Here is a 57671-nt window from a genome sequence, read left to right as displayed (position 1 = left end):
AAAATTACCGGCCCTGAAGTTTGGATCTTTCAGCAATTTTAAATGGAATGGGATGGTTGTTTTTACCCCCTCAATCACAAACTCGCTTAAAGCACGCTCCATGGTGCTCAAAGCTTCGTCGCGGGTTTGGGCGCAGCAAATTACCTTGGCAATCATCGAATCGTAGTTTGGCGGTATTACATATCCTGTGTAAACATGGGTATCTATACGCACACCATGGCCACCCGGCGAGTGAAAGTTGGTGATTTTACCCGGTGACGGGCGGAAGTTATTGTAAGGATCTTCGGCATTAATACGGCACTCGATGGCATGCATGGTTGGCTCGTAATTTTTACCCGAAATTGGGATACCGGCAGCCACTTTAATTTGCTCTTTAATCAAATCAAAGTTGATTACCTCTTCGGTAACCGGGTGCTCAACCTGTATGCGGGTATTCATTTCCATGAAGTAAAAGTTACGGTCTTTATCAACCAAAAACTCTACTGTACCGGCACCTTCATATTTAACGGCTTTGGCGCCTTTAATAGCGGCCTCGCCCATTTTTTTACGTAGTTTTTCGGTCATGAAAGGCGAAGGCGATTCTTCAACCAGTTTCTGATGACGGCGCTGGATAGAGCAATCACGTTCAGACAGGTGGCAAACTTTGCCATACTGGTCGCCTACTACCTGTATTTCTATGTGGCGTGGGTCTTGAACGTATTTTTCAAGGTACAAGCCATCGTTGCCAAAAGCGGCACCCGACTCGGCACGGGCCGAATCCCAGGCATTTTCAAATTCTTCGTCTTTCCAAACAATGCGCATACCCCGGCCACCGCCACCGGCAGTTGCTTTTAATATTACAGGGTAGCCTATTTTATTTGCTATCGCGATGCCCGATTTAATATCAGATAATAAACCGTCGGAACCGGGCACAATAGGTACGCCTGCCTTCTTCATGGTTTCTTTAGCCGAAGCCTTATCGCCCATGGAGTTGATCTGATCGGCTGTAGCACCTATGAATTTAATACCATACTCGGCGCAAATGGCCGAAAATTTGGCATTTTCCGAAAGGAAACCATAGCCCGGATGTATAGCATCGGCATTGGTTAATTCGGCAGCCGAAATAATGTTTGGAATATTTAAATACGAATCGCGGCTTGGTGGGGGACCTATGCAAACAGCTTCGTCAGCAAAACGTACATGAAGGCTATCGCGGTCGGCAGTTGAATATACAGCTATGGTTTTAATACCCATCTCTTTACAGGTACGGATAATTCGCAGAGCGATCTCGCCCCGGTTAGCTATTAATATTTTTTTAAACATGGTTTCTTTGATGTGCAAATTACAAATGTGCAAATATGCAGATGAAAAATATTAATGATTGATGTCAAATTGTGTAAACTACAAATGTGCAAATGAATTAAAAATCATCTGCACATCTGGAATCCGCACATCAGCACATCGTTATATAGGTTCTACTAAAAATAAAGGCTGGTCGTACTCTACAGGTGATGCGTTATCAACCAATACTTTAACAATACGGCCGGATATTTCCGACTCGATTTCATTGAAAAGCTTCATGGCTTCTATGATACAAACCACGCTGCCGGTTTTAATTTCGTCGCCAACGTTTACAAACAATGGCTTATCAGGGCTTGCCGAGCGGTAAAAAGTACCAATCATCGGCGATTTGATTGTCAGATACTTTGATGTATCCGGACCAGCGGGTGCTGCCGGGGCAACGGGTTCAATTGCAACCGGTGCGGGTGGCAATACAGCAGGCGCGGTTTGCGCCGGTATGCTGGCATGGATAACCTGCGGCTGTGTTTCGTTGGTTTTTATCGTAATCTTAAAATCCTTTTGCTCAATTGACACTTCGTTTACGCCAGATTTCGACACAAAGCGAATAAGGTCCTGAATTTGTTTAATATCCATAGTTGGGATTAATTGGTTGGGGACAAATTTTATATCTAAAGGTATACAAATGTATGCAAATGTGCAGATTACAGTTATGCAAATATGCAGATTACACTTGTATAAATTTTGTTTTAATTAGTTATCAATTAGGTAATATTAACATTTAATAATAAGCAGATGTTTTAAATTTCTGACGTACAAATCCTCACATCTGAAATCTGCACATTCCTTTTTTCATCTGCACATTTGCACAACTGAAATCTGCACATCTTAATACGCCCATCTTAAATAGATGCTACCCCAGGTAAAGCCGCCACCAAAGGCTGCCAGTATAAGGGTATCACCTTTTTTAAATTTACTTTCCCACTCCCATAAACATAATGGGATGGTGCCGTTTGTTGTATTGCCGTAACGTTCAATGTTAATAATTACTTTATCATCGCTTAAGCCTGTGCGCCTTGCGGTAGCGTCGATAATACGCTTGTTGGCCTGGTGTGGTACAAGCCAGGCAACGTCCTCGCCGGTAAGGCCATTGCGCTCCATTACCTCGTGGGCTACATCGGCCATGTTGGTAACAGCAAATTTAAAAACAGCCTGCCCTTCCTGGTAAGCAAAATGCTCGCGGGCGTCAACTGTTTCATGCGATGCCGGTTTTACAGATCCGCCTGCCTTTTGGTGCAGGTAGGTAACTCCCGAGCCATCGCTTTTTAAAATCGAATCCATGATGCCGTTACCTTCATCGTTTGGCTCAAGCAATACGGCGCCGCAGCCATCGCCAAAAATAATACAGGTAGCACGATCCTGGTAATTGGTTATCGACGACATTTTATCGCCGCCAACCACCAATACTTTTTTGTGTTTACCACTCTCGATAAACTGTGAGCCGGTAGCCAGGCCAAAAATAAAACCCGAGCAAGCGGCCGAAAGATCATATCCCCAGGCATTTTTAGCACCTATTTTATTAGCTAAAATATTGGCTGTAGCCGGGAAAACATAGTCGGGCGTAGTTGTACAAAAAATGATCAGGTCAATTTCCTCGGCACCTATGCCGCGTTTTTTCAGCAGCGCCTGTACCGCCGGAACGGCCATATCAGATGTACCCAAACCTTCGCCTTTTAATATACGGCGCTCCTTAATGCCGGTACGGCTTACAATCCACTCGTCATTTGTATCAACCAATGTTTCCAGTTCCTGGTTGGTTAATACATAGTCGGGCACGTAACCATGTACAGCAGTAATAGCGGCATGAATTTTACTCATCTTTATATTTTTACTGAAAAGCTTGTTTAATTTTATCAACCAGGCCGCTCTCCACCATGTTTTTCGACAAAAGGACCATGTTTTTTATGGCCTCGGGGCTTGAAATGCCGTGACCAACAACAACCGGTGCATTTACCCCCAAAATAGGGCTGCCGCCATATTGCTCATAGTTAAACCTATCAAAAAACTCATCTTTAAACTGTTTTTTGCGTGTAATAACATAAAACGTTTCGGCAAGCTTTAATATTACATTACCTGTAAAACCATCGCATACAAAAACGTCGGCCCCTTCGCTAAACAGGTCGCGGCCTTCAACATTACCAACAAAATTAAACAGCTTGGTTTCTTTCATTAAAGGATAGGTAGCCTGGCAAAGGATATTGCCTTTCTCTTCCTCCTCACCTATGTTCATGAGAGCTACCCTTGGGTTTTGGATAGCATACACCGATTGGGCAAATAAGCTGCCCAGTACGCCAAATTGAAGCAATACCTCGGGCTTGCAATCGGCATTGGCGCCTACATCCAACAAAATACCCAAACCTCCTTTAAGTTTGGGCACAATGGTAGTCATGGCCGGGCGCACAACGCCCGGAATAGTTTTTACACTAAACATAGAACCCACCAGCATGGCGCCGGTATTTCCTGCCGATGAGAATGCCTGAATTTTACCTTCCTTAAGCAACTGAAAGCCAACCGAAATACTCGAGTTTGGTTTTTGTACAATTGCTTTGGTAGGATGTTCGCCCATGCCAATCACTTCGGTTGTATGCACAAACTCGAAATGATCGGGGCTAACATTATTTTCCTGAAGAATAGTAACCGCGGTGTCTTTATCTCCTATAAGTACCAGTTTTTGGTCGGCAGATAAAGCCTTATAAGCTTCGATTGCTCCTAAAACAGTTGCTTTGGGAGCATAATCACCGCCCATAATATCTAAGCCAATCTTCATTTTCAGAAAATAAACTTAGGCTACTGCTGCTTTCTCAATAAGTACTTTACCGTTATAGTAAACGTTACCATCAACAGTATAAGCCCTGTGCGGCAAGTGTATAGCACCGGTAGTTTGGCAAGTTGTTAAAGTTGGAAGCTCAGCTTTGTAATGTGTTCTGCGCTTATCTCTTCTTGATTTGGATATTTTACGTTTTGGATGTGGCATGATCCTGCTATTTTATTATTTATTTATTTTTTTGAGTACATCCCACCGTGGGTCTGTATCCTCAGTTTGTTCTTCGTTTCCGGCCAGGCTGTTTAGCCTGTCAAGCATTTCTTTATCACAATATGAAGTATTACCCTCATCATCGCATACCGATATAAATGGCATGGCAACGTTTATGTATTCATATATCAGCCCGGCAATATTAATCTCATGATCATTTTTGCTCAGGGTAATAATTTCGTCATCTTCATCAACCGGCTCCTCGCTAAACTTGGCAATTTGCTGTTCGGTTATATCCAGCGTTTGCGGATATTGGGCCAAACACCTGTCGCAGCTTGCATCAACGGTGCCTTTAATGTCAAAGTTCAGAATAATCATTGTCTCCTGCTTATCCAACTCAACAACGCACTGCAAGTTAGCCTTTTTAACCAGCGAATATTCAAATTCGTCAAAAAAAGCATCATCAACAGTAAAATCAAACCGGTGTTTCCCCAGTTTTAATCCCGTAAAAGGAATCGAATATGTTCTAAGCGATTTCAATGAGCAACAATTAGCCCGCAAATGTATGGAAAAATACCATAACTGGAAAGTGTTTTTTGAAAAAGGCAAAAGCGGGAAAGGCGAAAGGTGAAAGGTTAGTGGGCAACTGCTGCTATTATTGGTTGATGAGGTAGTTGGCGGGGGCAACTTATCAACGGGAGAGATTGGAGCTGCCTGGTTAAATACCTGACATGGATTCCTGTTTTTCCAGTTAAATGTATTCTTTATCTGGCGCTTTAATATTTGCTTATCTTAATAATTAATAAGAATATATATATTAATTTAGCATGCAACATCGGGTGCGATACATCAATCATTCATCACACGAAAACATTCCAATTATCACTTATTTTTTCTATCAATAATAACCACTAAACCCTAAAAATCATGATTCCCGAAACCCAGCACCAAGCAGACTCTCCCAAAACAACCATCAGCCTTGAGCTTGCCAAAATCCGAATTGACAGGTGGTTAAATGCCATGCTACAAATACCTGGCTTTAAAAAAAAACCGGAATCTATTCCACGAGCTATTTACATCTCCTTTGATGACATTGATGCATTAAAAAAAGAGTGTGAGCAATACTACTCAAAAGACACTCTGGTTGGCATCAGGGTTTATTTTGGGATAGCCGGCGAAACAATGCCCACTTCGGCAACGCCCGACGATATGCGCGGTCTTGTTGTACCTGTTTTAAAAGTACATTCATCGGCACCGCATACCGATGCAGTGCATAAGGATGCCAGCAACCCTAACCCGAACGATACCAATGTTTATGATTTTACATCACCCTGTCCTAAATATTGTGATCAACAAAGTGAACTATATGTGCCTGTTTCTTAGTTATATCATTTGTAAATGAATCATTTATATGTTACAGTTATAGTACCGGCAACTGTTTTGATACCCATAGGCGCCGGTTTAATAAAAACTGTTTACAAAGATCAACCCTCAAAAACAATACTGTTATACCTGCTATTTGCAGGTGTAACAGATGTTGCAGAGCGGATAATGGGGTTGCATAACGTCAATAATTTACCGCTACTGCACTTTTATACCATTGCAGAATATTTATTTATAATTAGATTCTTTCAATTGTCCATAAGCGAACACCGGGTCTCGTGGATAATCTGGGCCTTATTTATTTTATTCCCTCTATTGAGTGTGTTCGATTTTATTTTCATACAAAACATATATGAATACAATTCTTATCCGAGGCCGATTTCTGCACTAATTATAATTGGCTTGTGCATGTATTATTTTTTAAATTACAGTAATCAAGAAAACAGAATACCTTGGGCAACAATACCCGCAAATTGGATTGTAACCGGCTTATTAATATACTTTTCCAGTTCATTCGCTTATTTTGCTTTTTTAAATCTTATTACTCAAAAAGCGAGCGACAATCTCTATTTCATTTTCGGAGGTATCCACGCCACCCTTGTATTACTGATGTACCTCATGGTGGCAGCTGGTTTTTTACAGGTAAAAAATGAAGGATAATATTTACGTTTTATTAATGATAAGCATGGGCGGCGTGTTCATGCTGGTAGTATCGTTTGTGCTTATTTTTATCCGCAACCAAAACAACCTGTTAAAAAAGCAGCGCGAGTTACAACAGGCCAAACTCAGGCACCAGCAGGACTTGCTAAAAACCATCATTGTATCGCAGGAGGCAGAGCGCAAGCGCATTGGCCAGGATTTGCATGACGATGTTGGCACCGCCTTATCAAACCTGCGCATCACTATCGAAATGTTTAATGATGCTGCTACAAGCGCAGGCAGCGAGTTTTCAAACACTTGCAAATACCAGATAGATAAAATTGTACAGGATGTAAGGCATATCTCCCATAACCTATCGCCGCCAGGCCTTGAATTGTATGGTTTTATGGGAACTTTGGAAGATCTGGCCGAGTTCATCACTGCAACCGGCAAACTACAGGTAAACATTACCGATAACGCAAACCCGTTAACCGATAAGCTTAGTGCCGGTGTATCCCTATCTTTATACCGGGTTTTTGAAGAATTACTAAATAATACCCTTAAACACGCCAATGCCACGCAGGTAAATATTAATTTTGATATAGCAGACGATTATCTGCTGATTAGTTACCGTGACGATGGGCAGGGTATTGCTGCCTCCGATAAAACAAAAAAAGGAATGGGCAGGCAAAACATCGAAAGCAGGTTGGGCATTATAGGAGCGGCCTATGAGGATGATTTTCCAGCACACAAGGGATTTAATATGAACATCCGGCTTAAAACAGATAACATTTAATGGAGCCAGTAAAGGTAGCCATTGTAGACGATCAGAATATTTTCAGGCAAAGCCTGGCAGTACTGATTAACAGCGTACCCAATTTTGAGCTTGTTGCCGATGCCGGAAGCGCAGCAGACTTGCTCAGCATCTTGAAAACTATCCCTTCACTCCCCGAGGTGCTGTTGCTGGATATGAATATGCCCGGCATGAACGGCATCGAGCTTAATCAGCTGCTACAGGAACAATACCCGCAAATAAAAGTGATGGTGTTATCTGTACATTCGCAGGAAAGGCTTATCGCCAAAATGGTTTCGGCAGGCGCATCCGCCTATCTTTTTAAAAATTGCGATAAGGAGGAATTGATTACAGCGATACAAACCGTTCATCATACCGGCTTTTACATTAACCGGCAAACACTGGTAGCTATCCAAAATACCGCTGCCCGGCGTAGTAAAACCACAAACGTTTTCAGCACCTCGCCTTTTGAGCTTACCAACCGCGAAAGAGAGGTACTTGAGCTTATTTGTAAAGAATATGCCAGCTCCGAAATTGCCGAGAAATTATTCTTAAGCATACGCACCGTAGAGGGCCACCGTAACAACCTGCTCCTTAAAACCCAAAGCCGCAATACCGCCGGCCTGGTATTATATGCCGTTAAGCACCAGCTTATAGAGGTGATGTAACCCCGCATACGTACAATTACTTTAATACCCCGTATTACTACCTGATTTATATTAGCCGCATTACTGCGCTTAAACCGCCCGCCTATATCCCGTTACTTTGAAATGTCAAAACAAATAAGAAAGCGCTTTCAATCCTGGATGACAAAAAAGGCCGATACCGAAAAGCCTGAACAGAGTAGGTAAACTTAGCACAATCAAAAATCTACAACCATGAGTACAGAATTAGTAGCTTCTGAATCAGAAGCAACCCAAATCATCGATTATTTGAGAGGACAAGCAGTAAGCATTCTATCATCGGTATTAACCGAGCCCCTTACCGATTTTACCGTAACCAGCCCGGGCAACTTCCCCTATTATTATCAAAACCCAAGCAACCTCCAATTTAACGCCAACACTTACAGCTGGATATCGTCAAACCTGGCTGCCGGCGCAACGCCGGTACAACTGGATGCCTCATTTATTAACTACTACATCGAAGCTATTTCAAAAGTACAATACAAATTATCAAGCACTGATCAAATTGCACTTAACAATGCCCAAACAGCTGCTACCAACCAGCAAGTGGCACTGCTAAACCTTTGGAAAGCCATTTACACTAAGCTGCCTCCTGCTACAGCTACCCAGCAGCCTATTGATATTATCATGAGCACTATTGCCACTACCTGGGCACAGCCTGCTACCAACCTGTATGCTATTTCGCAAAGCAAAAACCTGCACGCTTTGCTCAATAACACGCCGGCCAGCGGTCAGCCTGTTTTACCAATATTGGCCAACTACCTGAACGCGCTGGGCAGCAGCGTATCATTACAAAACGCGGTTACCATGAATGCCGGCTACCTTACTACAGTGTTAGGTAACGTACAATCGGCTTCGGGTACAAATGGCGGTATGTTGCTGGATAACAGCACTACCGTTTACAACCCGGCTTACGCGGTAAGCACCCCGCTGTCACAAATCATTAATGGCCTGGCCGCAACAAGCAACAGTATTGATTTAAGCATGACCGTTACCCGCACCAGCGAAAGCGAGTTAACTGTAAGTATCAACGGCGAAACCAGTTTTGAAATCCCTGTAGATGATTTTTTAACCGTATCTGTTGATGCCAGCGCCAGCTATTTTAGCGATAGCATAGCCACGTCATCAAATAGCATTACTGTTAACATGAGTTTTACCGGTATTACCCTGGTAAACTACGGCCCGGTAATATTTGATTTGGCCACCGGTTTAAACTGGTACTGGATGCAGCCAATTACCGAAGCCATTGCCAACGGCTCATCAGATGTTTCGGGCTTTGTATTCTCGCCAGAACCAGGTATCGATTTTTCTGATGTCGGCCCCTTTGGCTTTACAACTGGCGTTGCTATCAGCAACTACCCATCCATCCAGATCACGGTAACCAGCGAGTCATTCCAAAGCATCCAGACTACCATAGAGCAGTCGGTATCGGTAGGTGTATCCTTCCTGGGTATCTCGCTGGGTGGCGGCTCCGAGTCTACTTATTCGCACAATGCCACCTCCAACAGTTCAGCATCAACGGTTACTATAACGCTTGATCCGCCGCCATCCATGATAGCCGGCACCAATGAAAGCTCAACCGGATGGATCCTTGGCGTAGAAACCAGCTACCCTGGTGCAACGCCAAACAATTTCGAGATAGCTGCAGCATTAGGTTACCCTGCGTATCAGCTTTATGAAGATAACGCCGGTAACACCTATTGCAGCTCAAAAAAAGTAAAAAGTCATGCGGTAGGCGCCCAATTTGTTAAAGCCTGCCTTGCAGCACACCCAGGTACCAGCTGCGACGGTAAACCGTGGTTAAGCAACAGCCAATCAGGCACTGTATGGCCATAATATTATTCCCTAAACCTATCTAACCCAACAGCCACCCTTTCGGGTGGCTGTTTTTTTGAGCAAGCACATTCAAAATTGTTGGCATTGTGTTCCTTTTACATGATATCACACCAATGGCCACTGGCAAACCGTACATCATGTAATTTTCGGCACCGGTCGCCCAGAGCGCCGGAGATAGGTGACTTGTACTTTACAACATGTCTTCCAGTTATAATGCATACACTAATTACAACAGTAAGAACTTATTTTGAGGGCACCCGATTCCTTTTAAAGCAATTGTACCCCGAATATATCTGCCCCTACGGCTAAGCTTGTACAGTATAATCCTAAAGCTCAGTCCCCCTTCTAGCGTGCTTCTGTAAAAAAATTAAACCTTTTCCTACGCTTACGGCTGGTTGCTATAAATTTCAACCATACATTAATTCCCTTTTAAACTAATACGTATAACACTCAATGAATACGGCGGTACCGTGTAACTACCCAGTTGCGCTACGCTGATTTCGGCATGCGAGGGCACGATATTTTTGGGCTGATCGATGGTGTTTTTGTCAGATGGCTGGCCTTGCAGCACGTCAATTGTGGCCTTAGCGGCTGCTATATCCAAACCCGAAAGGTTTGCCCGGGCAGTTGCAGCCTGCGGGCCGGCGTTCACTACTTTTAAAATAATATCGCCGTTTTTACTGTTTTGCACGCATGATGCTGCCAGGGTTGAGTCGGCATGGGCGCCGGGCTGGTTAAATGATATAATATTGGGGATGTATACATCGCCCTGGTTAACCGAGAATAATTGCTGTACATAGTAATTCACCGTGGGCGCGAGGGTTTTATTATCAAAATAAATGAGGTTGGGGTTCCAGGAGGTATGTTTAAGGTTGGCCACCAGCGGCGCGTAGGATGCCATTTGCACAATATCGCCGTTTCGCTCAAGGCTGGTCATAAAGGCGGCTTCCGAAAGCGCGTTGATGAGGGCATTGCCCCATGATGCATATTCGCCAATATATACCTTTGATTTTGGCCGGCGATAGCTGTCATACCGGCTATTGTTTTTCAGGAACCATTCGGGTTTTTCGTAAAAGTGTTCGTCTACAACAGGCACCGAAAGCTGGTCGGCAAACTTCCATCCAAGATCATAATCTTCACCTGCTGGTGAAGGGCCTACCGTGCCTACGATGGTAATTTCGGGATGTTTTGCGCGCACTGCATCATATATCATTTTAAAGCGGTCCCTGAAATCGTTGGTTTGCTTGTCCTCGTTGCCAATGCCCACATACTGCAGGTTAAAGGGTTTTGGATGGCCGGCCGCCGCCCGTTTGGCGCCCCAAACCGAGGTAACCGGCCCGTTGGAATATTCTACCAGGTCGAGCACATCCTGGATGTAGCTTTTCATTTCCGTCAAAGGGATACCTTTTTGGCCGGTACCACCTATTCGCCAGGTACCACCCGAGTTTTGACAGCTTACGCCTGCAGCCACTACGGGCAGCGGTTTGGCGCCAATATCCTCGCAAAATCTAAAATACTCATAAAAGCCCAGGCCGGTACTTTGATGATAATTCCAGATGTTGCGCTGCTGTACACGCTGCTCCACAGGGCCAATGGTATGTTTCCAGCGGTATATATTATTAAGGCCATCGCCATGCACCAGGCAGCCACCCGGAAAACGGAGAAACTTAGGCTGAAGATTGGCCACAGCCTGGGCAAGATCGGCCCGTAGCCCGTTCGGCTCATTTTTAAAAGTATTGCGCGGAAACAGGGAAACTTCGTCGATTGCCAATACCGAACGCTGCCGGGCAAGTACCGTGAGGTTTGCCGAATCGGCGCTTGCTGTGGCAACAATGGTTCCGGTGTATTTTTTCCACGAACCAGCGTCGGTCCGGAACGAAAATGTACCATATATAGCGCCCTTGTCTCCGCGCAGCTGCACCTGCATATCAACAGGTTTGGCCGATATTTGCCTTACGTAAACAGAGAAATCATATTTCTGGCCGGCTATGATATTGATGCCATCGTACCCGGCATTGGTAATGCCCACACCCTGCTGCCCGGCATCGTCGATATTCAGCTGCACATAGTGCGGGTTATTGGGGTGCAGGGGTTTGGCTGTTTCTACAGATATGGTACCGTAACCATAGCCCTCTGTAGTGTACTCCCAGGCGGTTAGCGGGTTCCATGTTTTCCTGTCGCTGGCGCTGTACTCAAATGACCTGTTCTGAATAAGCTCAGCATACAGCCCGCCGTCGGCCGCGTAGCTCAGGTCTTCAAAAAACACCCCAAACAGATCCTTGCTGATAGGTTTGGCACCCGAAATTTTAGTTTTTTTCGCACCTAAAGAAGCGCTACCCTGGCCACTGGCCAAATCAGTAATAAACAACAGGACCAGGCATAGCACTGGCCAAACACGCTTAACAGACATCAGGTTTAATTTTTGAGGTTTATAATAATTGTGTAAAGAACAATTATTAACAAATATATGCCTTTTTGCGATAAATAAAAATTAGCCTTGTTTTTTTGGGGTGAAACATTGCAACAGACATAGTATACCTACCGGTTATTATTATTGTATTTTCAACAATTATAATGTTAGTCTTACCTATTTTTGAGCTCGTTATCAAAAAGCATTTTTTGAATTTCATATTTTGACATAAGCGCCCTCGTTCAACCAAAACAACACACGAACACTTAAGCAACTGATTACAAACACAATAAGGACTTACCCCCGAACAGTGCATGTTAAAAGCGAACGCTTGTACACAAATCACCTGATTATCGTCAACGGTCCCGACATGGTACTCCGCCCATGTTTAGGGTTGATGATGTAGTAGTATACACCACCCGGCACTGCGGTACCATTGTAAGTGCCATCCCATGGAACCGCGTACCCTACCGAGGCAAATAGCCTGGCGCCGTAACGGTTATAAACCTCTACGGTACAGTTGGTGTAGGTATTCAGATATTTGATATTCCATTGATCATTAACGCCATCGCCATTGGGCGAGAAAGCATTAGGCACCACCGGCCCCTGCAATACCGAAACATTCACCTGCCCGCTTACCGAGCAGCCCGAGCTGTTGGTTACCGTGAGTGTATAGGTAATATTATCGGTAGGTGTAACCGTTGGGTTTAGCAAAGTAGCATCGTTAAGGTAAGTAGCCGGCGACCATAGATATGTAAGCCCTGTACCCGTCGCTGTAGCCGGCAGCTTGGCGGTTCCGCCCGATAATACCGTGATATCGGGACCTGTAGTAATAACCGGGATGGGATTTACGGTAATACTTTGACTTGCCGTAACCGGGCAGGAATTGGTGGCCGTATAAACGTAAGTTATCGTAAAAGTGCCGGCACCTGATACAGTTGGATCAAATATACCGGCGCTACTTACCCCTGTGCCTGAGTATACCCCCGTACCGGCTACGCCAGCGGTTTCCTGGGCTGCTAATTGTACAGTGCCGCCATTAACACACACTGCCGATGGCGCCGTAAAAGTTATATCCGGCACGGCAAGCAGCGTAATGGTTTTATCCATAATGGATACGCAGCTACCGCCGGAATAAGCAACCATGCGCACCTGGTAGTTTCGCGAGGCTGGCGTATAGAAAGCAGTATAGGTGTGATTATACATTTTGCCATAGCTTGGGCTTTCGTCGGTTTCAACGGTACCCGGATTGTTCCCATAATCGTAGTACCACTCTACTTTGGTAATGCTGCCAAAATCAACCGCAGACGTATTGGTGAAGTTTACCTGCTGATCGCTGCACAGCGCTGATGTATTGGCTACGGTGAATGACGCTACAGGTATAGATCCATTTACCGTAAAACCTTGGGTAATGGTAGATGTACAGCCACTTGCCGATGTTACCGTAAGCGTAACCTGGTACACCGCCGCCTGGGTATATTTATGCGATGGATTTTTTTGGGCGGATGTATTGGGATTGGCGGCAGTTGCATTGGCATCACCAAAATCCCACAAATAGGTAAAACTCCCGGTGGTGTTATCGGCAATAGTGCTGTTATCCGTAAACGTAGCCGATGCATCGGCCAGGCAAACATCGGGCAAGCTGAATGCCGCTACGGGCAACGGGCTTACCGTAAGGCTTTTTGTAAGCGTGGCTGTACATCCACCCGTATTGGTGATGGTAAGTTTTATACTATAAGTGCCGGCATTGGCGTACAGGTGGGTAAAAGCTGTATTGGTGGTTTTGGTTTCGGTTGTGCCGTCGCCGTAATCCCAAAGCCAGGCTGTAATTGTGCCGGTGCCTGTTGTTGATTGATCGGTAATGGTAACTGCCTGGGTTAAACAATCGGGCATGGTAAAGCTGAACGCCGCTACAGGCAGCGCATTGATGGTTACGGTTTTGGTGGCAACCGATGGTGTACAACCGGTATTGCCCGTTACGGTAAGCGTTACTGTATAAGTACCTGTTTTAGCATAGGTGTGCGTAGGGCTTTGCAACGCCGACGTTTGCCCGTCGCCAAAGGTCCAGGCCCATGATTGTATTGTTGATCCGTTGGTTACGGAAGCATCAGTAAATACGTTTGCGGTACCCAGGCATGTTTGAGCGGTAGTAGTAAATGCGGCCACCGGTGCCGGGGTAACTATTAGCGTTAAATTATTGGATGCCACAACGCAGCTGGCCGAAGTAATATTTGCTGTTATAGCCGAAACCAGGCGGTACAGGTAAGTGCCCGCCGTGGTAGGGGCCGTAATGGTATACGCGGTAGCTGTACTGGCGGTACTTAGGTCTGTCCAGCTGCCGTTGGTATACATTTGTAGTTTTTGCACGTACCCGCTGGCCAGTGTACTGGTAGCATTAATAGTATATGTTTGTGCCGAACCCGCGCAGGTGGTTTCGGTACCCGTGGTTGAACCGTTGAAAACCGCCGAAACCGTTGAGCCATAAGGACTAAAGGTAATATCATCTACTGCGAAGTCGTTGCCCTGCGTGCCGCTGGCATTACTTACCAGTTTAATTACCACGTCGCCTGTGCCCGCGGGTAAGGTGAAGTTTGCCGTGTAATTATGCCATACATTGCCAGTGGGCACATCGCCGGTTGATACGCCCGTTCCCAATTCGGTTACACCGTCGGCGGCGTAAATGTGAAAAACCATATTAGGCAGTATACCACCGGTTGATAGTAAGTTTTTTATCCAAACGCCAAACTGATATTGAGTATTGCCGCAAAGGCCGGGGACTGTGCGGGTATAAACCGTGCCCGCCTGTACGTTGCCGTTTACTACCATCATGTAGCCGTTGCTATTGCCTGTTGTTTCGTAGTCGTGGTCATAACTGGTTACAAAGCCGCCGTGTACCGTGGTATTGCTTTGGTTGGTTATGGTGTAATAGTTTTCGCCTATTTGCCCGCTGGCGCTATAAACATAGGTGGTAGATCCTGAATCGGCCGAAAGCGCGCCGGCCCTGGAGGCGGTGCCCGAGCCAAAGGTTATTTTAACTACCGGGTCGCCCAGGCTTTGTGCCTCGGCCTCGTGGAATGAAAACAAGGTGAACAGAAAACAGGCGATAAGGGCAAGCAGTTTGCCGGGCTTTAAAGTAAACAACATCTATAAGCACAATTAATTATGGTGGATTGGCGCAACAGTGCACAGCCAATCTGTACTAAAGATGTTGTAACATAGGCGTATTTACAGTAATGTATCGATTAACTGGCTGTTTCAATCGGTAAATGAAACACATCATTTAAACTAAAACAGGTTTAAGGGCTGGGCAGGTTTTATTTGTTGATTTATAGGTGCCGGTAACGGGTGGGTAATCATGTGCCTACAGGCTTTTTAGGTACATGAATATACCCCCGTAAAATTACCCGGCAATCTTATAAATAGCCATGATTAGTATCATTTTGCTTAATGGCTTCAGGCATATTTAGATATTTAAGGGCTACTACCTTTGACCTATAATTAAAAATCAAACAACATGAACAAATTATTATTATCCGTTTTTACAATATTAATGATAGCCTCTTTAAGGAGTTTCGGTCAACAGAAAAATGAGTGGGATATACGTGTTCGCGGTGTATATGTTGCGCCGCAGGAAAGTGCAACTATTGGTGTAATTGGAGGTGGTATCAATATCAGCAAGGTTGTTATCCCCGAAATTGACTTTACGTACTTCTTTATGAAGGATTTTTCGGCCGAACTGATACTGGGCACATCAAGGCATAAAGTAAACAGTACGGCCTCAAATTTAACGGCTATTGGCGGCAGTTCATCTGCCGACGTTAGTTTGGGTAAGGTTTCCTTGCTGCCTCCAACGCTTACATTGCAATATCACCTACCAACGGGTATCGCATTTAAACCCTATATAGGCGCAGGTGCCAACTACACCATTTTTTATAACGCCAACGCGGGCGAGGTGGTAAAAAATGTTAGTTATCAGAATAAATTTACCTTCGCTACCCAGTTTGGGTTCGACTATGACTTGAATAAGAAGTTTTTTTTTAACATAGATGTTAAAAAAGTGTTCCTATCCACCAATGCAACAGTTGATGCATCTAATTTAACACCGGCATCAAGCCCCGAACTGGCGCCTACCCTGGCAGGCATTAAAGCCGACGTTAAAATTAATCCTTGGCTCATCGGTGTAGGTTTTGGTGCCCGATTTAAATAAACACCAGGTATCGATATAAATAAACCACCACTTACAAACCACCGCGGGCAACCGGCTTACGGTGGTTTTCCATTTTACATATAAGCTTGTTTAATAAAAAAGCCCTGCATGTCGATGCAAGGCTTTTAGTAATATGATTAACAGGCCGGTTAAGACATTTTTAACTTCTTTTGAATGTCGGCAACGTAGCCTTTAAATTTTTTGTCGGTATCAATCAAATCTTCTACAGTTTGACAGGCATAAATCACGGTAGAGTGATCGCGGCCGCCAAAGAAATTACCTATTGATTTTAATGAGCTTTTAGTATGCGCCTTGGCCAGGTACATCGATATCTGGCGGGCCTGCACAATTTCGCGTTTGCGGGTTTGTGATTTCACCATCTCTATAGGTACTTCAAAATATTCGCAGACAAGGCTTTGAATATACTCCATCGAAATTTCTTTTGAGGAGTTCTTCACAAAGTTTTTCAACATTTGTTTAGCAAGGTTCAGGTCAATCTCCTTGCGATTTAAGGTTGATTGTGCCAGTAACGATACCATGGCGCCTTCCAGTTCGCGCACATTGTTATCAATATTATGGGCTACGTATTCAATAACATCATTTGATAGTTCGATACCATCCTGGTAGATCTTATTTTTAAGGATAGCCATACGGGTTTCCAGATCAGGGATCTGTAAATCGGCCGAAAGGCCCCATTTAAAACGTGATAACAGGCGCTCTTCCAAACCAGCCAAATCCTTTGGCGCTTTATCTGACGTAATGATCAGTTGCTTGCCGCTTTGGTGCAGGTGGTTAAAAATGTGGAAGAAAAAATCCTGGGTTTTTTCTTTACCGGCAAAGTTGTGCACATCGTCCATGATAAGTACATCAATGGCCTGGTAAAAGTTAACAAAATCGTTAATGTTATTATGTTTAAGTGCGTCTACAAATTGCTGTGTAAATTTCTCGCACGATACATAAAGTACCAGTTTATCGGGCAGTGAACGTTTTATTTCGTTACCTATGGCCTGGGCAAGGTGTGTTTTACCTAAACCAACGCCACCATAAATCATCAACGGGTTAAATGAAGTACCCCCAGGTTTCGCGGCCACAGCGTACCCTGCCGACCTGGCCAGGCGGTTACAATCGCCTTCAACAAAATTTTCGAAGGTGTAGTTTCTATTCAGTTGCGGGTCAACATTTAACTTTTTGAGGCCGGGTATCACAAAAGGATTTTTGATGTCCTTATTAATAGAGATAGGGATCGGCATCGATTGATTTTTTGACTCGGCTCCATTTCCGTTCGAAGGCATATTAGTTGTATAGGGTTTACTTGATGATGATTGCTCAACAACAATATTGTACTCTAAACGTCCTTCATCGCCCAATTGTTTTTTAATCGTTTTGCGTAATAACCCTACGTAGTGCTCTTCAAGCCATTCGTAAAAAAACAAACTTGGTACTTGTATCGTCAAGACACTCCCTTCCATTCTCAAGGCTTTTATCGGCTCGAACCAGGTTTTAAAGCTCTGGGCCGGTATGTTGTCCTTTATGATCTGAAGACAGCTATTCCAAACGTTAGTACAAGTTTTTTCCATAGTAAATATAAGTAATTATTTGATTTCCAACCCCTCAGTCAACTTCTTTCGGGACTGTAACGGAACATCAAATGTGTCCAAAAAAAGTGTATAAAAAAATTAAATTTTCACTTTTTTAACATTTTGCAAGTTATCAACAAAAGTTGTTTTTAAGTATAAAGTTTGTATGTAACGCAATGTTTTATAATAAAAAATGCAATTGAATTATTTTTAAATTAATTTTTCACCTTTTGATTAATGCCTTAAAAATCACCAAAATAGCTCCCTTTGTTTTGCCGTTTTTTGGCAAAATAAAAGCAATTGTATGGCCATTTTAGCCTTTTATCTTGCGCTAAAAACTAAAGCACTGGTTTAATGCTCATTAAAAATAAAAGCTGTTCTTTTGTTAATTATGGCACGATATCCACACAAATCCTAATGCCTCACCCGCGATACTAATATTCCCCAAAAACCCCTCGCAGTATATCCGCGATTTCTCCTAAGGTAGCATAATTCTCAACCGAAGATACTATAAAAGGCATTAAATTTTCTTTGCCTTCTGCTGCTATTCTTAATAGTTGTAAAGTTGTTTCAACAGCGTGATTGTCCCTTTTGTTTTTGAGTTTTTTAATTTTTTCTATCTGCGTTTTTCGAATGGAGTCATCAACTCTGAAAACACCCGAGGGAGCATCTTCAATCTGGGTAAATTTATTTACTCCCACAAGAATTTTTTCACCGTTTTCGATATCAATCTGGTACTGATACGCTGACGCGGCTATCTCCTGTTGAATGTAATCCTGCTCTATGGCTTTAACTGCGCCGCCCATGGCCTCTATCTTATCCAGATATAATTGCGCAGCGGCTTCTACCTCGTCGGTCAGGGCTTCTATAAAGTATGAGCCTGCCAGCGGGTCTACAGTATCGGTAACTCCACTTTCGAAGGCGATGATCTGTTGGGTGCGCAGGGCTATTTTAGCAGCGGCTTCAGTTGGCAGGGATAGTGCCTCGTCGTAGCCATTGGTATGCAGCGATTGGGTGCCGCCTAATACAGCGGCCAGGGCCTGGTTACTTACCCTTATAATGTTGTTAAGTGGTTGCTGTGCCGTTAAGGTTGACCCACCGGTTTGGGTATGAAAACGCAGTTTTTGCGCACCGGCATCGGTTGCACCTAATTCTTTGGTAATATGCGCCCACATTCGCCTTGCAGCCCTGAACTTGGCTATCTCTTCGAAAAAGTTATTATGACAGTTAAAAAAGAACGAAAGGCGTTTGGCAAATACATTTATATCCAGTCCTTTTTCAAGTGCCGCTTTTAAATAGGCTTTTCCATTGGCCAAGGTAAAAGCCAGCTCTTGCACTGCTGTTGAACCGGCCTCGCGAATGTGATAGCCCGAAATAGATATGGTGTTCCACTTGGGCACCTCCTTGCTACAGTACTCAAACACATCGGTAATTAACCGCATGGATGGGGTTGGCGGATATATATAGGTACCCCGCGCCGCATACTCCTTTAATATATCGTTTTGAATGGTGCCCGAAATCTGGCTCAGGTCTGCCCCCTGTTTTTTTGCTAACGCGATGTACATGGCCAGCAAAATAGCTGCGGTGGCATTAATGGTCATGCTGGTGGTAATATCCTTAAGCTGGATACCATCAAACAATATTTCAATATCCTCCAGCGAATCGATGGCGACGCCAACTTTACCTACTTCGCCTTCGGATAGCTCATGGTCGCTATCGTATCCAATCTGCGTGGGCAGGTCAAAAGCTACCGAGAGGCCGGTTGTGCCCTGGCTTAATAAATAATGATACCGCTTGTTTGATTCTTCAGCCGTTGAAAACCCGGCGTACTGGCGCATTGTCCAGGCTTTGCCCCGGTACATGTCTTTTTGAATGCCTCGTGTAAAAGGGAACTGGCCAGGCAGTTCGTCCATTTTGGAGGGTTCGGTGTAAACCTCCCTTATTTCTATACCCGATGTAGTGCTGAATTTTTTAGCCATGCGGTTTAAAATAATTCTTCCAGGTCCTGCCTTACCAGGTTAATGGCTATCTCATACGGATCATCTTCCAGCTGGCTTAGGTGAATAAGCACGGTTTTGCTCAAATCCATGGCGGTGGCGTTTTGGGGAAGGCCTTTTACCGCGTTATTTACCAGGCTCAGGGTATCATCCTTCACCCTTTTCATAACAGCCCAAACCCGGCTGCTTACATAAATTTGCTGGGTAACGTTATGCTGAAACTCGGTACGGATTTCGTTAACGATAACAATATGTAAATCGGCAGCCGAAAGGCCACCCGCGTTAAGGCGGATAAGCATATTGGCCGGGTTAATACGATCAATAAATAACACAACGCGCTCGTAGGCCTGTAACCGTAAAGGCAGGGTTTGGCTACTTACACTGCGCTTAAGCTCCAGCAGCTGCACCTGGTTTTGTTTATCAAGATATGGCTTAACCAGGTAAAAGGCTATCCATATAACTCCGGCACCGGCTACCGTAAACTTTAAAATATCAAGTAAATATTGGGTTGTAAGCATGGTTATTAAAATGTTATACAGAGGTCATAAAATAGCTGTGGATGTAAAAATCCACATTTTACCTTATATTTGTATAGTTAAATATAAAATAAGATGAGTACTGCTGTTGAAATTTTACCGGTATCATTTACACCGGGCGCCGTTAAGGAACTTTTTAAGTTAAAGGATCAACAAGAGATTGGCGATGAATTTGGCCTGCGTGTTGGTGTTGAGGGTGGTGGCTGCTCGGGCATGAGCTACGTACTGGGTTTTGACCAGAAAAAGGATGGCGACCAGGAATTCATTATTGATGGTATAAAAGTATTTATGCACAAAGCCCACGGCATGTACCTGATGGGTATGCAGATAGATTTCCAGGATGGCTTAAACGCCCGTGGCTTTACATTTAACAACCCTAACGCTGCAAGCAGCTGCGGTTGCGGAACATCATTCTCGGTATAAGGATAGAGCCAAGATTCAAGACGAAGAATATCAACGAGTGGATTAGATATAACGTAATCCAAATCGATATTTTCTATCAGCCAGGTATACAGGCAGCCCAATGGGTTGCCTTTTTGCTTTCCTCACAGTATTCTATCAATAGTTTTTTTCATCCAATATGGAGCGCTGGGCGATCGCCCAACCCAATGCATAGCTACCTTTCCTGTTTTATCAAGTATAAGATTGGTAGGGTAAAGTTCGATGCCATATCGTTTGGCCAAAAAGCCGCCTTCGGCTATAATCTGATAATTGAAAGGCGTATCATCCATGAATTTTTTTATATAGCTTTTTACATCCAGCGATACAGATACAAAGACAACATTATCATTCCCCTTGTAGCGGGCAACAACATCATTTAACTCGGGCACTTCCTGCATACAACCCGGACAGCCAATAAAGAAAAAGTTGAGTACAACAACTTTGCCGCGCAAATCTTTCAATGATATTCTGTTTCCGTTGATGTCATGACTGTTGAAAGATGAAATCTCTTCCCCTACTTTAAAATAAGCCGATTCGTTGGGTTTAGGCCAGGCGGACATATAGTCGTAAGGGTCGCCGGGCGGCGTAGTTAGCGCGGGCGTTTCCGTGGCATTATCTTCCTTTGATGCCGGAGCAGTGTGAATAATGTTTGGGGGTTGGTTGCCTTTTATAATTATAAACTGATTATTAATATTATTCCAATCCGCGGGCCAAATGGAATATTTCCTGCTAACCACCAACTTATTCCATTCTGCCATGGGGTATATCCTCCCGGTCGAATCTTTAACCACCGATTTTTTATCCAATGCCCAGCTTATGGTTTTTGTGCTTGTTTTAACAGCATCCTGGGCGTGGGACACCGCGGTAAGGGCGGTTAGCATAATCAGTAAGCAGATGTTTCTGATCATAAATGAGGCATCCGTGTAAACATTTAAGGATTGTAATTTCATAAGGCGGTAAACTAACGGTAAGATATTATTTATTGAGCAAATAGTCAATGGTATTAACCCGCAAATTTGATTATTGCACCCGCAATAAAAACATTTTTGATGCTGTAACAAATTGGTATAGTGCTTAGTCATACGGGCAAGTTTTTTATTTTGATAGCATGCCGGTAAAAACCTCCTACAGAGAAAATATTTCGATAGCGTTACAATCCATTGCCGGTAACAGGCTGCGTACATCGCTTACGGCTTTAATTATTGCTATCGGTATAATGGCGCTGGTAAGTATATTAACGGCCATTGAGGGAATACGGCAGTTTACCAATGATGCCTTTGCCGATTTGGGCGCCAATTCTTTCACCATTCAAAACCGTGGCGAAGGGTTGAATTTTGGTAACGGCGGCCACCGCAAAATGTACCCGCCCATTACTTACGACCAGGCCGATCGTTTTAAAAAAACATTTAAACTGCCCGTTATCATTGCTGTTAATATTGATGTTACCGGCACCGCAGTTGCTAAATTCGGCAGCGAAAAAACAAACCAAAATATTTCGATATCCGGATCAAACGAAAACTACCTGGCCACCAGTGGGAAAAAACTCTCTTTCGGGCGTAACTTTTCAACTTCCGAGCTGGAGCATGGTTCAAACGTGGTACTTATTGGCGACGAGATTAAGCAGAAGCTTTTTAAGCACTCCGACCCGGTTAACCAAAACGTTTTTATTGGCGGCAACAAGTATAAAATAGTTGGCGTAATTGCCTCAAAAGGTTCAAGTTCATTTGGTGGCGATAAGTTTTGCATTATCCCGATATTAAAAGCCAAGCAAATTGACACCAATAGAAATGCGTCCTACACAGTTACCGTTAAAGTAAAAGGCCCCGGTGCTTTGGACGCTACCATTGGCGAGGCTACTTCGTTGTTCAGAAATGTACGCAGCCTGAACGTAGCCAACCAGGATAATTTTGAAATATCACGAAGCGATTCGATCCAGAAAGAGTTATCCGGTCAGCTGGCCGGGATTACCGCTGGTGGATTTGCCATTAGTATCATAACGCTGATTGGCGCCGCCATTGGGCTTATGAATATTATGCTGGTATCGGTAACCGAACGCACCCGCGAAATTGGTGTGCGTAAAGCCATAGGCGCCACACCGGCCGTAATACGTAAACAGTTTTTAATTGAAGCTATAGTAATATGCCTTATAGGCGGGGCCGCGGGTATAGTATTAGGTATGGCCGCCGGTAACGTCATCGCGGTTCAGATAAGCGGAACCTTTGCCGTACCATGGGGATGGCTAATATTCGCGGTTGTACTTTGTACATTCATTGGGTTGATATCTGGTTACTACCCGGCTAAAAAGGCCGCAAAGTTAGACCCGGTTGAAGCCCTGCGATACGAATAAGCAGAAGGCTTAAGGCTGAAAGCGGGAATAAAAATGAATAACCCACTGTAATTCTTATCATAATAAAAATGCCGCAAGTTGTTAACAAGCGGCATTTTGCATTAATACGTATTTTTAATTATCCGCCAAACTTCAGCCAGATAAAATAGCCTATCCAAAGCACGGCGTTGGAATATATGCCTGCCAGTACATCGTCCATCATTACACCGGTACCACTGGGCAGGGCTTCCATTTTTCGGATACCAAGCGGTTTAACAATATCAAAAAAGCGGAACAGTACCAGCCCGCCCAATAAAAAGTAAAGATTTTGCGGCAAAAATAACACCGAGATGAGCATACCGGCAACTTCATCTATCACCACGCGCGAACTATCTTCGCCCCAATCCGGCTCAACCTTGTTGCTCACGTATACCCCCCAAAGAGTGATCAAGATAGTTATTGCCAGTAAATAAAACGGATTTTGTAAAGCGGAAAATTGCCACAACAGCCAAATGCCGCCGCAGGTAACTATAGCTGCATAAGTGCCCCCGCCTTTTAAAAAACCGATGCCGAATATCGAGGCTATTATTTTGTTAAAGTTCATTGTCGTTCGTTCATTTGTTCATTGGTGCGTAGTTTGTTAGCCTAACTTACGGCTGGCCATTTTTGCCAACTGCTAACTGAAAACCGCCAACTGAACTACTGGTTATCCAAAACGTCTTCGGCAGCTTCGGCTACTTCCGGTTCGATGGTGTGGCGTTTGGGGAAGTTGAATAGCAGCGATGTTAATACAGGTATAATGAATATGGCTACGGTAAATACCGATGTAGCTATATCTGCACCCTCGCCTTCCATCATTTTGGAGAAACCCGTTTCCGGGTAAAAGTGGATGTATAATGATGCTGATAACTTTAAGCCTAGTACACCTATTACAATAAATGCTACAGTCTCCAGGAAAGTAAATTTTTCCATCAGCTTAACAAAGGCCTGGGCAACAAAACGCATAGCCAGTATACCGATAAATACACCTATGTAAATCAAAACCACGTGATCTGTAAAAGCTACTGCAGCGAATACGTTATCAATAGAGAAGGCCAGGTCCATTAATTCAACTAATGCAACGGTGGCCCAAAATACCCCAAATACACCTACTGTTGATTTATATAGCCAGTTTTTGCTTTTGTCAACTTCTTCTCCTTCGCCACCTGCGTTTGCAGCCTGAATTTTACCTTTAAAATAATCAAAGCAAAGATATAACAGGTATAAGCCTCCAATAGGTTTTAGCCACCATATTTTTACCAACCATGCGGCCAGGAAAAGGCAAACGCCGCGCAATACATAAGCGCCAATGATACCATAACGTAAAGCTTTTTTACGCTGATCTTTCGGAAGATCGAGCACCATCGTTGCAAGCACGGCAGCGTTATCTACAGATAGCAAACTCTCTATCAGGATCAGGTTTAAAATAATGAGCAGGCCGGCTTTAATGTCGGGGCCTAATATTGTATGTAAATCCATATAAACAGGTAATGTGTTTTTGTTAAGGTTAAATAAACTAAATTAAATCGGTATTGAGCATGCTTTTTAAAATATTGGCTTGCACATCAATATTGCTGATATTATCCAGGAAGGTGATATCCGAGATTTTTTTATAATTATCGGCAAGCAGGGCGGCAATCTCTAGCGGCATGTTGGCTTTCATCGCAGCGGCGTTGCCTTCAAGCCTGTCGTTCTTGTCTTTCAGTTCATACATCAGCCGCTCTTTTTTCGACATATTGGTGGTCATATCCAGTCCGGCAATTTTTGCAACGTCAAAAAACACAAACAGGTTATCTCCTGGCGCATATATAAAATACCTGTCTGCATCAATAAATTTGTAAACCTCAATAACCTGTGCTCCCGATTTTAACCCGCAATAAAATTCTGTTTTAAAATCATATTTGCACAACACCCCCATCAGCTTACGCTGAATTTTGGCGTATTCATTTTTGTAAACATCAGCCAGGCTAAAGGCCGTCACCTCTTCCATCAGATCGGTGCTGATGGTGTAAAAAAAATCAGCCGCAAACCTTGAGCTAAAGGCGTTGATGTTTTTGGACAACGGATTTTCTGTTGAACTGTCCGACAATACCTGGAACAGCTTGCGCAACGACAAATTGATCTTGAGTGCCTGCCTTTGCTTTTCGAGGTTGAAGTTCGCAAGTGTATAAGTGGGATCGTTCAGTCGCTCAATCATTTCACGGTTAATCTGAATCTCGTCAAACAACAGACTTACATTGGTCTCGTTGTTCTTTTTGATCTTTCGGAGTAGATCTATGAGGCTTTGTGTAAACTGGAGGTGGAACAGGTCGAGTTTATTGATATCCAACTCGGGGTTGGCCTCAAACAGTTTATGGATCACCTGGCTGCGCAGGTAAATTTTATAAATCATATCGTCGCCAAAAAATACAGAAAGCAGTTGCAGCTTACTGAGCATCCGGTTACTCTGATTTAAAATATTTAACCTGTTTTCGTCCATGAATTAAGTACAAATTTACGAAAAAAGAAACCCCACCCAAACCCTCCCCCGAAGGGGAGGGCTTTAAATGCAAATCGCCTGTGAGGACACAGGCGATGGGGAAATTATGTCATTGCGAGCGCAGTGCGGCTATTACATAAAGGACGACGGGGCTTCGCTTACGCGTTAGTCACATGCTTTTTCAAYTCTGTTTCCAGTGTCTGTAATTCGGTGTTAAGTACCTTCCTGTTGGCAGTACCTTCATCGTGAATTCGTTTTACCTCGGTAAGGGTTTCAATCAGCGATGCTGTTGTGCGTTTCAGCGTATCCAGGGATACTACCGTTTTTTCGTTCTCGCGGGCAACGTCGATGCTGTTTTGTTTAAGCAGCTCGGCATTTTTTTGCAGGATGGTGTTGGTGGTGTCTGATATCTTTTTCTGCATCTCCACATTTTCCTTTTGCCTGTTTAGGGCAACGGCAATGGTGAGTTGGTTTTTCCAAACCGGGATAGTGGTTGATACGATAGATTGCGCTTTCTCGGCTATGGTAGTGTTATTGCTTTGCACCACGCGAATTTGCGCCAATGATTGCATCATGATAAACCTTACTACCTTTAAATCGGCAAGGCGTTTATCCAGGCGGTTCACAAAATCGCGCAGGTCGGCAATTTCGTAATCGTTATAGGCTGATGGGTTGGCGTCCATTTGCGCCAATTGCTCGTTTAGTTCATTGTACTTTAACTGGCCCGAGATAATCAACTCCTCCATTTGGTGGATGTAAGTTACGTTACTGTCAAACATGGTTTGCAACGAACTGTTATCCTTTAGTGAATTAACACGACCAGCCTTTATTTTATTGGTTATCTTATCGATGTTGTTGATAACGGTATCGTATTTCTGGAAAAGCTTTTTGGCATCAAACACCAGCTTTTTCATGAAAGGGATATGTGAGATAAATGAGGTGAACGCATTTTGGTTCAGCTCATCTACATCAATATAGTTCAGTTCGGTAAGCAGGTCGTTTATCAGCAAACCAACTTCGCCGGAGTTATAGGTACGTACCGATGTTAAAAAGTTGTTACTATACTTCTCCATCGAAGCCTGCACATCGGTGCCATAGTTCAGGATGGAGTTAACATCCTTAGGGTCTAGGGCCTTGGCTACCTCACTATATTTTTGAACTTCGGTAGGCGTAATGTTAGCTAAATCTACATTGCCCTCCTTATCCAGCAATTTTACAGGAGTAGTTGTTCCCGGTGCCGGAGTTATATCCAGGGTAACCGGGGTTATATTTATCGGGGTGTTATTTGGTGCGCCTTCCATTTTCTTGAGTTTTAAGTTATGGGTATTGAGTTATGAGTTGTAAGTAATGATTTGATTATTCGGTTTTAGCTTCTACTAAAAACTCATAACTCACCACTCAAAACTATTATAAATAATTATTGGTAACAGTTTTAACGGTTTCTTCCAGTTTGCGGTCGCGGGTTGGTTCGCCAATGGCATTAAATTTCCATTCGCCGTTCTTTTTATAAAAAACGCCCATAACCATGGCAACGTGGCCGGCAAAATCTTTGCTGTGTGCAATATCATAGGTAGCAAACACTTCGTTTACGCGGGTTGGCGTACCTTCATAAATGCGGATAGACGCAAAAGGAATAGTGCCGAAATCCTGTCCACGGAAACTGTTCAGCATAAATGCCACATAGGTTACCGATGCAGGCAAACCCGGAAGATTTACGGTGATTACTTCGTTGTCGATGCCGTCATTGCCATTTAAATCGCCGGTAAGGTCGTCGCCGCTATGCTTTACCGAACCATCTTTTGATTTTAAGTTGCCGAAGTAGATCACGTCTACCAGGCGTTTACTTTCGTCAAACAGGGCGCAGCTGGCGTCAAGGTCAACCGCCTCTTTGGTTACGCCAAAGCCAAAAAGACCTTTCTTTTCAATGGCTCCCCAGTTAATGCCCACGCAAACACTTTGTAATTTGCTGCCGTTACTTTTCTCGAGACTGATGCGTTGTCCCTTTTGAAGATTGATTGCCATAGCCGTTATTGATATTTGTTTAAATAATCCTGCAGGCCGCCTTTCATGCCAACGCCAACAGCTTCAAATTTCCAGTTGTTATCTTTTTTGTAGATGCGGCCAAACTCAACGGCAGTTTCTATCGAGAAATCTTCTTCCAGTTCATACTTCAAAATATCGGCGCCTGTTTCGGCATCAAATATCCTGATGAAAGAGTTACGTACCTGGCCAAAGTTTTGTTTCCGCGCCTCGGCCTCGTGAATAGTTACCACGATGCAAATTTCCGAGATTTTAGCATCTGCCTTTGAAAGGTCTACCTTTATCTGCTCGTCGTCACCGTCGCCGGCGCCGGTAAGGTTATCGCCGGTATGCTCAACCGCACCATCCGGGGATATCAGGTTGTTATAAAACACAAAATATTCGTCGGCCAGTAATCTTTTATTGTCGCCCAAAATAAAAACAGAGGCATCTAAATCGAATGCGCTGCCTGTTGATGAACTATTAGTATCCCAGCCCAGCCCTATGGTGAATTTTGGGGCATGGATGCTTTCGCGCTGGCCTTTTTGCAAATTAATTGCCATGTTTAATCAGATTTTTATTGTTTATAAATAGGTTTTGGCTAATAAAGTTAAGGTTTGGGGCATAGGTATCAATAGTATGGTAACCATTGCCCAAAGCCATATCATATAGCAAGTTTACAAAATCCATTGTTTGGTTTTGTATAAAAATGCTAAAGCAATCGGTATTGTAATTCAGGATGTATTTAACTATGCGGGTATTAATGGCAAAACTGCCGCTTTGTATAATGGGCTCCAGGTCGAAAATGGTTTTCACCTGGTGATAGTTTAAAAAGTTCTCGATGTTAGGGTGGATGTTTTTATTCACCAGTTCGGCAAAGTACAGCATGTAAATATCATTGCTTAGGCCGTATGCGTTCACCATTTTCATGATCATGCGCTCATGGCTGCCGGTTATTTTAATGTCATCCAAAAATATCAGCGTTTTGCCGGTCAAAAAATCTTTGTCGATATGGAACGAATCGTTACCTATCAGGTTCATCCTTTGCTCGGCATTCAGTTCGCCGTAGTCTTCCTTATATGTAATGGTGCGGTGTACCTTGGTTTCCTGCACTACCGCGTATCCGTGTTGTGCCAGCCAGCGGTTAAGGCCGTACACAAACCATGTTTTCATGGCGAAGGTGGCCGTTGGGATAAACGAGTAAGGACTTGATATTACTACAATTTGCTGCGATACAGGCTGTTTTGACAAAACATGATCAATAAAACTATCAGCAAGGGCACAACCGAACTCGCGGGCTACAGCTTCATCGCCAAATTTGAAACGGCTGTAGCTATCCGGGCAAAAGCCGAATCGGCTATCGTTATCAACATGATGTAATGAGTAGGTAGCGTTCATTAGCTTAATAAGGCTAAAATAGATTGGTTGTTTGAGTTGATGAGCAAACTTTTTATACCTGCTGCATGGGCGCCTTCAATATCAGCCTTAGCGTTATCGCCTATATGGATGATATCGTTTAAACGAATATCCTTATTTATATTGACTTGTTTGATATTTTTCAACATTAATTCAAACAAAGCCGGGTTTGGTTTCGACATCCCCACCTCATCCGAGTACAGCTGAAAATCAAAGTAATTGCTCATCTTTAATTCCGCCAGTACCTTTCTTAATGTTGTTCCTTTTATAAAACCGGTATTGCTTAACAAACTAAAGGTACCACCTGTTTTATCTTTTAGATGCTGCAACGAGGAAATTGTTACAGGCGAGTATACCAGCGGCATATAATAGAACAACAGCTTCTCCATATCCAGGTACAGCTTGCCGGTATCAATATCCGATAAATTAAGTTGGTTATCATTAATCAGGCTAATTACCATCAGGTACATCTCATCGGCATCAATGTTTTTGCCTGTATTTTCGTTTACGGCGTTGCACATCAAATCAACCTGCCTGAAAGCCTTGGCCACCTCATCTACACTTTTGCCCATCGGGTTAAAATCCCGGTGAAAAATTTTGGTGCGCTCTATTTTAAAATAAGGATTTGATTTGATCAGCGTAAGCCAAAGATCGAAGGAGTAGTGTTGGTACATTGCAGGCGGTGTAGGTTGTACGTGATACGTTGTAAGTTATACGTTTTGCCCAATTGGCGATATAGAGGTACAACTAAATTTCAATATTGTTAGCAGTTCTGAATATAGATATTACGCCGTATATTGTAAGTTATACGTTGTTTTACCAAACAGGCACGTATAACGTATAACTTACAACGTTCAACACAATTCAATACTGTTTAAGTAACTCTAAAAAATTATCTGTTGCAAACGGTTCGCCAATGGCGCGGAATTTCCAGGTGCCGTCATTTCGGTACACTTCGGCAAATTTCATGGAGCACATGCCATTGTAAGTGGCGTCGCCCGAAAGGCTGAATTTGGCTATCTCTTTGCCGCTGTTATCAACTGCGCGGATAAAAGCATTCTCCACCATGCCAAAATGCTGGTTATTCCTTTGCCCCTGGTATATGGCAACGATAAATAAAATGCGGTCGTATTTCGGATCAAGCGAATCCAGTTTTACGATAATCTGCTCATCATCGCCATCGCCCGCACCTGTACGGTTATCGCCGGTTAGCCAGATATGGTTTGATGGATGGCGCATGGAGTTAAAATACACCACATCGCCCTCATACAAATTTATTTTATTGCCGTTGGGTTTTTGAAAGGTGCGGCCCCTGTTGGCCACATGGCCGTTTTTATCCAGCAGGAAAGCAATGGCATCCAGGTCGTATTCCACCTCTTCGTTGCCGCCGCCAAATAGTTTACCTAAAAAACCGCCGCCGCCGCGACTTTGCCTTACATCCCAACCTAAGCCAATGGTTACCGACGACAAATCGAAGCTTTCGCCTTTATCATTTTTACGAAGGTCAATTGTTTGACCTTTTACCAGATTAATTGCCATTGCTTTGCTTATTTAATAATTTGCCCTTTAAAATATTTACTTAAAAAGAAGGCAAGGTCCTCCTTGTAACCCACGCCCGATGCCTCAAACTTCCAGGCCCCGTTGCGGCGGTATAAGCRCCCAAACTCAACGGCTGTTTCGATAGAAAAATCCTCACCCAGCTCGTATTTGCAAACTTCGCTACCGGTTTGCTCGTCAATAATACGGATATAGGAATCGCGTACCTGCCCAAAGTTTTGCCTGCGGGGTTGTGCTTCGTGGATGGTTACCACAAACAATATCTCCTGTATTTTGGCGTCAACTTTAGTTAAATCAATGTTGATGGATTCGTCGTCGCCGCCATCGCTGTTGCCGCCCGAGGGATCATCGCCGGTGTGGTGAACGGCGCCGTCCGGCGAATCTACGTTGTTATAAAAAACGAAGAACTCGTCTTCGGGTACAAACCTGTTGCCATCTATCATGATAGCCGATACATCCAGGTCAAAATCATAACCTGTGCCTTCATTTGGGTTCCAGCCCAAACCAACTGTCATTTTCGACAGTCCGATATCTATTTTTTGTCCTTTTTGAAGATTAATAGCCATTGTAAAATGTATTTATATATTGACAAGCAGGCCGCGTAATTGTTACGAAAATGGCCGCGAATTTTGCTTAACTAAGGTTTAAAATGCAGAACTAAGGTATATGTTTTTTTGAAATACAGTATGAAATAAAAATGAAGGAGAAGCCTCCACTAAAGGGCGAAACCCTCATTAGCTCCTTCAAAGTAAATTAAATGCTAATAATCCTTCCCGATATTCAACATATTTGTATAACCTTATTAACCTGCAAATAATTATGGCCAAATTACCGCCCAAAACAAACACCCGACTGGTAACCGAATATATTGAAAAACTGGATGCCCCGGTTGCCCAAATTGTACAGGCCATCAGGCAGATAGTTTTAAGCATGGACCCTGAAATTAGCGAAGAGGTAAAATGGAATGCCCCCAGCTTTTTGTACACCGGCGAAATGAAGCCCTTTAACCCTAAAGAATATAAAAGGTATATCATTGTCATGAACCTGCATAAGCGCATTTTGCTGGTTTTTCCCAGCGGGGCAAAAGTTAATGATAACACAGGGCTTTTAGAGGGCGACTATGCGGATGGCCGCCGCCTTATATATATTAAGGATATAGATGATTTAAAAAGCAAAGAAACGGGCATCAAAAAAGTGATATCGGACTGGCTTGCCCTGGTGGAGAAATAAGCACGGTTAATTTTTAAAAAAACTCCTTGTTTTTTTGACTCTGACGATATTTCTTTTTTTTTAACATTGTAAACAAATACTCATTTTCTATCCAGGCAAACCACCTTGTTATTAACTTGTAATATTTGCGATACTAAAGTTACGCAATCGATGGAAATGCCTATATTCAGCCGATTTTAACCACAAATCAAAAACCCAGGCAAGTACCACTAAAACCTTTCAATATTATCTATGCGATTAAAAATCTCCTTACTGCTGGCACTATCCGTGCTGGTATTTAACTTCAGCAAAATAGTTGTTAAGCCTAAAATTCTTGTATTCACTAAAACATCCGGTTATCACCATGCATCCATTGCGGCAGGTTCTGCGGCTATCATTAAACTTGGTGCCGAAAATGATTTTTCGATTGATACCACATCCAACGCTGCAAAAATCAGCGAAGCCAATCTTAGCCAATACGCCGCGGTTGTATTTTTAAGCACTACCGGCTATATGCTTAATAATTACCAGCAAGCCGACCTGGAACGCTATATGCAGGCAGGCGGCAATTTTGTTGGCGTGCATGCCGCCGCCGATGCCGAATACGACTGGCAATGGTACGGCCGTTTGGTGGGTGCCTACTTTGACAGCCACCCTGCTATGCAGGAGGCCATATTAAAGGTGGTGGATAAAAACCATCCCTCAACCCGCGCTTTACCCGATGACTGGAAAAGGACAGATGAGTGGTACAACTTTAAAAAGATTAGCAAAAACCTGCATGTGCTTATTAAAATTGACGAAAATAGCTACAAAGGCGGCACCAACGGCGATAACCACCCAATGGCCTGGTACCATAACTTTGAAAACGGACGCGCCTTTTATACCGAACTTGGTCATACCGACGAATCATACAGCGACCCGGTATATTTAGGCCACCTGCTGGGCGGTATTAAATATGCTATTGGCGACAATAAAAAACTTGATTACTCCAAATGTACCACGCTGCGCGTGCCCGAGGAAAACCGTTTTGTAAGAACATCCCTTATTCAGGGCACTTTTTATGAGCCTACCGAAATGACCATTTTGCCCAACCTGGATATTTTGGTAACCCAGCGCCGCGGCGAAATCATGCTGTTTAAAAATACCACCAAAACCATTAAGCAGGTTGGCTTTCTGAACGCTTATTTTAAAACGCTGCACACCAAAGGGGTAAATGCCGAAGAGGGTGTTTTAGGCATCCAGGCCGATCCGGATTTTAAAACCAACCATTACGTTTATATTTATTACAGCCCGGCAGATACTTCGGTGAACCGTTTATCGCGCTTTACACTTACGGGTGATACGATTGATAATAAATCCGAAAAAATAGTATTGCAGCTGTATTCTCAGCGCGAAATTTGCTGCCATACGGGCGGCTCCATAGCGTTTGGGCCAGATCATTTGCTGTTTGTATCTACCGGCGATAATACTACGCCATTTGACGAAGGCAAAAAACTGCCGCATGATACGCACGCATTTGCACCATTGGATGATCGCCCGGAACATATCAATCATGATTCCAGGCGCTCTGCCGGGAATACCAACGATTTAAGGGGCAAAATCCTGAGGATAAAAATAAAAAGCGATGGTACTTATACTATCCCCGATGGCAATCTGTTTAAACCGGGCACAGCGGGTACCCGTCCCGAAATTTATGTAATGGGCGACCGAAACCCATACCGTATAGCGGTTGATAAAAAGAACGACTACCTGTACTGGGGCGAAGTAGGCCCCGATGCCAATAACGACAGCTTAGCCACTCGTGGGCCCCGTGGTTATGATGAATTTAACCAGGCTAAAGCAGCAGGCTTCTTCGGTTGGCCGTTGTTTATTGGCCCCAATATCCCGTACCACGCTTATAACTATGAAACCGGCGAATCGGGGCCGAATTTTGACCCGCTGCACCCCATAAATGATTCCAGGAACAATACAGGCTTAAGAGAACTGCCGCCTGCACAACCTGCATTTATATGGTACCCTTATGGCGAATCGAAAGATTTCCCGCAAGTTGGCTCTGGCGGGCGTACCACTATGGCCGGCCCCATTTACTATACCGACTTGTATCCTAAAGCAACTCGCCTACCCGAATATTATAACAAAAAAGTATTCTTTTATGATTGGATTCGCGGCTGGATAAAGGTACTTACCCTGCAACCCAATGGCGACCTTGACAAAATGGAACCATTTATGGCCACTACCAAATTCAACTCTCCTATTGATATGGAAACCGGCCCCGATGGCAAAATTTATGTGCTTGAATATGGCTCGGGCTGGTTTACCAAAAATAAGGATGCCGGTTTGGCCCGCATTGATTACAACACCGGTAACCGCGCGCCCGAAGTAAAAAGCATCACGGCAAATAAAGCTTTTGGTAAATTACCTTTAGCGGTAACTTTTACCGCAACGGCAACCGATCCGGAAAATAACACAATGACATACACCTGGAACCTGGGCAACGGTATCAAAAAAACAACGGCCTTCCCAAAACTGATTTACACCTATACCAAAAAAGGCAACTACAACGTATCTGTTGAGGTTAAAGATGATGAAGGCGCAGCCACGTTAAGTAAAACCACCCCGGTATTAGCCGGCCAGGATTCGCCGGATATGAAACTAAAAATGGCTAACATTAAGGCTAACGCCGCAGGAATGACCTTAATGATGTCGTTAGATTGCAAGGCCTGCCACAAGGTAGCCGAAAAATCTGTAGGCCCGGCATTTACCGACGTTGCTAAAAAGTACCCAAAAAACGCGACATCAACCGCGCACCTTGTTAAAAAGATAGCAACCGGTGGTCACGGCGTTTGGGGCGATGTGGATATGCCCGCGCACCCTAACCTAAAACCGTCCGAGATTAAACAAATAGTGAACTGGGTATACTCGCTTAAATAACCCGCTCTTATTTAATACCAACAAATCCGGCTTGCAAAACAGGCCGGATTTGTTGGTTTACGGCTCAATGTAATTCTGAAAAAACTTTTGAATGTTGTTAGGTTTTTCGCGCAAAAGATCGCCGAGGCGCAAGTTATTGGGCAGAGGCGACTCTCCCCGCGTTCAAAACCGATGTTTACCTAAACCTAACATCAATAATTATATAGCACAACGCTTATACCATCCGTCGATGATTTGGCTTACTTATTTTCCCCTAATCTTTTAGCCCTCTTTTTAAATACACAAATTCAATATATCCCTTGGCTTAATCGACTTGAAGATCTGCGTCACATAAAAGCCGAGGTCCTCTGCCCGTAAAAACCAGGGTATTTTTTGAGCATTTTGATTGAAAAAATGGCAAAATAAGAGCCTTTTTTTCAAAAAACACACTTTTTTCATCAAAATATGGTGTTTTTTCATAAAAATGAAGCTTTTTTTGCCAAAAATTAGTCTACTAACCCTATAGTGCTTATATTTGTCCTAATTGTTATTATCGATCTAACCAATTAGTTCTTTATGGTAAATAATGAGGTCAGTCAACTTAAAAAAAAGAGAGAGCCACCTGGCTATCTCTTTTTTTATTTTAGGCCCCCATATATACTTAAATAAAGCATCCAACCTGCAATAATAATATTCAGCAACGCCATATCATAACCCGTCTTTTAGAAGTAGGAAGACTTTCAACCCAACTGCATTGGATTATAAAGAAGATCTTTTTTTGACTTAGAACTTAAGACTTTCGACTTAAGGCTTAAGAAAGAACCTCTTCCAGCACCTCGCCTGAGCGGATAGTGCCAAAGCCTTCAATATGCAGGGCATAATACTCCATTAATTTCTGGATAAGGTAACGCCGCTCATCGTTACTAAATTTTAGCTGATCCATATTTTCAAAACTGCATTTGAGCAGCCGGCTAAAATTTTGCGTATGCGGCGGCGACAGGTACATTACGGTATCTGGCTTATATTTGCTAAACGTACCGTTCTTCAGGTCAAAATAATCGGCATGGTCAATCAGCGCCCTGTCAGGATAAAACCCCAGGTACCGCGTAAGCCGGGCTAAAAACAGCAGGTGAAAGTTGGCTACATTGCCGGTTTGATGATCAAGCCACTCTATCGCGCTAAAAACAAAATCAAAAATATTCTCTTCGGCCGATTGCTGTTTGATCGATTTGTATAGCACCTCGTTTAAAAAAATGGCGATGCAGCTTTTGATCACATCATAAGGGATGCTTTGTAAAACAGGTGAATTTTTAAGCTCGGCTATGCGTTGCACACTGCCGGTGTTTTTATGATAAACCACCAAATCAAGCAGGTGCAAAGGCTGCAGCATATTGCGGCCTATTTTTGCTTTTGGCTTTTTGGCCCCATTAATGATGTATGATTGCAGGCCAAATTTCTCGGTAAAAATTTGCACAATTACGCTACTTTCGCCATAATCGGTGGCTTTAAATACTATACCACGGGTTTTATGCAGCATGCCTTACCAGTAAAATAAGTTTTGGTAAAAATATTACGATGCCTGTTATAAGCGCAAATAAGGCCGCAATTACCACTGCGCTGGCGCAAACATCTTTAACCCTGCCCGCCATTTCATTATAATCCGGCGATACCAGGTCGGTTAATGTTTCAATCCCGGTATTTAAAAGTTCAATTGCCAGCACCAGGGCAATTGCAAGCATAATCCATTGCCATTCTGTAAAGGCGATATGGAGCGCAAAGCCCAGCATCACCGCAATAAAAGCCAATACCAGGTGTATCCTGAAATTAGGCTGCGTTGCTGTAGCATACCTTAACCCCTTAAAAGCAAAACCAAAACTGCGTATCAGTCTTTTCATAATTCAAAAATACGTGTAATTGGTGTAACTGATATATTAAAGATTCTTCTGTGAAAAACGGCAAGGCAAACCCCGTAAAACTTGGCGGCTTTACGCCTCTGCGTGAAAATACAATAATGATAGGGCCAACACCTTCTGTAATGATATTGATATATTACAATTTGGCCGATTAGTTGTAATTTCATCGCTGCTAATCATAATACATGAAAAAAACATTACTATTCGCGTTTGCCTCCCTGTTTTCGGCTGCTGCCATAGCCCAGCAGGATGCACCAAAAGCTATTTATTATTCAATATCGTTCCCTAATGCCGCCCATCACGAGGCCGAAATCACCATCACCATTCCGCAGGCACCAACCGGCCCTTTGGTGGTAAGGATGAGCCGTTCATCTGCCGGCCGCTATGCCACGCATGAATTTGGTAAAAATATTTATAATGTTGCCGCTACCGATGTAAATGGCAAGGCGCTTGAATTGAAGCAGGTTGAAGGTGATGTTTACTCGATAGAGGAGCATCCATCCACCGTAAAAGTAACCTATACCCTTTTTGGCAACTGGACAGATGGCACCTACGCCAGCATCGACCCAAGCCACGCCCACCTGAACATGCCCGCCACTTTTATGTGGGTTGTTGGCCAGGATAAAAGGCCTGTCACCTTCCAGTTTAACGATTTGGATAAATATGGCTGGCATGTAGCTACCCAGCTAAAACACGAGGATAAAAACGTGTACAGCGCCCCCAACCTGCAATACATGATGGATTGCCCAACCGAACTGTCTGATTATAAAATTGCCAGCTGGGATGTGATTAATTATGATAATAAAAAAGAAAAGATAAACCTTACCGTTCACTCCGATGACAGCCAGGCCGTGATAGATAATTTTGGCAAAATGGTTGCCCGGATGGTACAGGAAGAAAAAGCCGTATTTGGCGAATTCCCGGCCTACGATTATGGCGAATATACTTTTATCAGCGACATTCACCCAACCACCTCAGGCGATGGGATGGAACATCGTAACTCAACCTGCATTACCATACCAGCCCCTAAAGTTGAAGGGCTGGAAAAACGACTGCTGGGCGTTTACGCGCACGAATACTTCCATAGCTGGAATGTGAAACGCATCCGCCCCAAAACATTGGAGCCGTTTAATTTTGAACATGCCAACATGAGCAGCGAACTTTGGTTTGCCGAAGGCTTTACCCAATACTACGGCGAGCTGCTGCTGGTACGCTCAGGCTTTATTGATCTTGATGATTATACCGGCACTGTAGCTGGCCTGGTAAACCAGGTACTAAACACCCCTGCCGCCGCTAAATATCCGGCAACCCAAATGAGCCGTTATTCTGTATACGCCGATGCCGGTGTTTCTATCGATCCTAACAATAACGCCAACGATTTTACCAGTTACTACACCTATGGCGGCGCTATAGCCCTCGCGCTTGACTTGCGCCTGCGCAGCGATTTTAATATTACGCTCGACGACTATATGCGCCAGGTTTGGCTAAGCCGCGGTAAGGTAATGAAACCCTATACCGTGCCCGATTTGCAAACCGACCTGGGCAAAGTAACCAACCCCAAATTTGCCGCCGACTTTTTCAGGAAATACATTACCGGCATCGATAAAAATAATTACGAAGAGTTATTGGCCAAAGCTGGTTTGGTATTACGCAAAATTAACCCCGAAAAAGGCTGGGCAGGATCATTGGCAACCACCGCCGGCCGTGGCAGGGCAGGCCAACCGCGTGCAGGTAATGCCGAAGGCTTGCCGATACTATCAAGTACCATTATTGGCTCGCCGGTATATAAGGCAGGCCTTGATGCAGGTGACGTGATATTAAAAGTAAACGGCGCTGACATTAAAGACCAGAAAGGATTTGACGACCAGCTTACCGATAAAAAACCGGGCGACAAGCTTACCGTAAATTATAAAAACCGCACCGGCAGCCACGAAACAACCATTGTATTAGAGGCAAATCCTAATTTTGAAGTAGTTACCTTTGAAAAAACAGGCAAGCCATTATCAAAAGAACAGGAAACATTCCGCAACAATTGGTTGCAATCAAAAGTTAAATAACATGAAAAAGATTTTTATAGTAACCGTAGCATTATCAGCAATTACCACGTTGGGTTTTGCCCAAAATGTAAATAAGCTGATTAAAGAAAAAAATGTTGGCCGTATTATTAAAACCCTATCGGCCGATGATATGCAGGGTCGTGCAACCTTTTCGCCCGGCATCGAAAAAGCAGCCAAATTTATTGAAGGCGAGTTTAACAGCATTGGCCTAACGCCGCTGGCTGGTAACACCGGTTTCAGGCAGGATTTTAAGATGATCCGTTCTTCCCCAGTTAAATTAACACTGAGCATTAACGGCAAAAGCATTGCGGCCGATAGCGCCTTTGCAACAGGAAGCGAATCATTTAGCTGGGCCACCAACGCCGATGTGCAGGTGGTAGAGGTAACCGGCGATAAAAATTTCAGGCAGGAGTACGGCGCCATTACACGCAGCGGTAAAAAATCACTGGTTCTGGTAGATTCTAAATTTAAAGATTTGTTTACCCGCGTACGCGGATTTAGCGGCAGGGGCAGCGTAACCTTTAAAGGTAAGGCTACAACCCCTGTTATATTTGTATTGGGAACTTTTGATAAAGTAACCACGTTTGATGCAAGTTACGAAACCAAAAGCGAAGAACTTCCTTTGTTTAACGTTGCAGGCATGATCCCCGGTAAAACCAAACCGGAAGAGTTTGTAGTATTCTCGGGGCATTATGACCACCTGGGTATCCTTAAACCTATGGAAGGCGACAGCATTGCCAATGGTGCAGACGACGATGCATCGGGCACAACGGCTGTAATATCATTGGCTAAATATTATAAAAAGCTAAAAAACAATGCCCGCACCCTCATTTTTGTAGCTTTTTGTGCCGAAGAGATTGGCGGTTATGGATCGCAATACTTCTCGGGCCAGGTCAACCCCGATAAAACGGTTGCCATGTTTAACATCGAAATGATTGGCAAGGCATCAAAATTCGGCCAAAATTCAGCATTTATAACCGGCTATGAGCGTTCGGATTTCGGCAAGATCCTGCAAAAAAACCTGGATGGCACAGCCTTTAAATTTTACCCCGACCCATACCCCGAGCAGGATTTGTTTTACCGGAGCGATAACGCAACGCTTGCCAGGCTTGGCGTACCGGCGCACACCATATCAACCGATCAGATAGATATCGACAAGTTATACCATACCGTAAAAGACGAGTTTGGCTCTTTGGATGTAAGTAATATTACTTCAACCATCAGGGCAATTGCGCTAAGTTCACGCAGTATTGTTGCCGGTACAGATACCCCAACAAGGATAGCAAAACTGGAGCGGTAATAGATTTCGCAAACAATCAAGAAAAAAAAGGCCTGTGCGATTCCTTCCTTGGGGAAGGGGAAGGAAGGGGTTTAGTCTACTGATAAGTAAGGCGGCGAAACCCCTCCCTGCCACCGCGCAGATCGCCGCGCCCCTCCCCAGGGAGGGAATTTAGCTTCAATATTTAGGTTCCACAATGTCCCACATATTCAAAATAGCAGTAGTAGGTCCCGAGTCGACAGGAAAATCAACCATGTCTGATTATTTGGCAGTGCATTATCAAACCATCGCCGTACCCGAGTATGCGCGTGGCTATTGCGAAAAGCTGACAGCGCCCTGCACCTGGCAGGATGAGATTAATATGTTTTACGGCCAACTGGCTTTGGAAGAACAGTTGCTGCCCATGGCCAACAAGATACTGATCTGCGATACCACCTTTATCACCGTAAAAATATGGAGCGAAGAAATGTTTGGCCGCTCGCCCCAGGAAGTATTGGACGAATTGCCCCGGCACCCTTACGATTTATACCTACTACTCAACATCGATCTGCCCTGGCAGGACGATCCCTTACGCAATTTCCCTACCAAGCGGGAGTATTTTATGGATGTTTGGCATAAAGAACTGGGCGCCCTGAATGCCAATTATGTGCTGATATCAGGCATCGGAACCGATAGGTATGAAAGCGCCGTAAAGGCGATAGATGCGTTTTTGGCAAAATGATAAACAATTTGTCAGTAAGCCCGGAGTCATCCAATTAAAAGCTATACCTCTACCACTCCATCAAATACCTGCACCGCGGGGCCTTCCAAAAATATATCGGTAAAAACCTTGCCATCGTAATCAAAACGAATATTAAGGTTGCCACCCAATACTTTTATCGGGGTATCAATATGCCCGGTTTGCTGGTTGTGGCTTGCCATAGCAAGCGCTACCGCGGTAACACCTGTGCCGCAGGCAAAGGTTTCATCCTCTACTCCCCGTTCAAAAGTGCGCACAAAGTACCCGTCATCGGTTGGTTCAACAAAATTTACATTGATGCCTTTCTCGCGGTAGGTAGCGTTGTTACGGATCGCTTTACCTTCATGAAAAACATCCCGGTGGACAAGGTCATCAACCAATTTAACGTAATGGGGCGATCCGGTGTTGAGTACATAGGCATCCAGGTCGGTGTTTAACTCTTTTACATCTATCATTTGCAGGCTTACCCAATCCCCTTCCGATGAAATTTTGGCATAATGAGGGCCATCAACCGCCAAAAATTCAGTTTCGCTGTCAATCACACCTAAAAATTTTGCAAAGGCTACAATACAGCGGCCACCGTTGCCGCACATGCTGCTGGGCTGGCCGTCGGCATTATAATAAACCATCTCAAAATCAAAGCCTTCCTTATTTTGCAAAAACATCATACCATCGCCGCCAATTCCAAAACGGCGGTCGCACAGGCCGGCAATCAGCTTAGGATCGTTATGATCTACTATATTTTCGCGGTTATCAACCAGTATAAAATCGTTACCGGCACCCTGGTATTTATAAAATCGTATTTTCACAATAATGTCATTTAGTATCAATTACTTACCTCAAACAAATCGTTATTAAGTATGGTTGTGGTCAAGTAAAATCATTTTAACAAATTTTAACAAAAAACCTGATAACTTATCGTTGCTTATGTCGTCTATATGGTATTAAATTTGATTTGTTAATTATAAACAAAATAAAGAAAGGCAAATATAAAGATGAAAAAGATTGGTTTAACATTATTAACCGCTTTTGTTGGAGGAGCCATGGCTTTAGGCACTTACAAGGTTATCGAAAGCAAGTATGCTGACAACCTGAGCTTCGAAGACAAACAGAAAGTTTATTTTACCAGTAATCCGTCGGCCCCGGTAGTATCTTCAACCGGTGCGCTTGACTTTACAGAAGCCGCCGCAGCGGTAACGCCTGCCGTGGTTTACATTCGTACTACCTATAGCAGCCAATCGGGCGGCAGCGGGCAAGACCAGTTTGAACAGATGTTTGGCGATATGTTTGGCCAGCGTGTACGCCCCCAGGGCCCGCAAATGGCATCAGGCTCGGGTGTAATCATTTCCAATGATGGCTATATTGTTACCAACAACCACGTGGTTGAAAAAGCCGATAAAATTACGGTTGCTACCAATGATCACCGCACTTTTCAGGCTAAAGTGATTGGCACCGATCCAAGTACCGACCTTGCGCTGATCAAGATAAGCGCTACCGACCTGCCAATTGTAAAATTGGGCAACTCAGATGATGCCCGTGTTGGCGAATGGGTGTTGGCAGTAGGTAACCCTTTTAACCTTAATTCAACCGTTACAGCCGGTATTATCAGCGCCAAGGGCCGTAACATAGGTATTATCGGCAGCGAGGACAACCAGGACCAAAGCAACCCGTTTGGCCGTACCCGTAATCAGCAAACCACGCCTAAATTAAATAAGGCAATCGAATCGTTCATCCAAACAGATGCTGCCATTAACCCCGGCAACAGTGGCGGAGCGCTTGTAAATACCAAAGGCGAACTGATAGGCATCAACGCCGCCATAGCATCGCACACCGGCTCATATGAAGGCTATGGCTTTGCTATTCCGGTTAACCTGGCAAAAAAGGTACTGAACGATATTAAAAAATACGGTACCGTGAAACGTGGCTTTATTGGTGTAAGCTTTACAGAGCTTAACCCCGATGTAGCGCAAAAATTGAATATTAACAATACAACCGGCTTATATGTTAATGACCTGGTTGAAGGCGGCGGTGCCCAAGCTGCCGGTGTACAGAAAGGTGATATCATTGAGAAAGTGGAAGGCGTACCTGTTTATGAATCATCTGACTTACAGGAACATGTAGGCCGCTTACAACCCGGCGATAAGGTAAACATGACTGTGTTGCGCGATGGTAAGGAGAAAAACGTTGCCGTAACACTTAAGGCGGATGCCGCACCGGTAACGCCACGCACAGCAGCTGTATCAAAATCGGCCGAGGAATTGTTTAATAAACTGGGTGCAAGCTTCCAGCCATTAAGCCAGGCTCAAAAGACCAAATTCCATGTAAACTCGGGTGTTGTGGTAACCCAGGTGCGTGAAGGCAGGGTGTTCGATAGCTTCGAGATCCCTGTTGGCTCTATTATTACCAGCATCAATAAATCGCCAATAAACAGCGTAGCTGATATTGATAAAGTAATCACCAACCTGCGTAATGGTAACCTGGTAATTTCGGGCTACTATCCGGATGGTACAAACTTTAACAACATGTTCCAGGTGCAGTAAGCATCTTGATGTGCAGATGTGCATATTTCAGATATGCAGATTATAATACAAAAGCCCGGTGATTGCCGGGCTTTTGTATTTATGGAGTGATTTATCTGTCAATTCTCCGAGGTAATTTCATAGATACTATATGCCTTCAAAATGATCTTCTATATTGGCCAATACCTCGCAATCGCAAAAGCCACCGTTTGCATTTAACCATGCTATTGTTTGTTGTTTAGGGAGGTTGAATTGCTGTAAATATTCTTCGGTAAATCTTAACGAATGATCGCATCCTTCGTATTCCAGCTTATTATCCAGGTAATCAAAAAGGTTGACAAAGGTTATCGCTTCCATGGAAGCGAGGTTATAAAGGCTTGTTTTTGTTGCTGCTGGAATTGAAGCTGCAGTTCCCTGCGTTTCTCTTTTTCGTCTGGTGATTTCATGAGGTAAGGCTATTTATTCTGGCGAGTTATCAATCACCAACTTACTCCACCCTTTTGAGCCTGCGTTTTTAATCTCTTTTTTCTGGGCCTCCATGGCCTTTTTAATACGAGTGCTGTAGGCCCAGCAGGTACTTTGGCGGATAGATAGAATTTCCGATAATTTATGTGACGAGATTTTTCCTTTTGTAGAGTACATCAAAAAAATCATGTAAAAAGCCTTATTGATGGGGATGCGGGTGTTTTGTAAAATGGTGTAAGCAATTACCGATTCTTCGTAACCGCATTTGGAGCAGCGGCGACTATACGGCAGATGCCCGCCTCCATAGTGCGTACCGCCACATTTACGGCAGGCGTAGCCATTTTCCCACTTCAGGTCGCTCAGGAATTTAAAACAGGTTTCCCGGTCGGGATAGATCTTGCTGAACTCCTCAAAATCAACCTCGGCCGACATTACCCTGTCGTGCGTTACCTTCTCAATATCGTTATGCAACGTAACATTATCTTTCTCCAACAACACATTCATGCGCGAAATTTCTTCGGCCTGGTGCTGCAGTAATTCGTTTACAGATCGTAGTTCCTCGTTCTGGTCGGCTATCATCGATGATTTTTCAACCAGTTCTTTGGTCCGTTCCTGCACCTGTTCTTCCAGGCGTTTGTTTAGTACGTCTTTCAATTCCTCGTTCTGCTTCATTTGCTTAATCATTGTCACCTGGGCGTCGTCCTTTTCTTTTTTCAGGATGCGTACTTTGTCGCCAATAGCAAAAGAGATAAATAGCATTTCGGTAATAAAGCAAACACTAAGGCTATAATAATCAAACTCGGTAACCGGCAGCCACCACATGTTTAAAGCGATACAGCTTTTGATGATAAACCCCGTGAGCAAAAACAAATACCCGATAACAAAAAAACGCGCTGGCTTGTATCCTTTGGCCCAGGTATAACAACCTGCGTAAAATGCCAGCAGCAGCGGTACAAACTCTATAATCTTGTAGTTGAACCAACTATTATTAATGGTAATGCAGGCCGCAAAAAACAGGCAGCGAAGCGCTATAACCCAGCTGGTAGCCTTATATAAACGCGGTGCGTTTACCTTTAAATTGAGCAGGCTTTGCGTAAACAGCACTGCAAAAATACTGGCGGCAAACAAAGCTATGCCGTAAGCATACTGGTTCCACCCCGGATTGTTAGGCCATATATACTGATAGGCAATTCCATCGGCGCACATTTCATAAAGGCCAATACTGAGGTTGTAGGCAATGTAATACAGGTATTGCACCTTGCGCATGGCAATAAACATCATGAGGTTATACAGGCCAAAAACCAGTATCATGCCGTAAAAAACACCAAAAAAGAAATACTCGTCCAGCGCGTAACTGATAAACCAGCTAACGGTACGCAATACCATTATTACGTTAACCGAGTGGTGCGACCGGATCCGGACGTAATAAACCGCATCATTTGTTCCAGGATTATTTAAGTTAAGGCTAAAGTTTTTATGATGATAAAACCGCTCAGAAAACGGGCGGCTGCTCCCCAAAAGTATCGGTACATATTTGTTGGCGCCGATAGGCGAATAAACAGTTATACTATCAATAGTTTGATCAAAAAATTCCAGCAGCCAGCTGTTTTTGGTAGCGGGGTTTCCGCCGATTTTGATGCGGTACCAATAGGTAGAATTTACGTTGCGGGTAACCGGTGTTGGTTCGGGGTTTACGTTAAAACGGTCGTCAAAAGCAGGTGCGCCATCGCCGCTAAATTGCAGGCGGCCGGTGGTATCTTCAAAAAAATAAACTTGTTTGTATTCAAATATATGCTGCTTAACATGGTCGTCCAACCGAACAACAGTTTGGGCAGACGCCGGTGTTATAAAATAAAAAAAGAACAGTAAAACGGCAGTGAAGTATCTTTTTAATAGTTCGCACATACGCAGTTAAAAGGGGTAAGTATCTTTCGTACCCGCAGCTTGGTTTTGCGGGCACGAAAGCTGGTTAGTTTGGTTAGCGTCAGGCCGGATACAATGATAGTACATTTCTTTTTATAATCCTATTAAAGGTATATAATACAGTTATTTAAATATGATTTTCATTAGGTTTAAACACTATTTTTATCCATCTTTTTATAGTTTTTTATAAAGTAAACAAACTTACGTAACATAAGTAAAAATCGCGGAAGTGGCAATGAAATCGTTCGTGAATTTTTGCCCATCTGGTATCAATTAATTAATTGTATAACAAGTTTATATTTGCTCTGCGAGGACGGCCCAAACAGCGTGGTTAAGCAATCGAAAAAACGATGCATTTACGCTACGGGCAACATAAAAAACATAAAACAAGTACAAATGGAACACATGCAACACGATAACAAGCTGTTTAAATATATCTTTTTTTTAACCGCTATTTGCCTCTTTACTCATTTGCCTGTTGCCGCGCAAAATGTGCGGGTGGCAGCCGCCGCCAACCTGCAATCGGTTATTGAGGTGTTGCAGAAAGATTTTAAGAAGAAAACGGGAATAAGCATTGAGCCGGTAGTTGGCTCATCGGGTAAGCTTGTGGCGCAAATAAGTAACGGGGCACCCTTTGATGTATTTTTATCTGCCGATATGAGCTTCCCCGAAACGCTTTTTAAAGGTGGCTTTGCTACCAAACAGCCGGTGGAATATGCAAGGGGAAGCCTTATCATTTGTAGTTGGCAAAACATAGGGTTCGAAAATTGGGAGCGCCTGTTATTAACTGCGCGGGTGAAGAAAATAGCTATAGCCAACCCGGCCATCGCCCCTTACGGTAAAGCCGCCGAAGAGGTTTTGAAATTCAAAGGCATTTTAGACGAAGTAAAATCAAAAACTGTTTATGGCGAAAGCATATCGCAGGTAAACACCTATGTTACCACCGGCGTAGCCGATGTTGGTTTTACCACCCAATCGCTGGTAAAGGAAGCCGGCTCCAAAACAGATCTTTATTACAAGGTTATCGACCCTAAATATTACAAACCTATTTTGCAGGGCATGGTATTATTGAAACATGGCGCAAATAACCCCGGTGCCGAAAGATTTTATCAGTATATATTAAGCCCGGCGGCCAAAAGTATTTTTGCAAGCTATGGCTACCGTACACAATAACCGCTATTTTTGTTGATGGACTTATCCCCAATATGGCTTACTTTAAAACTGGCAGGTATTACCACGGCGCTGCTATTTATTGTGGGGGTGCCTTTTGCGTGGTGGCTATCCGGAGGGAGGTCATTTTTCAAAATCATGATAGAAGCCATTATCACCATGCCATTGGTTTTGCCGCCATCGGTATTGGGCTTTTATTTGTTACTGGCTTTTAGCCCGCAGCACGGGCTGGGCAAATGGCTGCATGATAGCTTTGATGTACAGTTGGTATTTTCGTTCCCTGGTTTAGTATTGGCATCGGTAATTTATAGTATGCCATTTATGATTGGCCCGGTAAAATCGGCATTGCAGCAGCTGCCCGCTGCCTTGGCCGAGGCTTCTTACACTTTAGGCAAATCGCGTTGGCAAACATTTAAAAGCGTGTTGCTGCCCAATATCAAACCATCGCTGTTAACAGCAGTTGTACTTAGCTTTGCACATACCCTTGGCGAATTTGGAGTGGTGCTGATGATAGGTGGCAATATCCCCGGCGTTACCCGCGTAGCTTCCATCGCGGTTTATGATGCGGTGGAAAAAATGGATTACGCGTCGGCCAACAACTATTCGCTCATTTTATTTTCCATAACGTTTGTGATGGTTATAGCTGTTTTTGTGTTTAATAAATATCAAGCCAAAAGCCCTTTAGGATGATCAGCATCAATATCGAAAAGAAGCTAAAGGCCTATCATGGGCAACAGGTGCTACACATTGATAAACAATTTGCCACGGGCAGCGTCACCAAAATACATGGGCCATCGGGCTCGGGTAAAACAACTTTTTTAAAGGTAATTGCAGGGCTCATTAACCCCGAAAAAGGCATTATCAAAGCAGATAACGAAACCTGGTTTAATTCGGACACAAAGACCAATTTATCAACCCAAAAAAGAAATATTGGTTTTGTGTTCCAGCAGTATGCACTATTCCCTAATATGACGGTGAGGCAGCACCTTGAATATGCTACCGATGACGAAAAATGGATAAGTAAACTGCTATTGCTGGGCAAATTAGAATCGCTGCAAACGCATAAACCCGATTACCTGTCGGGCGGCCAGCAACAGCGCCTGACCATTTTACGGGCATTGGCTACCAAACCCCGGTTACTTTTAATGGACGAACCCTTTTCGGCCCTGGATCCAAAAATGAAAACCGAACTCATAGCCGAATTGAAAATATTACTGAAAGAATTAAAGATAACCACCATCATAGTAAGCCACAATCCGCAGGAGTTAGATGGCTGGACCGATGCGGAGATGGTATTCAGTTAAGTCGAAAGTCTTAAGCCGGAAGCCTCAAGTCCTTTTTTTGCCCGGCAGGTACCCTCACTTGTTTTTATGTAAATACCATTTCCCTGACTTAGAACTTAAGACTTTCGACTCAAGACTTACTTTTATATTCTTTATACCAGTCAACATATCCCATGGTAGCTAAAACCAGCAAGATGGCATATAAAACGGCAGTAACGTACAGGTTTTTGTAGATATATAACGGTACGTAGCAAATATCTACAAATACCCAAAGCGCCCAATTTTGAAGGATTTTCCGGGTCATTAGCAATTGGGCCATAAAACTTACCGAAGTGCAAAAGCCATCGATATAAGGCACCGTACTTGATGTAAAATATTGAAGATAAAGGCCAAGCAATCCTGATAGGGCAAGAGTGGCCAATATTACCAAAGCATAGGCTTTGCTGTTAAGGCTAACTACCGGTTTTTCGTCCCGCTCTTTTTTACGGAGCCAAAAATACCACCCGTAAATGCCTGTCCCCAGGAAGTAAATTTGCAAATAGGCATCGCCAAATAAACCGTTCTCAAAAAACACCACCATGTAGGCTATTACTGCAATAATGCCGGCCAGCCAGTTCCAGATGTTTTGCCGCGCAGCCAGGTAAACGCACGCAACGGTAGTAACGGCCCCAACCCACTCCAGGTAGCTGGTTTGTTTAATGCCCTGGATAATATGCTGGCCGATAGAGAGATGTTGCATTTACCCCAAATATATAAAAGGATATTAATAAACATCCTCGGCCATATTGGCAAGCACCGGCATCATTCGGGATATTTCATAAATCGGGCGTAAATTAAGATGTTATCTATTAAAGTGTCGCACGTTAAACTTCAAGTCAGTTGATGCGGCCTTTTACCATTTACCTCGCTACCTTTACTTCCAATGAACTTTACCGACGAACTGGTACAATGGTACCTTGCCAACAAACGCGATCTGCCCTGGCGTAATACAACCGATGCTTATACGATATGGTTGTCAGAAATTATTTTACAGCAAACCCGCGTTGAACAAGGGCTGCCATATTTTAACCGCTTTGTTGAAAAATACCCAACAGCGAGCGATTTTGCAGCCGCACATGAAGACGAAGTGCTTAAACTTTGGCAGGGCCTTGGCTATTATTCCCGCGGGCGCAATATGCTTAAAACCGCGCGGCTGGTGCAGCAAATGTACAACGGCGTATTCCCCGAAAGCTATGACGAATTGATTAAACTTAAAGGTATCGGCGAATACACAGCGGCTGCCATTTCATCTTTCTCGTCAAACGAAGCAAGGGCCGTTGTTGATGGTAACGTGTACAGGGTATTGGCCCGATATTTTGGAATCTATGACGCCATTAACTCCACCACAGGCAAAAATACTTTCCAATCACTCGCCACAAATTTGCTTAATAAGCAAAACCCAGCATTACATAACCAGGCCATGATGGAGTTTGGGGCAATGCTTTGTAAACCTAAAAATCCGGCATGCGGTATTTGCCCGGTACATGTAGGCTGTGCTGCTTTTTTAAACAATGCAACAACTGTGTTGCCCGTAAAATTAAAAACTGTAAAAGTGCGCGAACGCTTTTTAAATTACTTTTTGGTTACGGAAGGGAACACCGTTTTAATGAATAAAAGGGGAGATAAAGACATCTGGGCCAATATGTATGACTTACCAATGGTTGAAACGCCTGAGATGCTACCAGCGCACGAATTGGCAAAACTCCCTGAAGTAACTGCCATATTTGGCGACGAACTAAACATTATAGAAGATACCGCCGTAATAAAACATATCCTTACCCACCAACGGCTATTTGTGCGGATGGTTAAAACTCCTAACATTCCACTTATTTTGAAAGAAAACTGGGCCTTTATCCCCGTTGACAACCTACCTGAACTGGCACTTCCGAAGGTCATTTTTATATTAATAAAAAACATTTTTAATTTATAAAATAATTTCCGTTATTTTATGGCATGTCTGGAATTAATAAAGTTATCCTTGTTGGCCATTTAGGCAAGGACCCTGAATTGCGTACTTTAGATGGTGGAGTATCAGTAACAAGTTTTCCGTTAGCTACCTCCGAAACCTATAACAAAGATGGTCGCAAGGTTGAACAAACTGAATGGCATAATATTGTGATGTGGCGCGGCCTTGCAGATATGGCGGCAAAATTTTTACAAAAAGGAAAGCTAGTTTATATAGAAGGCAAACTGCGCACCCGGTCATTTGAAGATAAAGACGGCATCAAGAAGTACACTACCGAAGTGGTTGCCGAAAATTTTACTATGCTTGGCCGTAAAAGTGATTTTGATACTGACGTTACAAAGTCAACAAAACACAGTGAACAAGTGAGTTATATAGACGGAGAAGACCTGCCACCGGCATACTGATAACAACACGTTTTAATTGAATTATAACAGTTACTCTTTGCACTAAAGCTAAGGGTATTTTTTGTGCTTTTTATTTTAGATAGCAGCACATGTGCTGCATTATATTTTATCGCTATATTGAGTGCAGAAAACCTTTAGCCCAAAATCATGAAACTTTTAAAATGCTTGCTATTTATATGTCTTGCGCCCGCCATAGCGTTTGCCCAAACCAGTCCGAATATCCAGGAGTTTGACAACTACGTACAGCAGGCCGTTGCCGACTGGCATGTGCCCGGCCTGGCCATTGCGGTAGTTAAAGATGGTAAGGTAGTATTTGCCAAAGGCTATGGCGTACGTGAACTGGGCAAACCTGATAAAGTTGACGCGCAAACTATTTTTGGCATTGCATCAACAACCAAGGCTATGACCGCCGCCTGTGCCGCCATGCTGGTTGACGAAGGTAAACTGCACTGGGATGATAAGGTAACCGATTACCTGCCCGGTTTTCAGCTGTATGACCCTTACGTAACCCGCGAACTAACTGTGCGCGATTTATTTTTGCACGATAGCGGCGTGGGCAATACAGATTACCTATGGGCTTACATGAACATTCCGGCTGATGAGATGCTTCGCCGTTTGCGCCTGGCAAAACCAGAATACGGTTTCAGGGCCGGTTTTGTGTACCAGAACTTATTTTATGTAACCGCGGGTAAAGTAATTGAGAAAGCCAGCGGCATGCCCTGGGCAGATTTTGTGCAGAAAAGGATTTTTACACCGCTAAACATGACACGGTCTGTACCTGCCTTCAGCAAAATTAAAGGAGTGCCCAACCAATCATCAGCACACATTAAGGTTGATAGCAGTATTGTTGTGGCTCAAAAAGATGTTACGGATGCCATTGGCCCGGCGGGTGGGGTATGGTCAAGCGTTGAAGATATGGCCAAATGGGTTAATTGCATGCTGGATAGCACCAAGTATAACGGCAACCAGCGCCTGCTTAAACCCGAAAGCTGGGCCATGCTGCTTAGGCCGCAAACCTTTGTATCCGAGAATGAATTTTACCCCACAGCCCGGGTTACCAAACCGCATTGGATAACCTACGGCCTGGGCTGGTTTCAGCAGGATTACCAGGGACAAAAAGTTGATTTCCATACCGGCAGCTTAACCGGCCTGGTTGCCATAAACGGAATGATTGTAGATAAAAAGATAGGCGTATACATACTGGCCAACCTTGACCACGCAGAAGTGCGCCATGCCCTGATGTTTAAAGCCTTTGATTACTTTGCATTAGGCGGTAACCGCGACTGGAGCAAGGAGTTTTTAAAGCTTTATGGAGATATCCTTGCCAAACGGGAAAAATCAACCAAAGATTATGAAGCCAAACGGGTGATAGGCACACATCCTACACTTGACCTGAAAGCCTATGCCGGCACCTACACTGATCCCCTTTATGGAACAGTAGTAATAACCGCCACAGCCGATAAACTAACATTCAACATCAATAATTTTATAACCGCCGAAGCTACCTGCTGGAATTACGATACCTTTGTTGGCCCATACGCACGCAAGGAGTACGGCAAAATTGGCGCTACATTTAATATCGACGAACTGGGTAAAGTGAGTACCGTTAATGTGGACGGGATGTTGCTGTCGAGGCAATAATGGAAAAATACGACTAAGCAATCCAGAATAACATAAATAATTATTTGTAAACAAATTTGTTTACTTTTGCGAATGGATTTGTCAATTGAAAAATATATTGGAATACATCCCGGAATCATCCTTGAGCGTGAACTAAAAAAGAGGAAATTAAAAAAAGGCCCTTTTGCTATACAGCTTCACGAATATCCGCAAACGCTTAATGAAATAACCAAAGGCAGACGTAGGTTAACACCCGCGCTTGCCTTAAAGATAGATAACAAACTTAACCTAACAGAAGGCACCATGCTTGTGCTACAAGCACATTATGATACCAGGAAAGAAAAGGAAAAGATAGCAGCAAAAGACCACCCCAACCTTTCCAGAATTCGTAAAGTAATTTTTTGGGATACCGATATTGGCAAGATAGAATGGCAGAAGCAATACAAAGCCGTCATCCGGCGGGTGTTTGAAAGGGGAAATACAGAAGAAAAAGAAGAAATTCTTAGATATTATGGCACAGAAAAGATAAAAGAGGTTACCGGTAAAGTAACTGCAATTGATAACAGCCTTCCAATTTTTCCCCATTAACAATCGGTCAAATGCTTTATTGGAATACCGTAACTGATGTGTTAAAAGAAAGCCTGATTAAATTAATGAGGGCTCGGGAACTGAGCAACTTCAGGTTGGTTGGCGGCACTGCTTTAAGCCTATATTTGGGGCACAGGGTGTCGGTAGATATCGATCTTTTTACAGATGCCCCTTATGGCTCGGTGGATTTTTTGGCCATCGAATCTTTTCTCAAAGCAGATTTTACTTATGTAAGCGGAGATTTTGGACGAATTGATGGCATAGGAAAATCCTACCTGGTTGGACCTGATGTGGATAATGCCGTCAAATTGGACATATACTGTTCCATGGACCCTTTTTTTCAGCCTGCAGTTAAGGAAGATGAAATACGAATAGCCTCGACAGAAGAAATTATTGCCATGAAGGTTGATGTAATCCAGCGTACCGGCAGAAAAAAAGACTTTTGGGATTTGCACGAGCTTTTGAAAAAGTATAGTGTTGCCCAAATGATAAATTTACACAAACAGCGTTTTGAATGGGCGCATGACGAACCACTAATACTCAAAAACCTCGTCGATTTTACTGAAGCAGATAATGACTTTGACCCCATATGCTTAAAGGAAAAAGAATGGGTATTTATCAAAGAAGATCTTGAAGAGGCAGTGATCAATCTTAACAATGTTAGGCGGTAAGTTTAAAAAAATGCCGGCTTACAACGCTATTAACTCGTAAACCGGCATCTTCATTTAACCATCCTATCTCCCACCCGGCGGGCAATGCTCTTTCAAATATTTGGTGAACATGGTATGTAGGTGCAGGCTGGTGCCCGGGCCTTCAAAAATACCGTGGGTACGGTTAGGGTATGCCATTAGTTCAAACTGGCGGTTGTATTTAACCAGCTCGTTAATCAATTCTTCAGCGTTTTTGTAGTGTACGTTATCATCGCCTGTGCCATGTATGTACAGTAGGTTACCGCGCAGGTTTTTGGCGTAGGTAATTGGCGATCCTTTGATAAATGCCGCCCTGCCTTCGTCATTAACCGGCACACCCATGTATCGTTCCTGGTAAATGTTATCATAAGTTAACTGATCGCCTACGGCTGCTACAGCTATCCCTGTTTTGTAAATGTCGGGGTATTGGAACATCAGGTTAAGGGTTGATGATCCGCCGCCGCTCCAGCCGTGTACTGCTATGCGTGCCGAATCAACAAAAGGCCATTTCAAGATTTCTTTGGCTGCCATGGCCTGGTCGCGGATGTTGATGATGCCAATATTTTTATAGATAGCCTTGCGCCAGGCTGTGCCTTTTGGGGCCGGTGCGCCACGCCCTTCAACAGACATGTAAATATATCCGTCGTCGGCCATGCTGCCTACGTATAAGCCATTGCGGCCGGTACCCCAGGTATCGGTTACGGTTTGTCCAGCAGGCTCGCCATAAACGGTAAATACAACAGGATATTTTTTGTTCGGGTCAAAGTTGGTTGGCTTCATCATCCAACCGTCCATTTCAATGCCATCAACGGTTTTTACTTTAAAAAACTCGGGTTTGTTTTTAGCATTCTTATCAACGGCAATAACTTTACCGCCAATATGCTGATGACTGGGCAGGCTTACCACTTCGCTTGCAGGCGGTGTGTAGCTATTGCTGAAGTTATGCAGCGCCACTTTTCCGTTAGGCGAAATATCGTAACCATGGGTGCCCGGCTGATCGGCAGGCGAAACACGCTCTGCTTTACCACCTGCCAGTTTTATGCGGTATAAATATTTCTGGGTAGCATTATCCGGCGAAGCCATAAAATAAATGTAACCGCCGGCTTCGTCAATAAGGCTTACGGTAATTACATCATAATCACCTTTGGTAAGCAGGGTTTCTTTGCCCTCGCGGCTTACGCGGTAAATGTGTTTCCAGCCATCTTTTTCGCTCACCCATAAAAAGTCCTTGCCTTTGTTTATCCACTCCCAGCCCATCGGGTCGCCATTGTTCCAGCGCTCTTTGCCGTCAATCCATGAGTTGCTTTTTTCCTCGCGGATAAGGCGGGTTGTGCCGTTTGATATATTGCCAATAAATACGCGGCTTTCGGTTTGGGCGCGGTTCAATTGCTCAACAATAATTTCGTTGGGGCTTAAAGTCCACTCCATACGGGGGATATAGTGCTGCACGTTATCGCCGGGGATATTCATCCATTTGGTAGCGGCAGTGCTGATATCAACCACGCCAATTTTTGCCGAACTCGGGTCTTCGCCTGCAACAGGATACTCAACCGGTACTACGAACGGATATATCGAGTCGGTCGTGTTCAGCATATAATAGCTTTTAATTTGGGTAGCATCTATTTTCCAATAAGCTATATTACGGCTATCGGGCGACCAGCGGAAACCATCGCGGCAACCAAATTCTTCTTCGTATGCCCAGTCGAACGTGCCGTTGATGACGTGGGTGCTGCCATCGGTAGTCAGTTGCTTAACGTCACCGCTGGCCAGGTCTTCTACATAAATATTATGGCCGCTTACGTAAGCAGCTTTAGTTGCATCGGGCGATAACTTGGCAAACATTAATGACGATTCGGGCAGGTTTTTACCTAATTGCCACAGCTTTTGCGTGCTGGTATCAAACATCCAATAATCGCCACGGGTATCATAACGCCATACCTTTTTGGTGTTGGTGTTAATGAGTACTTTTTTGCCATCGTCAGATATCGTAAACCTTTTTACGCCAATGGGTGTTTTGCCTTTAGGCGTAAGCATGGCGGTGCTTATCCAAACCGTTTTTTTGCTGCTATCGCGGGTATCGTAAACGGTGATTTCGCCGCCTGTCGTTTTATAATATTGATAGCCATCATTGGCCCAGTGTGTAGGTGTGCGTTGCGCTTTAGCCAGGTTATTGTTTAAAATAAACAGAACGATTAACAGGAACGACCAGCCTGAACGGTAAAATTTCATATAAAATGCTTTGAATAATGAATGCGGCATTATTTAAAAAATAAGTAATGCCGCCGTAAATTTTGCGTTAAATTAGCACATTCGCCAAGTATAAAACCAGTGTAATGAAAAAAATACTTCTGCTTATTACCTTTTCAATTTCATTTATCGCTGTTACCCGGGCCCAGCATGCCGACCGGGGCAAGTTTATAAGGGATAGCCTTGACCTGTATGTAAGCCGCGCCCTTACCAACTGGCGTATCCCGGGGGTGGCGGTATGTATTGTTAAAGACAATAAAATTGTGCTGATGAAGGGCTATGGCATTAAGGAACTTGGCCTGCCAAACCTTGTGGATGTAAACAGCTTGTTTATGATAGGCAGCAACACCAAGGCTTTCACGGCTACTGCCCTTGCCATGCTGCAAAGCAGCGGCAAACTTTCGTTAGATGATAAGGTAACCAAATACATCCCGGAATTTAAACTTGATAATAAACTTGCAGGCGAGCAAGCCATTGTGCGCGATTTATTGTGCCACCGCCTTGGGCTGCAAACCTTCCAGGGCGATTTTACATTTTACAACACCAACCTTAGCCGCGAAGAAATTATTCAAAAGCTGGGGCAAATTAAAGCGCCTTATCCTTTCCGCACCAAATGGGGTTACACCAATTCGGCATTTTTAACGGCGGGCCAAATTATTCCGAAGGTAACCGGCAGGTCATGGGAAGCTTACGTGAAAGAAAATATTTTTGCCCCGCTGGGCATGAGCAACACATTGGCCCTTACGGCCGAAATGCCCAAATCAATAAACCGTACCGTACCACATACTTTAAATGATGGCCGGCTAACAGCCATACCTTACTGCCAGATTGATGGGCTTGCGCCAGCCGGCGCTATCAGCTCATCGGTAAATGACATGAGCAAGTGGGTGATGGCGTTACTTAATGATGGCAAAGTGGGCAACAGGCAGGTAATTCCCGCGGCAGCCATCCAGGCTACCCGCCAGCCACAGGATATTGTTGGCAGCATCCACCACCTGAATGGCGAAGACAATTTTGAATTATACGGGCTGGGATGGTTTATACAGGACTACTCGGGCCACCGGCTTGTGATGCACGATGGTGGGGTAAACGGCTATTTATCTTCGGTAACATTATCTCCGCAAGACCACCTGGGTATTATCATCTTAACCAATACCGATCAGAACCTGTTTTTTGAAGCCCTGCGCTGGGAGATATTAGATGCCTATTTTGGCCAGGGATACCGCAATTATAGTGACGCTTACCTGGCTAATTACAAAGCCCGCGCCACCGCCGACCAGACCACCGATAAAAAACTGAGAGATTCTGTACTGTTAAATCTTCGCCCGGCCTTACCCGCCGGTAACTATACCGGCAAATACACCAATAGCCTTTATGGCAGTATGACTATAACCCAGGGCGAGAACAACGACCTGGAGATAAGATTTGAACACCACCCTAAAATGTTTGCCAAACTGCAACCCTTAGGCGGCAACCGTTACTACGTAACCTTTTCAGATCCTACTTTAGGCAAGGCGGTATTCCCCTTTACTGTACAAAACGGCAGGGTAATCGGTGTACGTGTTAAAGTAGCCGATTTTGTGGAGTATAATCCTTATGATTTTAAGAAGGAGTGATATGGAGAATAGTGAATAGAGAACGGTGAGTAGTTAAATGCGGCCTATTTTAAGATTAGGCCAACATAAACTGGTTATCAATCACAACCAACTCAATCACCCAATCAACTATTCACCAAAACACCAACCTTAAAACTTGATATAATTGCCAAAAATAGTTGGTAGAATCTTTGTAATCGACTGTAATAAAGGAATATACATCAAGCAAATTGAAATCGGTTTCAATTTGCTTTTTTTGTTATATGAAATCGTCAAAAAAAGGCGTGTTTGACCTGTAAGAGCACGGATGTAATAAAGTGGGGCAAGCAGAATAAAAAACAGCGATATAAGTGTAAATCATGTGGGCAATTGTTTATTCGGCAGCACGCTGGTGTAAGAGATAAGA

General features: G+C 43.8%; 52 protein-coding genes (1 of these 52 running past the window's edge). 23 read left to right on the top strand and 29 right to left on the bottom strand.

Features of this window, described 5'->3' with window-relative positions; genetic code table 11:
* The 6 genes from accC to AC1DV1_RS05690 all read right to left on the bottom strand — a co-directional run.
* Positions 1-1302: the 5' portion of an acetyl-CoA carboxylase biotin carboxylase subunit gene (gene accC, locus AC1DV1_RS05715; RefSeq protein WP_274211099.1), read on the bottom strand. It extends 33 nt beyond the left edge of the window; 1302 of the gene's 1335 nt are visible here — the first part of the coding sequence; it begins with the start codon at positions 1300-1302; its stop codon lies off the left edge, out of view.
* Between the two features lie 141 nt (positions 1303-1443).
* A complete protein-coding gene (gene accB / locus AC1DV1_RS05710; protein ID WP_477356446.1) occupies positions 1444-1914 on the bottom strand; it encodes an acetyl-CoA carboxylase biotin carboxyl carrier protein in 471 nt (156 codons plus the stop codon).
* Positions 1915-2166: 252 nt separating this feature from the next.
* Entirely contained in the window at positions 2167-3156 is a 990-nt protein-coding gene (locus AC1DV1_RS05705; protein ID WP_477356444.1) for a beta-ketoacyl-ACP synthase III, read from the bottom strand.
* Positions 3157-3166: 10 nt separating this feature from the next.
* Positions 3167-4105, bottom strand: a complete 939-nt coding sequence (gene plsX / locus AC1DV1_RS05700; protein ID WP_147055385.1) for a phosphate acyltransferase PlsX — start codon at positions 4103-4105, stop codon at positions 3167-3169.
* A 15-nt stretch (positions 4106-4120) separates the two neighbouring features.
* The gene (gene rpmF / locus AC1DV1_RS05695) at positions 4121-4312 is read right to left on the bottom strand and encodes a 50S ribosomal protein L32 (protein ID WP_477356441.1); all 192 of its coding nucleotides are present in this window, start codon (positions 4310-4312) and stop codon (positions 4121-4123) included.
* 15 nt (positions 4313-4327) lie between these two features.
* Positions 4328-4852, bottom strand: coding sequence for a YceD family protein (locus AC1DV1_RS05690; protein WP_477356439.1), 525 nt, complete (start codon positions 4850-4852; stop codon positions 4328-4330).
* 387 nt (positions 4853-5239) lie between these two features.
* Here AC1DV1_RS05690 and AC1DV1_RS05685 point away from each other — a divergent pair, with 387 nt between their 5' ends.
* The 4 genes from AC1DV1_RS05685 (at position 5240) to AC1DV1_RS05670 (ending at position 9646) form a co-directional block, all read left to right on the top strand.
* A complete protein-coding gene (locus tag AC1DV1_RS05685) occupies positions 5240-5695 on the top strand; it encodes a hypothetical protein (protein WP_477356437.1) in 456 nt (151 codons plus the stop codon).
* Positions 5696-6344: 649 nt separating this feature from the next.
* Entirely contained in the window at positions 6345-7130 is a 786-nt protein-coding gene (locus AC1DV1_RS05680) for a sensor histidine kinase (RefSeq protein WP_477356435.1), read from the top strand.
* Positions 7130-7795: a response regulator transcription factor gene (locus AC1DV1_RS05675; protein ID WP_477356433.1), complete on the top strand. Its 666-nt coding sequence runs from the start codon at positions 7130-7132 to the stop codon at positions 7793-7795. The genes AC1DV1_RS05680 and AC1DV1_RS05675 overlap by 1 nt, the downstream gene beginning before the upstream one ends.
* 210 nt (positions 7796-8005) lie before the next feature.
* A complete protein-coding gene (locus tag AC1DV1_RS05670) occupies positions 8006-9646 on the top strand; it encodes a hypothetical protein (protein WP_477356431.1) in 1641 nt (546 codons plus the stop codon).
* Positions 9647-10064: 418 nt separating this feature from the next.
* Here the strand turns inward: AC1DV1_RS05670 and AC1DV1_RS05665 are convergent, their stop codons facing one another.
* Both AC1DV1_RS05665 and AC1DV1_RS05660 read right to left on the bottom strand, forming a co-directional pair.
* Positions 10065-12056: an alpha-L-arabinofuranosidase C-terminal domain-containing protein gene (locus AC1DV1_RS05665; RefSeq protein WP_477356429.1), complete on the bottom strand. Its 1992-nt coding sequence runs from the start codon at positions 12054-12056 to the stop codon at positions 10065-10067.
* 342 nt (positions 12057-12398) lie between these two features.
* Entirely contained in the window at positions 12399-15200 is a 2802-nt protein-coding gene (locus AC1DV1_RS05660) for a PKD domain-containing protein (RefSeq protein WP_477356427.1), read from the bottom strand.
* Positions 15201-15570: 370 nt separating this feature from the next.
* Here AC1DV1_RS05660 and AC1DV1_RS05655 point away from each other — a divergent pair, with 370 nt between their 5' ends.
* The gene (locus tag AC1DV1_RS05655) at positions 15571-16263 is read left to right on the top strand and encodes an OmpW/AlkL family protein (protein ID WP_477356425.1); all 693 of its coding nucleotides are present in this window, start codon (positions 15571-15573) and stop codon (positions 16261-16263) included.
* Positions 16264-16412: 149 nt separating this feature from the next.
* Here AC1DV1_RS05655 and dnaA read toward each other — a convergent pair whose 3' ends face one another.
* The 3 genes from dnaA to AC1DV1_RS05640 form a co-directional block, all read right to left on the bottom strand.
* Positions 16413-17840 carry a chromosomal replication initiator protein DnaA gene (dnaA, locus tag AC1DV1_RS05650; protein ID WP_090651550.1) on the bottom strand — a complete coding sequence of 476 codons (1428 nt, stop codon included), beginning with the start codon at positions 17838-17840 and terminating at the stop codon, positions 16413-16415.
* Positions 17841-18274: 434 nt separating this feature from the next.
* On the bottom strand, positions 18275-19819 hold the full coding sequence (locus tag AC1DV1_RS05645; RefSeq protein WP_477356423.1) for an acyl-CoA mutase large subunit family protein: 1545 nt from the start codon (positions 19817-19819) through the stop codon (positions 18275-18277).
* 5 nt (positions 19820-19824) lie between these two features.
* Positions 19825-20355 (bottom strand): DUF7935 family protein, encoded by a 531-nt coding sequence (locus AC1DV1_RS05640; RefSeq protein ID WP_147055355.1) that lies wholly within the window; start codon positions 20353-20355, stop codon positions 19825-19827.
* 93 nt (positions 20356-20448) lie between these two features.
* Here AC1DV1_RS05640 and AC1DV1_RS05635 point away from each other — a divergent pair, with 93 nt between their 5' ends.
* Positions 20449-20796, top strand: coding sequence for a HesB/IscA family protein (locus AC1DV1_RS05635; protein ID WP_147055353.1), 348 nt, complete (start codon positions 20449-20451; stop codon positions 20794-20796).
* A gap of 122 nt (positions 20797-20918) precedes the next feature.
* On the opposite strand, the gene AC1DV1_RS05630 is transcribed toward AC1DV1_RS05635, so the two are convergent.
* The gene (locus AC1DV1_RS05630; protein WP_477356421.1) at positions 20919-21764 is read right to left on the bottom strand and encodes a peroxiredoxin family protein; all 846 of its coding nucleotides are present in this window, start codon (positions 21762-21764) and stop codon (positions 20919-20921) included.
* 158 nt (positions 21765-21922) lie between these two features.
* On the opposite strand from AC1DV1_RS05630, the gene AC1DV1_RS05625 reads away from it, so the two are divergent.
* Complete coding sequence (locus AC1DV1_RS05625) at positions 21923-23161, top strand: ABC transporter permease (RefSeq protein ID WP_477356419.1); 1239 nt, start codon at positions 21923-21925, stop codon at positions 23159-23161.
* A gap of 118 nt (positions 23162-23279) precedes the next feature.
* Here AC1DV1_RS05625 and AC1DV1_RS05620 read toward each other — a convergent pair whose 3' ends face one another.
* The 10 genes from AC1DV1_RS05620 to AC1DV1_RS05575 all read right to left on the bottom strand — a co-directional run bounded on the left by AC1DV1_RS05620 (position 23280) and on the right by AC1DV1_RS05575 (position 31216).
* The gene (locus AC1DV1_RS05620; protein ID WP_477356417.1) at positions 23280-23744 is read right to left on the bottom strand and encodes a phosphatidylglycerophosphatase A family protein; all 465 of its coding nucleotides are present in this window, start codon (positions 23742-23744) and stop codon (positions 23280-23282) included.
* Between the two features lie 95 nt (positions 23745-23839).
* Positions 23840-24658, bottom strand: a complete 819-nt coding sequence (locus AC1DV1_RS05615; protein WP_477356415.1) for a TerC family protein — start codon at positions 24656-24658, stop codon at positions 23840-23842.
* Between the two features lie 37 nt (positions 24659-24695).
* Positions 24696-25658 carry a hypothetical protein gene (locus tag AC1DV1_RS05610; RefSeq protein WP_477356413.1) on the bottom strand — a complete coding sequence of 321 codons (963 nt, stop codon included), beginning with the start codon at positions 25656-25658 and terminating at the stop codon, positions 24696-24698.
* Positions 25659-25816: 158 nt separating this feature from the next.
* Positions 25817-26959, bottom strand: coding sequence for a toxic anion resistance protein (locus tag AC1DV1_RS05605; protein ID WP_477356411.1), 1143 nt, complete (start codon positions 26957-26959; stop codon positions 25817-25819).
* 106 nt (positions 26960-27065) lie between these two features.
* Positions 27066-27680, bottom strand: coding sequence for a TerD family protein (locus AC1DV1_RS05600; protein ID WP_477356409.1), 615 nt, complete (start codon positions 27678-27680; stop codon positions 27066-27068).
* 5 nt (positions 27681-27685) lie between these two features.
* Complete coding sequence (locus AC1DV1_RS05595; protein ID WP_477356407.1) at positions 27686-28240, bottom strand: TerD family protein; 555 nt, start codon at positions 28238-28240, stop codon at positions 27686-27688.
* Positions 28230-29075, bottom strand: a complete 846-nt coding sequence (locus AC1DV1_RS05590; RefSeq protein ID WP_477356405.1) for a phosphoribosyltransferase family protein — start codon at positions 29073-29075, stop codon at positions 28230-28232. The genes AC1DV1_RS05595 and AC1DV1_RS05590 overlap by 11 nt, the downstream gene beginning before the upstream one ends.
* Positions 29075-29767 carry an HAD family hydrolase gene (locus tag AC1DV1_RS05585; RefSeq protein ID WP_477356403.1) on the bottom strand — a complete coding sequence of 231 codons (693 nt, stop codon included), beginning with the start codon at positions 29765-29767 and terminating at the stop codon, positions 29075-29077. Before AC1DV1_RS05585 ends, AC1DV1_RS05590 begins: the two co-directional genes overlap by 1 nt.
* Before the next feature lie 190 nt (positions 29768-29957).
* A complete protein-coding gene (locus AC1DV1_RS05580) occupies positions 29958-30632 on the bottom strand; it encodes a TerD family protein (RefSeq protein WP_477356401.1) in 675 nt (224 codons plus the stop codon).
* An 8-nt stretch (positions 30633-30640) separates the two neighbouring features.
* Positions 30641-31216 (bottom strand): TerD family protein, encoded by a 576-nt coding sequence (locus tag AC1DV1_RS05575; protein WP_477356399.1) that lies wholly within the window; start codon positions 31214-31216, stop codon positions 30641-30643.
* Positions 31217-31469: 253 nt separating this feature from the next.
* Here AC1DV1_RS05575 and AC1DV1_RS05570 point away from each other — a divergent pair, with 253 nt between their 5' ends.
* The gene (locus tag AC1DV1_RS05570; RefSeq protein ID WP_477356397.1) at positions 31470-31880 is read left to right on the top strand and encodes a DUF1801 domain-containing protein; all 411 of its coding nucleotides are present in this window, start codon (positions 31470-31472) and stop codon (positions 31878-31880) included.
* Positions 31881-32111: 231 nt separating this feature from the next.
* Positions 32112-34790: a ThuA domain-containing protein gene (locus AC1DV1_RS05565; protein ID WP_477356395.1), complete on the top strand. Its 2679-nt coding sequence runs from the start codon at positions 32112-32114 to the stop codon at positions 34788-34790.
* Positions 34791-35580: 790 nt separating this feature from the next.
* Here the strand turns inward: AC1DV1_RS05565 and recO are convergent.
* Positions 35581-36306 (bottom strand): DNA repair protein RecO, encoded by a 726-nt coding sequence (gene recO, locus AC1DV1_RS05560; protein ID WP_477356393.1) that lies wholly within the window; start codon positions 36304-36306, stop codon positions 35581-35583.
* Positions 36296-36664 carry a diacylglycerol kinase gene (locus AC1DV1_RS05555; RefSeq protein ID WP_477356391.1) on the bottom strand — a complete coding sequence of 123 codons (369 nt, stop codon included), beginning with the start codon at positions 36662-36664 and terminating at the stop codon, positions 36296-36298. Before AC1DV1_RS05555 ends, recO begins: the two co-directional genes overlap by 11 nt.
* 203 nt (positions 36665-36867) lie before the next feature.
* On the opposite strand from AC1DV1_RS05555, the gene AC1DV1_RS05550 reads away from it, so the two are divergent.
* From AC1DV1_RS05550 to AC1DV1_RS05540, 3 genes are all read left to right on the top strand, one after another.
* The gene (locus tag AC1DV1_RS05550; protein WP_477356389.1) at positions 36868-38739 is read left to right on the top strand and encodes a M61 family metallopeptidase; all 1872 of its coding nucleotides are present in this window, start codon (positions 36868-36870) and stop codon (positions 38737-38739) included.
* A gap of 1 nt (position 38740) precedes the next feature.
* A complete protein-coding gene (locus AC1DV1_RS05545) occupies positions 38741-40039 on the top strand; it encodes a M20/M25/M40 family metallo-hydrolase (protein WP_477356387.1) in 1299 nt (432 codons plus the stop codon).
* A 175-nt stretch (positions 40040-40214) separates the two neighbouring features.
* Entirely contained in the window at positions 40215-40739 is a 525-nt protein-coding gene (locus AC1DV1_RS05540) for an AAA family ATPase (RefSeq protein ID WP_477356385.1), read from the top strand.
* A gap of 41 nt (positions 40740-40780) precedes the next feature.
* On the opposite strand, the gene dapF is transcribed toward AC1DV1_RS05540, so the two are convergent.
* Positions 40781-41566: a diaminopimelate epimerase gene (dapF, locus tag AC1DV1_RS05535; RefSeq protein WP_477356383.1), complete on the bottom strand. Its 786-nt coding sequence runs from the start codon at positions 41564-41566 to the stop codon at positions 40781-40783.
* A 186-nt stretch (positions 41567-41752) separates the two neighbouring features.
* Here dapF and AC1DV1_RS05530 point away from each other — a divergent pair, with 186 nt between their 5' ends.
* Positions 41753-43297 carry a Do family serine endopeptidase gene (locus AC1DV1_RS05530; RefSeq protein WP_477356381.1) on the top strand — a complete coding sequence of 515 codons (1545 nt, stop codon included), beginning with the start codon at positions 41753-41755 and terminating at the stop codon, positions 43295-43297.
* A gap of 126 nt (positions 43298-43423) precedes the next feature.
* Here AC1DV1_RS05530 and AC1DV1_RS05525 read toward each other — a convergent pair whose 3' ends face one another.
* Together AC1DV1_RS05525 and AC1DV1_RS05520 are read right to left on the bottom strand one after the other, a co-directional pair.
* Complete coding sequence (locus AC1DV1_RS05525) at positions 43424-43633, bottom strand: DUF2695 domain-containing protein (RefSeq protein WP_477356379.1); 210 nt, start codon at positions 43631-43633, stop codon at positions 43424-43426.
* A 102-nt stretch (positions 43634-43735) separates the two neighbouring features.
* Positions 43736-45646, bottom strand: coding sequence for a 7TM diverse intracellular signaling domain-containing protein (locus tag AC1DV1_RS05520; protein WP_477356377.1), 1911 nt, complete (start codon positions 45644-45646; stop codon positions 43736-43738).
* A gap of 414 nt (positions 45647-46060) precedes the next feature.
* Between AC1DV1_RS05520 and modA the strand changes: the two genes are divergently transcribed.
* The 3 genes from modA to AC1DV1_RS05505 are packed head-to-tail and all read left to right on the top strand — an operon-like array spanning position 46061 to position 48138.
* On the top strand, positions 46061-46837 hold the full coding sequence (gene modA / locus AC1DV1_RS05515) for a molybdate ABC transporter substrate-binding protein (RefSeq protein WP_477356375.1): 777 nt from the start codon (positions 46061-46063) through the stop codon (positions 46835-46837).
* Between the two features lie 15 nt (positions 46838-46852).
* The gene (gene modB / locus AC1DV1_RS05510; protein WP_477356373.1) at positions 46853-47524 is read left to right on the top strand and encodes a molybdate ABC transporter permease subunit; all 672 of its coding nucleotides are present in this window, start codon (positions 46853-46855) and stop codon (positions 47522-47524) included.
* Positions 47521-48138, top strand: coding sequence for an ATP-binding cassette domain-containing protein (locus AC1DV1_RS05505; RefSeq protein WP_477356371.1), 618 nt, complete (start codon positions 47521-47523; stop codon positions 48136-48138). Before modB ends, AC1DV1_RS05505 begins: the two co-directional genes overlap by 4 nt.
* 109 nt (positions 48139-48247) lie before the next feature.
* On the opposite strand, the gene pnuC is transcribed toward AC1DV1_RS05505, so the two are convergent.
* On the bottom strand, positions 48248-48856 hold the full coding sequence (gene pnuC, locus AC1DV1_RS05500; RefSeq protein WP_477356369.1) for a nicotinamide riboside transporter PnuC: 609 nt from the start codon (positions 48854-48856) through the stop codon (positions 48248-48250).
* A 183-nt stretch (positions 48857-49039) separates the two neighbouring features.
* Here pnuC and mutY point away from each other — a divergent pair, with 183 nt between their 5' ends.
* From mutY to AC1DV1_RS05475, 5 genes are all read left to right on the top strand, one after another.
* On the top strand, positions 49040-50086 hold the full coding sequence (mutY, locus tag AC1DV1_RS05495; RefSeq protein WP_477356367.1) for an A/G-specific adenine glycosylase: 1047 nt from the start codon (positions 49040-49042) through the stop codon (positions 50084-50086).
* Between the two features lie 23 nt (positions 50087-50109).
* Positions 50110-50526 carry a single-stranded DNA-binding protein gene (locus AC1DV1_RS05490; protein WP_477356365.1) on the top strand — a complete coding sequence of 139 codons (417 nt, stop codon included), beginning with the start codon at positions 50110-50112 and terminating at the stop codon, positions 50524-50526.
* A 147-nt stretch (positions 50527-50673) separates the two neighbouring features.
* Complete coding sequence (locus tag AC1DV1_RS05485) at positions 50674-52167, top strand: serine hydrolase (protein WP_477356363.1); 1494 nt, start codon at positions 50674-50676, stop codon at positions 52165-52167.
* Positions 52168-52239: 72 nt separating this feature from the next.
* Positions 52240-52734, top strand: a complete 495-nt coding sequence (locus AC1DV1_RS05480) for a helix-turn-helix transcriptional regulator (protein ID WP_477356361.1) — start codon at positions 52240-52242, stop codon at positions 52732-52734.
* An 11-nt stretch (positions 52735-52745) separates the two neighbouring features.
* Positions 52746-53405 (top strand): nucleotidyl transferase AbiEii/AbiGii toxin family protein, encoded by a 660-nt coding sequence (locus AC1DV1_RS05475; protein ID WP_477356359.1) that lies wholly within the window; start codon positions 52746-52748, stop codon positions 53403-53405.
* Between the two features lie 63 nt (positions 53406-53468).
* On the opposite strand, the gene AC1DV1_RS05470 is transcribed toward AC1DV1_RS05475, so the two are convergent.
* Positions 53469-55652 (bottom strand): S9 family peptidase, encoded by a 2184-nt coding sequence (locus tag AC1DV1_RS05470; protein WP_477356357.1) that lies wholly within the window; start codon positions 55650-55652, stop codon positions 53469-53471.
* A 104-nt stretch (positions 55653-55756) separates the two neighbouring features.
* Between AC1DV1_RS05470 and AC1DV1_RS05465 the strand changes: the two genes are divergently transcribed.
* Complete coding sequence (locus AC1DV1_RS05465; protein ID WP_477356355.1) at positions 55757-57286, top strand: serine hydrolase; 1530 nt, start codon at positions 55757-55759, stop codon at positions 57284-57286.
* A gap of 267 nt (positions 57287-57553) precedes the next feature.
* Positions 57554-57671 (top strand): IS1/IS1595 family N-terminal zinc-binding domain-containing protein (locus AC1DV1_RS05460; protein WP_477356830.1); only part of this gene is annotated, 118 nt, incomplete at its 3' end.

It is taken from the genome of Mucilaginibacter sp. P4_D1 (assembly GCF_056401935.1).
The sequence above is the reverse complement of the archived record's forward strand: the minus strand, read 5'-3'. Positions and strand labels throughout refer to the sequence as shown.

Bases quoted from the DNA above. Each gene is read 5' to 3' on its own strand.
- AC1DV1_RS05540 (WP_477356385.1), top strand. From the start codon at position 40,215: ATGTCCCACATATTCAAAATAGCAGTAGTAGGTCCCGAGTCGACAGGA.
- AC1DV1_RS05675 (WP_477356433.1), top strand. From the start codon at position 7,130: ATGGAGCCAGTAAAGGTAGCCATTGTAGACGATCAGAATATTTTCAGG.
- modA (WP_477356375.1), top strand. From the start codon at position 46,061: ATGGAACACATGCAACACGATAACAAGCTGTTTAAATATATCTTTTTT.
- AC1DV1_RS05705 (WP_477356444.1), bottom strand. From the start codon at position 3,156: ATGAGTAAAATTCATGCCGCTATTACTGCTGTACATGGTTACGTGCCC.
- AC1DV1_RS05665 (WP_477356429.1), bottom strand. From the start codon at position 12,056: ATGTCTGTTAAGCGTGTTTGGCCAGTGCTATGCCTGGTCCTGTTGTTT.
- AC1DV1_RS05595 (WP_477356407.1), bottom strand. From the start codon at position 28,240: ATGGCAATTAATTTGCAAAAAGGCCAGCGCGAAAGCATCCATGCCCCA.
- AC1DV1_RS05525 (WP_477356379.1), bottom strand. From the start codon at position 43,633: ATGGAAGCGATAACCTTTGTCAACCTTTTTGATTACCTGGATAATAAG.
- AC1DV1_RS05480 (WP_477356361.1), top strand. From the start codon at position 52,240: ATGGATTTGTCAATTGAAAAATATATTGGAATACATCCCGGAATCATC.
- recO (WP_477356393.1), bottom strand. From the start codon at position 36,306: ATGCTGCATAAAACCCGTGGTATAGTATTTAAAGCCACCGATTATGGC.
- AC1DV1_RS05655 (WP_477356425.1), top strand. From the start codon at position 15,571: ATGAACAAATTATTATTATCCGTTTTTACAATATTAATGATAGCCTCT.
- dnaA (WP_090651550.1), bottom strand. From the start codon at position 17,840: ATGGAAAAAACTTGTACTAACGTTTGGAATAGCTGTCTTCAGATCATA.
- AC1DV1_RS05680 (WP_477356435.1), top strand. From the start codon at position 6,345: ATGAAGGATAATATTTACGTTTTATTAATGATAAGCATGGGCGGCGTG.
- AC1DV1_RS05485 (WP_477356363.1), top strand. From the start codon at position 50,674: ATGAAACTTTTAAAATGCTTGCTATTTATATGTCTTGCGCCCGCCATA.
- mutY (WP_477356367.1), top strand. From the start codon at position 49,040: ATGAACTTTACCGACGAACTGGTACAATGGTACCTTGCCAACAAACGC.
- rpmF (WP_477356441.1), bottom strand. From the start codon at position 4,312: ATGCCACATCCAAAACGTAAAATATCCAAATCAAGAAGAGATAAGCGC.
- AC1DV1_RS05685 (WP_477356437.1), top strand. From the start codon at position 5,240: ATGATTCCCGAAACCCAGCACCAAGCAGACTCTCCCAAAACAACCATC.
- AC1DV1_RS05645 (WP_477356423.1), bottom strand. From the start codon at position 19,819: ATGGCTAAAAAATTCAGCACTACATCGGGTATAGAAATAAGGGAGGTT.
- AC1DV1_RS05635 (WP_147055353.1), top strand. From the start codon at position 20,449: ATGAGTACTGCTGTTGAAATTTTACCGGTATCATTTACACCGGGCGCC.
- AC1DV1_RS05490 (WP_477356365.1), top strand. From the start codon at position 50,110: ATGTCTGGAATTAATAAAGTTATCCTTGTTGGCCATTTAGGCAAGGAC.
- modB (WP_477356373.1), top strand. From the start codon at position 46,853: ATGGACTTATCCCCAATATGGCTTACTTTAAAACTGGCAGGTATTACC.
- plsX (WP_147055385.1), bottom strand. From the start codon at position 4,105: ATGAAGATTGGCTTAGATATTATGGGCGGTGATTATGCTCCCAAAGCA.
- AC1DV1_RS05530 (WP_477356381.1), top strand. From the start codon at position 41,753: ATGAAAAAGATTGGTTTAACATTATTAACCGCTTTTGTTGGAGGAGCC.
- AC1DV1_RS05630 (WP_477356421.1), bottom strand. From the start codon at position 21,764: ATGAAATTACAATCCTTAAATGTTTACACGGATGCCTCATTTATGATC.
- AC1DV1_RS05670 (WP_477356431.1), top strand. From the start codon at position 8,006: ATGAGTACAGAATTAGTAGCTTCTGAATCAGAAGCAACCCAAATCATC.
- AC1DV1_RS05660 (WP_477356427.1), bottom strand. From the start codon at position 15,200: ATGTTGTTTACTTTAAAGCCCGGCAAACTGCTTGCCCTTATCGCCTGT.
- AC1DV1_RS05505 (WP_477356371.1), top strand. From the start codon at position 47,521: ATGATCAGCATCAATATCGAAAAGAAGCTAAAGGCCTATCATGGGCAA.
- AC1DV1_RS05610 (WP_477356413.1), bottom strand. From the start codon at position 25,658: ATGGACGAAAACAGGTTAAATATTTTAAATCAGAGTAACCGGATGCTC.
- AC1DV1_RS05640 (WP_147055355.1), bottom strand. From the start codon at position 20,355: ATGCTTACAACCCAATATTTACTTGATATTTTAAAGTTTACGGTAGCC.
- AC1DV1_RS05570 (WP_477356397.1), top strand. From the start codon at position 31,470: ATGGCCAAATTACCGCCCAAAACAAACACCCGACTGGTAACCGAATAT.
- AC1DV1_RS05565 (WP_477356395.1), top strand. From the start codon at position 32,112: ATGCGATTAAAAATCTCCTTACTGCTGGCACTATCCGTGCTGGTATTT.
- AC1DV1_RS05520 (WP_477356377.1), bottom strand. From the start codon at position 45,646: ATGTGCGAACTATTAAAAAGATACTTCACTGCCGTTTTACTGTTCTTT.
- AC1DV1_RS05590 (WP_477356405.1), bottom strand. From the start codon at position 29,075: ATGAACGCTACCTACTCATTACATCATGTTGATAACGATAGCCGATTC.
- AC1DV1_RS05625 (WP_477356419.1), top strand. From the start codon at position 21,923: ATGCCGGTAAAAACCTCCTACAGAGAAAATATTTCGATAGCGTTACAA.
- AC1DV1_RS05620 (WP_477356417.1), bottom strand. From the start codon at position 23,744: ATGAACTTTAACAAAATAATAGCCTCGATATTCGGCATCGGTTTTTTA.
- AC1DV1_RS05475 (WP_477356359.1), top strand. From the start codon at position 52,746: ATGCTTTATTGGAATACCGTAACTGATGTGTTAAAAGAAAGCCTGATT.
- AC1DV1_RS05555 (WP_477356391.1), bottom strand. From the start codon at position 36,664: ATGAAAAGACTGATACGCAGTTTTGGTTTTGCTTTTAAGGGGTTAAGG.
- accB (WP_477356446.1), bottom strand. From the start codon at position 1,914: ATGGATATTAAACAAATTCAGGACCTTATTCGCTTTGTGTCGAAATCT.
- AC1DV1_RS05545 (WP_477356387.1), top strand. From the start codon at position 38,741: ATGAAAAAGATTTTTATAGTAACCGTAGCATTATCAGCAATTACCACG.
- AC1DV1_RS05465 (WP_477356355.1), top strand. From the start codon at position 55,757: ATGAAAAAAATACTTCTGCTTATTACCTTTTCAATTTCATTTATCGCT.
- AC1DV1_RS05550 (WP_477356389.1), top strand. From the start codon at position 36,868: ATGAAAAAAACATTACTATTCGCGTTTGCCTCCCTGTTTTCGGCTGCT.
- AC1DV1_RS05585 (WP_477356403.1), bottom strand. From the start codon at position 29,767: ATGTACCAACACTACTCCTTCGATCTTTGGCTTACGCTGATCAAATCA.
- AC1DV1_RS05600 (WP_477356409.1), bottom strand. From the start codon at position 27,680: ATGGCAATCAATCTTCAAAAGGGACAACGCATCAGTCTCGAGAAAAGT.
- AC1DV1_RS05470 (WP_477356357.1), bottom strand. From the start codon at position 55,652: ATGAAATTTTACCGTTCAGGCTGGTCGTTCCTGTTAATCGTTCTGTTT.
- AC1DV1_RS05615 (WP_477356415.1), bottom strand. From the start codon at position 24,658: ATGGATTTACATACAATATTAGGCCCCGACATTAAAGCCGGCCTGCTC.
- AC1DV1_RS05580 (WP_477356401.1), bottom strand. From the start codon at position 30,632: ATGGCAATTAATCTGGTAAAAGGTCAAACAATTGACCTTCGTAAAAAT.
- pnuC (WP_477356369.1), bottom strand. From the start codon at position 48,856: ATGCAACATCTCTCTATCGGCCAGCATATTATCCAGGGCATTAAACAA.